We start from the raw sequence: 57,671 nt of genomic DNA on the forward strand, positions 1-57,671 counted from the left end.
AACGTAAGCGACCGGGGCTATGAGCAATGCCAGGAGGTCGTTCGTTGCGAGCCAGCCGATAATGGTGACGCCGACGATCAGCACCACCGCCATGTAGGGGACGCCCCAAAGTGTTGGGGACCGGGTTAACCCGATCACCAACGGCGTCAGAGCTGGTTTTTCGTCCTGAAACTCACTCATTGGTCACTGACCGACCGCTGAGATCATCTCGTCGACGATCGCCGGTGCGCCAAACACCAGACCGATGCCCATCACGACCGCGCCGGCCGTGAACCACGATAGGCGTCCGGCGAATGCCAGAAACCCAAGGCCGATAACGGCAATGATCGCGAGCAGGCGACCGAACGGGCCGGTGATGAAATCGACGATCATCTGTACCGCCGTCTGCAGCGGCCCGAAGGCGCCGCCTGCACTCTGCGCGAGAGCAACATCAGCGCCCGCGACCTGGAAAGCCGCCACGATGCCGAGCGTGGCTGCGAGCTTCAACGCCTGAGACTTCCTCGTTTGCATTTCAATTTGCATGTTTCTCTCCTTCAAAAGTGCATGACACCGCCGACAAACTTGCCGGTCTTCTTCACGGCGATGACACCGGTGTCGCCGCTGTCACTCGCATCCGAGACCGCCTGCGGAGCGGCGGCCGGCCTCGCCTTGCCTTTTGCCGACGGCATTGGCAGCCCGAGTTGGTAGTTCACCACCTTGGCGACGTATCCGACTGTTTCCTGGAACGGCGGGATGCCGCCGTGTTGGTAGATCCGCTGTTCGCCGCTGTTGTAGGCAGCCGCGACCAGGAGCGGGTTCTGAAACTCATCAAGCAGAAAGCGCAGGTACTTCATCCCGCCCTCGATATTCTCAGCGGGATCACAGATGTCCGTAACTCCGAACCGCGCAGCCGTCGCAGGCATGAGCTGCATCGGTCCGCGCGCGCCCTTTGAGGAATTGCGGCTTTGGTCAAAGCCGCTCTCCGCCCAGGCGATGGCCGTCGCGAAGACTTCATCGACGTGATATTTGCGCGCCGTCTGTACAACCAGAGACTTAACCTCTTCCGGGCTGAGCGGAGACGGACCACATTCATACACGTCTTTGGTGTCGTCATCGATCTGCCGAACTGCACCAATGTGCTGTATCAAGCCCGTGGGAACTTGCGGTTCATCAACCCTGTTCGGCACGTCATTGGAGGGAGCGAAATTGCTCAAATCTGCATCAATATGATGCAGACCCCCAAAATCATTGGGGCTTTTGTCAGCTTTGTTCCGAACCGCACTTTCCTGCTTCACAACGCCATCAGCGCCTAGCACGAACTCCTTCTCTGAGCCGCGCCAGCGCTCATCGAAGTTCGTTGCAAGCTCCGCCTTGCGCTCGATCGTCCAAGTGTCTATTTTTGTTATGATATCTGCAACTCTGCCCATCTTGGGCGTAAGAAATCTGAACCCAACTCGTGCACAAAAGGGCGCTTCCCGTCAAAGCGGCCCAGCCCACAACGCTTGAAAATCTAGCCCTTTTTTCCATTGCCGCGCGCCTAACTTGCGGTGTTGTGATCGAAACGAAAACCAACTAAGCTGGTGAAGTTGTCGCATCGATTTGGTTCAGCAATACAACTTTTCGAGGCAGACTTAAACCCCCTATGCAGGGGACGAGTTGAAGCAATATGGGTAAGGGCTAGAAAATGAAACGGACCAAAATCGCCGCACTCGCAAGTTGCGCAATCGTGACGCCTGCTTTGTCCGTCTCGGGCATTAACGAGGATTACATCAAATCGCTCGCAGCGCCGGGCAAGACGGTTCTCGTGCTCGAATATTACGACGGAAGCGGGAAGGTCGCCGATCGGAAGGGCTATGCAACAACGGCCGGATTTAAGGCCGTTTCACCGACCGACTTCCGCGTGGATGACAAGACAACACTGCACCTTTTTGGCCTGGAGCCATGCAAGGGCGAAATGGTCAATCGCAGTGAAGACTTCGCCGGGAGCTGCACCGATTATGCGCAGCAACAGCTTCAAATCCTGTTACAAAACCCGAAGGTCGTGTTTTGCCGTGCCTTCGTGAGCGAGCAAGGTTCGCCCGTCCAGAACGTCACCTGCTACGGCTACTATAATTTCCCCGGTAGCCTCGACTCCGTCGATATGTTCGAGGAGCAGCTTTTGTCGCTCGGCGCGCTCCGCCTCGCAAAAAAACCAGATGGGACTCCCGTTCGTCCGGATCTCTCCAAAGCTGAGGAGATCGGCCAGAAGGGGTCATTCGGAATGTGGGCCGATCCGAGGGTGAAGGGTCAATGAGAAGGGCTCTTTCCCTTCTGTTGGCTCTCTTGCCGACATCCGTATCCCCAGCACCGGCAGGCTATTTCGATCTTCTTCCTGGCGTCACCCTGGAAACTGGCGACACGTGGGTTTCCAACGGTGAAAGATTCCGCCTCTATGGCGTCCAATCCTGTTTGCGCGGCACTGCCTATACGGACAAGCACGGGCAGAAACGCGACTGCGGTGGGGCGTCCCTTGCCGTGCTAGCGGCCTATATCAAAGACACCAAACCCGTTTGCGCCCCGGTGGTGAACAAAGACGGAATCGCTTACGTCGTCTGCTACGCCGCAGTTGGGAAGGAGCGGCTTGATCTGGCAAACGTCCTGATCACGAGCGGATACGCCTTCGCGGCCCTCAACGGTGAGGGCATGCCCTATCACGTCCCCTATGCCGTGGCTGAGAAACTTGCGCGCGATAAGGGTGCCGGCCTCTGGCAGTTCGTAGACGTCCAGCATCCGGCCATCCTCTTGAGCCGCGAGGTGAATGCGCGAACCAAGAAGGCAGATCAATGAAGCGATACCTACTTGCAGCCGCCGCGCTCGCTTTGATCTCCCACGCAGCGACAGCCGCGGATCTCATCAAGACTCCGGCCGCGGCGGCTCGGCCACCGCAGAGATTGAGCGAAGCTCCGATCTATCAGAATGCGGTCTACAATGGCCGAGTCACCGTCATGGACGGCCGCACCCTGTGGTACCCGCAATATGCGCAGCGCGTTCGCCTCGTCGAGATTGATGCGTGCGAGCTTCCACAGTGGGCGATTGATCCCAAGTGGGTGGATCGCGAGCGGCAAAAGGCGCCTCCACCCGTTCCGTGCGGCCCACTTGCGAAGGCTTGGCTCAAGAGGACCATAGGTAGCAGACCGGTCGAATGTACCGTCATAGCGTATGGCAATGACGGTATCCCCCAGGCCCGCTGCACGTCAGCCGGCCGCGATATTGCGGTCGAGATGCTTCGTGTCGGATGGGCGCGTGTCGCGTCGCCCTATTCATACAACAGCCAATACCTGGTCTATCAGCAGCATGCGATAGCGGCCCGCTATGGCATGTGGGCCACTTACGTGCTGGACATGAACGAGTGGCGTCGCAAGGCCGTCGACAAGACGCCAGACCGCCAGCCGATCGCTGATTTCAACCTGCTTGTCGAACGGGAAAGAGAAATATCGCCGCCCTTCATCGAAGCGCGGAAAAAGCCCAAGAGGACAGACCGATAGTTGCCCGACTTCGCACATATTGCGAGCTCATTCGCAACCGATCCGCTGGCGAGCTTAATGCTCGCCATTCCCTTATCGTTTGCGCTCATCGTCGTTTCGGAACGAATCTGGTGGGTGCACGGTCCGTTCGCCCTGGCGCTCCTGATCGTTTCGATCCTCTTTCTCGATCAACGTCATCTGGCGCTGGACAGCTTTCTCGTCGGCCTATTCGCCTTTCCACCGCTTTGCCGGGACATTCCCAACCAGCCGATGCTTTTTCGAATCGGGGTTCTCTGGTTTTCAGCCTTCGCGCTCGTTGCCGCCATCATCTACGCAGCAGGCGGTCGAGTGCACCACGCCACACCGCTCGACAAGCTATTCGTCGACCACGCGTCTCCAGCCGCAACCATCATCAGGGCCAACTGACATGAAACACCTGCTTTCTGCTGCAGCCGGTCTTGCTGCGCTTACCTTCGCCCCCACAGGAGCAAAGGCAGAAGATGCTTCCTGGGGCTGCCAGGTTCTCCTTTGCGCCGCCTCGCAAAATCCGTCCTGGCAGGGCGTTCCCTATTGCGTGCCCCCGATGAAGAGGCTGATAGCCGCAATGTCAAAGCCCGGATTTGATTGGCCCATTTGCCACGAGGCGAGGGCCGGCGAGCCAGGCCGGCAAGAGTTCGAGGACTGCCCTGCAGGGGCGCGCCCCACCTCTAGCAATGATGGGACCGACAACGGCTTGCGCCGCCGCAACGAGGAGGACCAATGCGTCCGGGTCGTGGACAGATGCGAGAACCGCGGGGAGTACAACCGCCTCTATGGTGACGAGGACGCCAATCGGCGTAACGGCGTGACCGTAAGGTCCATCAGCGGCAACAGCGATCATTTCGGGAATCGCGACGATCGCTACAACGGCTGCAAGGTGCAGGTAACGTCCCCCCGTCCGCGGCGCGCAAGTCCCTGGTTCTTCGACATTCCCAACGACAAGGGCGTCAAAGAGCGCTTCTGGTTCAATCTACGCACCTAGCCTTGCCTAAGAGGAAGAATCCATGCACCAGAACGCCATAATCGCGATCGCAGCCACCCTCGGTATAGCGGCTGGCGCCGGCGGCACCTACATTGCAACCTCCGAGCCGAAAGTTGAAGCTCAGGCCATCTCGAAAGCAGAACTGGTTGCGGCTATCTCCGCTGATCCATCGCTTTGCCCTATTCCGACTGTTGAAGCGCCGACAGAAGCCGAAGCATTGGCCGCCTACCGCAAAGCACATGCGGCGTCTCCTCTCGTTTGGGATCGGAATAATCTGCCGGAAATCTCTCTGGCACTCGGCCAATGTGACAAGGCCGGGGCAGGGCCAGGTGTCGCTTGCATGACCTCAGTCAAGATGGGACCCGAAGCGCGGCCTATTGATCGAATCGTCGGCTTCGCAAAGTCAGCATCCGGCGAGTGGATCGCCACCATCAACTAAGAAAGAAGCCGCCCAACAAGGCGGCTTTATTCTTATGCCCTTTACGCTCGAGCCAGCACATTGCCAGGCCAGGGCAGAGGCCTACTCCACAGGCTCGGTCGTGCTCAAGACGGCATCCATTTCTTCCGGCTTGAGCGAGCCTCGCGTGGCGAACAAATACGCGGCCAAGTAGGTCAACTTTTGCCATCCTTGCTGATCGTTGCACGGCCGGTGGTTCACGATACTTAGCCTGGCGGCCTCTTCCTCTTTCGTCACCTCGAGCAGAGCGTTTGCGTAGACCACGTTGGTCACATCGCCAGCCGCGCGGCGTTCATCCCATTCGCGCACCGCTTCAGAAGTCGCCGATAGCGCCGCTATATGCCGCTCTATCATCGCGTCCAACGACACCGCGGCTTCCATCCCTAAATCCTCTGTCATCGCACCCTCAATCCCAGGTTCCGCGCTAACTACCGGACCTCAAAAATCGAAGGGAGGGCAGGAGCCCCGCTCCTGCTCCCGAGCTCGCGCGGAGCAGCGGAAGAGAGGGGGACAAGCACTAAACCGGAGGGGGATCCCCCACCCGCAGGGCCGTGTCGGCGCAGCCGTCCGGTGCTGCAGGCCATCGGCCGAAGCATGGGGAGACCGGTTTGGTGCTTGTGGGGGAGAGAGGGCGGTGAATATATGCGGCCTTCGGCCGTTGTTTCGGTGCGATACGGAAAGGTTAGTTTCTCTTTCTCAACATAGGACGATCCTACCGAGCTAATGGGCTTGCCTCAATGACAGACGGTTCCCCCAATTTTCCCGCGAGCGACAAAATCGGCTCCCCCATCTGCCCTCCGGGCCGCTTGGCGGTCATTGACCCAAGCCCATCAGCTCGGGGGGCAGCCTCTGTTTTCAATCAGAGGAGCTGACGATGACTACTTACGACGAAATTCAGGAATTGCGGGCCGAGTTGGCGGCATCCGTCGACACCGGCGAGCGTCAGCAGATCGCGGTCGAGCTGGAGCGCGCCGTCGCGCAGCACCAGCGGGAAGAGGCCGCATTCGACGCGCTGATCAGCGTTGAGCCGCCTCACTAGGCGGCTCTCGATCTTTCCTGGGTGTCACTTTGACAGCGGCCGACGCCAACTTGATATTCGCCGGGCCGATTTGTCCCCACACGATAGAAACCGCTTCAAGCTCAAACCCGCCAGTAAAATGTAAGGCGGCATGGCGAGCGAATAGTGACCGCAGTTCAATTCCAAAACATTCGGCCTGGCTCCGGCGTCCTTCAGCTTCTGAATGTGGCGTCTCGATAGGTCGGGCAATACCACCTTGTCCCTCGTAGCCAATACGACGTGAAGTTCGAGATCGGACCGTGCCAGATTATGCGCGTAATTCTCCAAGTTGAGCGGACCCCATGCCCTTCGGAGTTCGGTGAGCTCAATTACAGGCTCAAGGCTATCACGTATCGATCGGGTCGCGCGCCCCGTCCAAACCATGTCAGCGAGACTACCCGCCGTCAAAAATAACGAGGCCTTCGATACGGCCGGATCGTGCGCAGCGATCAATCCCGCAACCCAGGAGCCAAGGCTCATGCCGAGAACCGAGACCTCTCGATAGCCTTCGCTCTTCAGCCAACGGATGAGCTTTCGCCCATCCCATACGGCCTGCCTTACAGATTGGATCGTTCGGCCGAGATTCGAACTAAGCATATAATCGGCGTACAGCGAGCCGGGACGGCTGCGTTCGAAGTGATAAGGCATAGCAATCTCGACAACCGTGATGCCGCGCTGCGAGAAAAACTTGGCAATCTGACGATTTCGGGCGCTGGCATTCCAGTGATGAAAAATCACCAATGCCTGCTCGAGCGAGCCGCTCTCAGTGATTTTTGCCCAAGCGACGTTGTTCTCTTCGACGTCAGTAGAAATGTCCGATGGAAATCTGAGCCACTCATCGTGCCTTTCAAAGCCCTGACCGCTGCCGCTCGGCTCATCGTAAAAGCTTGAATCAGACAGGGCCTGGTCCGCAAGGACACAAAACTCGTCGATAGTTTCTATCCTCTTCGCGCCCGGAAAGGCCAGGCGGGCGTCGAGGATGAAACCCGCTACTTTCTTCGCTTCCTCACCGCGCCGCGCCCGCCGCTCGTCCCAACGATCAAGCCAATTATGATACACTCTGGTTGCTTCCTAACTCGCTTGCTCGCCATCGCCCAAACTCTGGATCAAAGAGACCGTATGTCGCGAGCAGCACTCCAACGCCCAGGAGGATAGAAAAGCCCTCGAAGGCATCGATCAGCAAGTAGCTGGCAAAGAGCAACCCTACGACGGCTGACATCTTCCACAAAGGCACGCGAAACTGCATTCCGACACCCAAGCGGATGGAACCGTACAGAAAAACGATGCAGGTCGACATGGCGACAAGGAGGCTGCTGTAATGCGTTGGCATTCTATAGGTGAACCTATTGCCGCCGTCGTGATGCTCATACAGGGCTGAAGACATATCGCGAATTATCCAGGTCACGATATCTTCTCCGTTCGAGCTGAGGTAAGAGCTTTGGACCTTCATGCATATGGCGACCAGAACACCAAGGACGGTGCACCGGAAAATTCCCCGCATCACCCTAGGGCCGATTTCGCTGCCCTCGCGCCGATGTTCCGCCTCCGGCCGTGTCTTTGATTCCTCTTCAATTCTCCAAAGATCATGGACGATCGTATGGAGCAGGATGAGGCCCGCGAAAAAAAGATAAAAGCAGAGGCACATGTAGAGATATGCGAGCGCCGTGAAAACAATCGAAACTGGCACTGATATGACTTCAGGGCGCACAATGGCTAACTTGCCCCAATCTATCGCAAAGTTGCCACCGCCGTTGATCAACGGGATCAAGCACACGCCGATCCACTGAAAAAGACCGGCGAACAAGACGCAGATCAAGAAAACCGCCCAGTACGTGTACGAATAAGCTTGAACGTTGCGCGTCCAGGCATCGTCGCTTTCCAACCGGTCGCCCTGCGCTCCCAGCCTAAAGCGCGCGTCATGTTTCCAGAAGATCAGCAGCTCTATGACGAACGCGAAAAATAGCGGCAAGAGCACCATGAAGAGGAACGTCCAGTTCGGCGCCCATAGAAACCCGACCTGCTTATCGACACCATCCGCCCGGCTATAAGTGGCGCTGTGGATCCCCACGATATACGACAAAAACCCAAGGGCGGAGGCACCCGCGAATATCGACGCGGGCAAATTCAGGGGGGATCCATGGCTGAAAAGCGCCTCCGATCTATTCGCCAAGCTGAAACCCTGTCTGCGCCGGGTGGCATCAATGCCTTGTGGCAGATCGGCCGGAGGCTGCGTCTGATTATCGACCGTCACAGGCGGCGGCATATCTGGAACCCGCAGCGCCGTGCTGCTTCCCGCCTTCTTCGAATCTCGCCTCTTGGCGGTTAGCCGTGATTGCGCCGCGCTGAGCTCCATCTGCCATTCGCTGGTCGCTTCCGGATCGTCGCACCCAAAGATCCGCGCCAGCCAACGAATGTTGGACGGGCTAATCCCCTTCTCGTTCTCTTGAAACCAAAGCTGCACCGTTCGCAAATCGACCCCGATCCGGTTGGAGTCGATCTGTGAAATCGCCTCTGTCAGAAGCTCCGGCGTCCATGGGCCTTGCGGAAACCCGTCACTGCCTAACGGCCGGCCTGCTCCCGCCGCGGCCAATTGCTTGAACAGTTCCTTGAAATCGCTTCCGTCCTTGGGCGGTGCGACAAAAATCTTTCCGTTCTTTTCCAATGGCTTATAGGCCCAAATTTCGTTTCGCTTCGTATCCTATCGTGCCTTCAGCCTCAATCAATGGTTTTAGCGTCCGCAATGCAACTTGTTCGGTGAGGCATTCCACCATGCTACTGTTGTCGTCATCCAGTTCGCGTTCGCTCCGTGGTACCGGGTCCATTTCTCCACGCCCGAGCACGGCCTTGAGTTCGTCAGCGCCGGAGTGTGAGCCGGGAGAAAAAGAAGAGAGTGAGGCGGCACCTGCGGTTTCCCTCGGTGAGTTGATGGATCGGCATATCGCGGCGCAACTGGCGACCGCGGAGGCCGTTCGTGCGTGGGATGAACGCAGGGCAGCCAGCGAGGTTACGAACGTAGCCTATGCAAACCGACTATTAGGCGTTGCGCGGGATGAAGAAGCCGGCCGGCTGGCGATCGTCAATTACAGGCCGCGGGGCGATCGGGAATCGAGGCTGAAGCTGGCGTATATGGCGGCTTACCTGATCGCGACACGTGGCACCCTGAACGCCAATGAGATGAATTCCGTCTTGGAAGCCCCTCGCGATCGGCCAAGCACAGTTTCCTGAGTCTCCATTTATGCCGATTGCACAATAGTGTGCTGAGACCACATTGCCGTCGATTATGTCGGCGGCGGTGTCCCGTATCGAACTATGCTGGCGTTATGTTATAACATATCGCATAAGATACCTTATGGAACTCTAACCGGTTACGAAGCGCCAGCTCGCAGAGCAGCGGGTCATTATCCCTTCCAGATCGCACTTCTATGATGATCGAGATAGGGCTGGTGCTCATCACGAAGAGCCAGACGCCCGACAGAGTCCACGTTTAATTCTGCACGTGCGGCCGCTTCCAGGTGAGAAGAAGGTAGGACCTTTCCACCGGTATCGAATGTCACTAAACCGGAATCGAACGCTGCGTCCCACAGCGCAGACAACAAGAGTCCGTTATGGACATCGAGCCTCTGAGCATCCGATTCACATTGTGACCAAGGCATCATATGTGAAGCTCTCAGAAGATCTGGACTGGTAATTCCGCTCAGAGGGCAGCATCCATTCCAGTATTCCATGAGTGCCTGCCGAAATATGTCCTGCCCTATCCTGAACCGCTGGATACGCTCACCTTCCGTATCGCCAAGGCCGACAACGGCTTTTTGGAACTTTTCGAGCGGCAAGTTCGGCAAACTGACGGAAAGGCGATACGCTGCAGTGACCCCTGCATGCAAATCATCGAGGGTGGCAAACACGAACCCACCGGCATGTCCTTTGGCACACGGAGACGCCGGTGAAGCATCAAGAGTCCTGGCGACTCCTTGATGCATTACTGACAGAAAAAATGGGCCACTCGAGCCGACGGCGGCCAGTCCAATTTCCCCGGGTGCGCTGGCCGATCGGAAAAAGATCCATCCACCGGCTTCTTCAGGGCCAATTCGGTAGCCATGCTCGTTCGCGGCATCGCGCAGCTCAGAGAGAAGGACGAATGGATACGCTGTTAGCCGCCCTTCCGTGCTAATCATAAGTCCACCCCGAGCAAGCGTTGCGCAGGCGGATCGCCATGCAATTTCAGCTGCAGGTACGGACGTTCTCTGAATTCGGTTGGAGGCGCCGTTGTTGTCGTTACGATGTACTGAAACAGCGGCTTTCCGCCGACGCGCTCCAGCTCCTGAACGATATCGAAGAGCCTTCCATAGATTGACAAGCCAAGGTCGGCCTCACGTGGGCTGTCGTGAAGTAGGAACGACGGAACACGTGTCGCGCCTTCGATGCTGACGCACATTGCAGCGAGGTCGAAAGCCAGAACCTTGAGGGAGTCGATCGCGGCTGTCCTGCGGTCTCCGCCCATATCTACTGACAAGTCAAGACCATTGCCGGTAAGCGTGATCCGCCCCTTTGCATCGTGGCCGACCAACCGTCGAATGATGGGGTCGAATTTTTGGCTCATCCGTCCAAATAGGCGGGCCTGTTTGTCACGAAACGCGCCCAGCCGCTCTCTCGCAGCCTCAAGTTTGGTGCCCAGTTCGCGGAGACGCTTGATACCCTCCTCCTGCGTTTCGAACAGTTCGGCGAGGCGCTCGACATCGTCCTGGAGCCTGCGGGCGGTGTACCAAGTGGACTCTCGGGCATCGCGGGCCTTCTCGATATTTGTGACGCGATCGACGGATCGATCGAAGCGCTGCTTGGCCAGAGCAACCTGCGGTAAGATCTGCGTCTGTGCCTGCCGCAAGCTTTCGACTAGCTTGGCTTGGGCGTCGAGATCCGCCTGATGTTGATCCCAACGCTGTCGACACGCGTCGGCATCAGGTATCTTGTGCGAGAGCTTGCATCCGTCTGCCAAGGCTCGCTCTATAGGGACTTCACAAATCGGGCAGATCGGACTCTCCGCCTCTAGCTTTGAGTAGGAAAGTCCGGGTAGCTCCCCCCGAATCATAGCTAATGCGCGTTCCTCCGCAGGTATGAGAGCCTCGATCCGGATGCGTTCGCCGTCGAGACGTGCCCATTCACTTCTCGCAGCCTCCCGTTGCTCTCGCGCCGCGACGAGTTCTGCGTCGCCGTCAGTGGGAACCCGGCTTGCCGACGCCAAGCGCGCACCTGCGGACCTGCGCATGACGTCAATCAGCAATGGCATCTCGGGGAGCGGCTGATCCTCAAGGTCGAGACCCGTAACGAGCCGCGTCTGCGTTCGCTCGATTTCCCACCGGCGATGGCCGATCTCTTGATCCAGGACTCGGCGTTGCTCGCTGAGACTATTCACTTCCCCACGCGTGGCTTGCTCCTCAGGCGTGATCGCCATCAGAAATGAACGTAGCGCCTCAAGCCTTGGCCCCTTCTCCTGCCCGCTTGCGGGCACCGGGGAATCGGAATCAGACGTCGGCGATCGCCAATCCAGAACATCATCAAATCGACACTCTTGATCCCGCGTCAGCCAGGCGAGCGCGATCGGCCAAATGGGTCCATTCGCCTGCGGGTGAACCAACTGGGCAATCGCGGTGGTGATAATGCGCTGATCGACGGCTTTGATGAACGGTTCTATCCCGGTTGAAGCGCCCTCGCCGGCGGCGATCTCTTCGAGGTTTCCGCCCGGCACAGCCATGTGTCTGCGGCGTGCGCCGAGCGGGCGAACGATCGCCCAGCAAGTCCCATCAAGCACGACCTCAGCGCCGACAAGGCCATTCAGAAATGCAGTGCCGACCCGCTCGCGCTGGGGCTCGGTGGCGAAGCGATCCTCGCCGAGGCAGTAGCGGATAAGCCGACAGAACAGCGTTTTGCCACTCCCATGACCCACCGCATTGGTCTGACCTGCTAAAGCGGCGTCATCTGCTCCATCCGGCGACCAGATGATATTCAGGCCGGGACGAAGCTCAATGTCCCGCACCTTCTCCCCGCCGGGCTCCTTCCATATCACAAGGCGCCGAACCCACAGCCGCGGCCCCTCCAACCCTCGAGCGGGCGTTACCGTTAGGAGCTGCGGGCCGAGAAGGTCAGGCTGCTGCGGCATTGGTCACCCACTGCTGTACTTCAGCGGGCAGCGAATTCACCGCTGCGTCGAGATTGATGTTTCGCAAAGCGCTCCACACGAAGACTGCGCGGCCGTCAGGCCATCCTGTGGTGTCGATGGCGTCCAACCCGGGGCCGGACGCCCACGTCAGACGCTGGGGATCCTCAATCAGCCGACCATTGCCGCGGTGGTTTCGGACAGCCGCGCCCCACGCTGTGTTGTTCCTTGCGACGAACGTTGTGACATTGCCCGCAAGAGGATCGGCTTCCGTCCCCACCAGGCGCCGCCATTCGGCCGCTTTGGCGGTCGGCAATAACGGAGCAAGTAGGCGCGGCTCCACTACGAACGCAACCGCAAGACGGACGTCGCTGATCGGCTTCGGCCCATCCATTGCTTTAAGAACCGCAGCCAAGATGGCGCCAGTGTCACCAGGGTGTGATTGTGTAATCCGAACCCACGCGTCATCAGGAGGTGTGCCCTCAAGCGGCATTGGCTGCGTCGGCCGAAGCTCGACCGGGCCGCCGGCCGCGTGTGATTCGGACAGCCGGTCATAAGCTTCAAGCACGAGACGACGCGTGCGGAACTCGCCCAGGGCGGACTCCTCGTTGCGCTTGAGACCGCGGAAGGTTTCGGACGGATAATCTGCCCCATGCGTGTCGGCCGGATCGAGCACGTAACGCAATTCGTCACGCGAAAGCCCGTACTTCAGCGAGAAGAAAGCATCGAGCTCAGCGCGCAGATCAGCGCGGCGGGCAGCATCGAAGGCGAATGGCGAACCCGACCATCCCAGGTCTTCGGCCCACGGCCGCATGGAGTGCGAAGTATAAGTGAGTTCGAGCACACGCGGCGTGATGAAGGCGGAGTCACTCCTGGTGAATTGGTGTGGAGCGAGGACGGGAAGCTGCTTCATGTAGTAGTACATGAACGATGTCCCGCCCGCTTTCTGACGCGCCGCATAATCGAGGGGGAGCGAGATCAGGTTTGCAAGAATTGGGACTGCCGATTTAGTTCCTAATGAATGGTGCATTATCAGAACTTTGTGCCCTACACCCGCCTTCGGAAACACACTCGCAATCACCGTTCGCTCGTCAGTGGATCGGCAAATATCCCGCCAGCCCATTAGCCAGCGCGGCTGCTTGCGATTGAGCAGGGCGGCGGTAAGCGCGAGCGGATCAACTGGGCCCACCTTGATAAAGGCGAGATCATCGTCAGAAAGGGGGGTCTCGCGGTTCATCTCACGCGCGCTGTTGGCCGATTTGTGCAGCCATGTCGCGAATTTGGCGCCGACGATACCGCGATCGAGCGCGCGTTGCCCAAGCACCTCTCGCAGACGCGCGCCCGCGCGGTCAGCGGAGCGCGCGAGGTTGCTCGGCTGCAAATCCTCTGGATCGAGCGTTCCTAAGACCCATTCCGCCAGCACCTTTAAGCAGCCTTCTGCATTCTCCTTGCGGAAGTACTGCTTGAGGCGGGCTGGCACGCGGGCCACGCGCAACTCAGTCTCGGTCTGCGGCACCCAGTACCAAGGATCAGCTTCGTAGTTCGGATTGTCCTTGATGGAATCAGGCGTCGGCGGCAGCGAGCCTTCGCCCGAGCGCTCAGAGAGGCCCGCATAGGAGCCAAAGCGATGATCGAAATGGTGGATCATCTTGGCCTCGTAGAGCGGCACAAAGGCTCGACTATCCCCATTGCGCCAATCCAATCCATCGCGGCTAAATCCCTCGCTAGCTAACTGCGCCGCGGTGCGGAACAACTTACTGTCCGACGACATATCGAACACTCGCTGGAAAGTAATGCCCCACGGATTCTCATCACCATCCGGGTGGTCCAGCCGCTCACGTATCAGAATCGGCGCCGCGCGATAGATCTTGCGCGTTAGGACCGCATCAAACTCCGTTCTGCAAATGGGGGATGTGCCAGTATTTGGGTTCAATTCAAGTATCTGAGCAGGAGTCAGTGTGAAATGACGCCGCTTGTCACCAAACTCCTCATCCGTTCGCGAAAAGAAACTGAAATTGACCGCCTCCGGACCCGTGTTCGCTTGCCCAACGGTCAGCAGGCAAAACTTGAATCGCGCGTGACCAATATCGTCAAAAAACCCAAGCCCGGTTTGGAAATCATGGAGGCTGAAGAGTTTTCGGTTGGCTACGAGGTCGCGGAAAAATGCGCTTGTCGAACTGTCGGTAGCGATTCCTGTCGGCACGATTATGCCAGCCCGTCCGCCCGCCCGAGCCAGTTGGGAAAATAGTTCGGCGAACAACGCATAGGTGTTCACGTCGCCGGCGCCGCTCAACGGAAACCGACTTGTTTTCCTCACGAACACGCTCGCCGCTTCGGACGTGCGTTTCGCGAACTGGAAGTCCGCCGCTAGCCGGGATTGCGCCGTGCCCTGCGCAGCATTCTTGAGTGCCTTGATGAGCTTTTCGCGTTCAGCTTTGTTGCTAGCCGTCGCAATATCGGGATCGCGGGCGGCGAAAAACTCCTTTTCCTGCAGTTTAATTCGTTCCCACGGTGGATTACCGATCACCACATCGAAGCCGTCGCGCGCCATAATCGCCGGGAACTCGAGCGGCCAGTGAAAGACGGCGACTGAGTGGGCGATCCTGTCGACCTCCGCCATGAGCGGTCCATTGAGCGGTTGCCCACGCGCTGCCATCCAGACGTGCTCGGTCTCCGGCATGAGCGGCCGGGCGAGGTTAGAGTCCTCCGAAACCGATCTGATCTTGGGAGTGAAAAACGCGGCGACGTAGGTGTCACAGGCGGTCTTTAGTCTCAGCCAGTTGGGCCCGCCGTGCAGCCGGGCAAAGGCAGCCTCTTTGGCGGCTACATCGGCTAGTGTGTCTTCCGGCATAGCCGTCAGCGCCTCCGCCGCGCCGATGAGGCCGGCTGGCGGCTTTAACTCGGCGAAAAGGCCGGTCGCGCCCTTGCCCTCCCGCTGTTCCTTGTTGCGGCGGGCATAGACCTTTGCCATTTCTACGTCGTCACCCTCAAGCACCTCGTAAGCGGCATCTGGGATGCCGCCCGCAAGACATGCGACGTCGAAGACACCGACGAGACTGTCACCACATCGGATATGACTATCTAAGAACGTGAGCGGCTTGCCGGGCTCAAGCGCCTCGATCCAAAGCGCGACCTTCGCAAGCTCCACCGCCATCGGGTTACGATCCACGCCGTGGATTGAATGGCGTACGACGTCCCGCATCGCCGCCGGGTAGTCCGGCGCCTCACTGTCGCGCAGTTGCGCCACACGCGCAGCCAACCGGCGTGCAGCACCGAGCAGGAAATGGCCTGAGCCGCAGGCTGGATCTATTACCGAAAGCTTGAGGATTGCGTCGGCGCCACCTTCCGCCTCGGCCCGTGTAAGCACAGGATCGAGGGTGGAATCGAGCAGCGTCTGCACGAGGCTGTCCGGCGTATAGTAGCTGCCGGACGTCTTGCGCGTGTTGCCCTTGGCTTCATCAGGGTCGGCAAAACTGAAGCGCCTTCCATGGTCCTCGCGGACCGGAACGAGCTCAAGCAATCCCTCGTAAACGGAGCCAAGTTCCTCCGTTGCCATATCGCGCCAATTCACCCGGACGCGCCGCCCATCTTCGATCAGCCAACTCAGGTGGAAGATGGCCCGCAAAAAAGCTCGGTTGGGCAGCTTCGCATCATCAAGATCGGGCGTGGCGCCGCGTATGAAAAGCCCTCCAAGCGCTGGCAATCCCAGCAGCTTCTCGCTGCGCTCCAGACCGCGGAAAACGATCTTCGCCGCTTCCCAGGCGTCATGATGATGATCATGCGAAGAACGTCGCGCCGACCGCTCTCGCATATGGCTGAAGCCATATGCCGAATCATAGAGGTCGCGCGCCGCCTCCGATGCGTCGGGTCCATGCAGGAGCTCGCGATCCTCCGCGACCGCCAAGAAAATCAGCCGGTAGACGATACGCAGGAGCTGCTCGAACCAGCCTTGCATGGTGGTATGGTTTTCATCGAGCTTCACGCGGAGATCGGGATTCGCGTCCAGGAACCCCTGGCCAAGTGCGAGAAGCGCTTCCTTGACGCTCTTTCCAAGCCGATCACGTGCCGCGGTTCCGGCTCGCAATCCAGCCTCGCGCCAGCGCTCCAGCGCGCAATCGGCCGCGGCGGCACCCTCGCCGCCAAAGCGCGTGGCATGAATCAGCAGCCACGTCGCGGTAAAGTCCGCAAACATCTCGTCGCGGAAGATCGCGCCCAAGTCCGCTTCTATGTAGGCGGGCCGGGTGAAGCTGGCATTGTCCCGCATGAGGCGGACGCGGTCCCCGGCAAAGACGAGGCCCCATAAGAACTCGGAGTTGGCGTTCAGCCAATCCTGAAGCAGCACGCTTGGAGAACGTCGCGGGATCGTTCCGCCATGTTCGTCGCCCAGTTGCGGAAGCGCTTTGGTGAACGCATCCCCTTCCGGCAGGGGCGCCGCCACCACGATCGGCACTCGGCCGCCCTTTGCCTCAAGGGCAATGCGGTACGTATGGCCATCCCGCTGGTGAACGTTCGGGCCGCGCGGAGCTTCGAACCCGAACGCTTCCTCGAGCAGGCTCTTCACAAAGGCGGTGGTCTGAGCCTCGTTGGGCGCCGGCAATTTGGCATAGGCCTGCCAGTGAGCTTGGCCGATCCTGAAGTAACGGGTGATCTCGTCTCGCAGGTTCGTCCCTTTGGGGCAGCCATAGTCCGCAGCTGCTTTCTGATCTGGAGCGGTGGCGGCGATGGCGGCGACCTGATCGGGAGAGATCAACCCTCCCTCGATCGCGACAGCGGTGAGCCCAATACTGGCGGCGCGCTTGAGATGCCGGGCCATCACTCGCCCTCCGGGAGGAGGACGTAGAGGCCGATGACGTCCGCCGGCAAAACGGGAACGACCTCAACCGTTGCCCCGCCGCGTGCGGCTTCCGTCAGCCGTAGATGGTCTGCAGAAAGCGCAGTGCCGCGCTCCGCTGCGAAGGCTGCTATCGCAGGCTGATAGCTCGCCAGTCGTTCATGAGCCCGCTGGAGCTGACGCGCAGCCGCAAGTTCATCGAGATTCCCTGCTGCCTCAGCCTCAAGGAGCTCAAGGGCGGACTGTCCTTCGAGGACCGACACCGGAGCTATTCCCCCAAACGCGATCCCTGTCGCTTCCTCAGCCAACAGCAGGCGGTTTGTGCGGCCGCTGGTTATGAGCTTGAAGCGAAGCCGCAACAGAATCAGCGTTGTCATCTGGGTGACCGCGTGCGTGCGCCAGGCGCCGCACCGGCCAAGGGGCCGGAACGCTGCCCCGTCAGGATCAAGCGCCCCCTCCGCCAAACTCTCGGCCAGGCTTGCGACAAGTGGGTGGACGCGCCCGAGATGCGTCACTCCGGGAGCTGGATCATCCTCGAAGCCAACTCTTCGTGTCCCACGCAGACCACGCGCTTCCAGTCGCTCCTTAATTGCCTCGGGCATCGCATCGAGATGAACGAAATGATGCTGCCCCGCCTTCTCCAATGGCGCTCCCACGCGCTTTAAGGCACGTTCGGTGAAGCGGGCTACTTCAGTCGGGCCGCCGTTCAGCGCGCGCATCTGCTGCCATTCAGGCAGCACCTCATCGGGCTTCAGGGCACCTTGCGCATATCGCGCGCGGCTTGCCTTCGCATTTTCCTCGGCATCGCGCCATTTGCTGTCGAGCCGTTCGCTTGAAAGACCGAAATCGAACGCCAGCTGATCGCGATGTCCTCCGGCACGAAGCATGAGCGCCTGCATGAGGGCCGATGTCACGCCGTCGCTGTCCTCGGGCATGGGCACTGAAATACCGGTCGCTTTGCGAATGGCTTCGGCTTTACGCAGAATGACCTGCAACACCGCCCCGTCGATCGCGCTGTTCTCGCCAAAGATCGTGACGGAGCGGACGATCGGCGACTGCTGACCAAATCGGTCAACGCGACCTTCCCGCTGCTGATGACGCGTCGGATTCCAACTGAGATCGTAATGAACCACGGCGTCGAACAATGCCTGCAGATTGATGCCCTCAGAGAGGCAGTCCGTCGCGACTAGGATTCGGCTCTCCGAGCTATCGAGCTGGTCGACACGGGCACGCCGCTCTTCAGGGGGCAGGCGTCCAGTCACAACTGCAACGTCAGCCTTTGGCCAAGCTCGCCTTATCTCTTCCCCCAGCGCCTCAGCCGTGGCGATGAACCGGCAGAAGATGACCGGCTTCGCTCCTTCCTGAAGCAGTCCTTTTAGAACCTTCAGTAGCCGGGCAACCTTGGGATCCTCGGCGCGTCGGCTATCAAGTGACTCTGCCATGGAGATCAGCTTGGCGAGTTCACCGCGTTCCTCAGCGCTGGGGCTGGCCGTGCCAGGCTCGACATCGCCTTGGTCGAGCAGGCCTTCATCTTCGTCAAAGACGACGGGCTGCATCGCCTCTTCGTCCGCTACGCCGCACAAGCGATTGCGAAGTGCATTGGTCGCGGCCGCCGGCGAGGAGCCGACGCATCGCATCAGCGCGAGCGTTCCCCAGAAAGCAAGCCGCCGGCTGCGTTGGTCGGTACCGGCCCGCTGCGTGACGGACAGGCAGTAATCGAGAACGCGATCATGGAAGGCGGCGAATTCGCCGCTGAGGCTGAAGGGCTCGTCCTTCACATGATGGACGGGGAATGTTCGTTTCTCGTGCCAGCCGGTCTCAGTAATATCGGGGCGGCGCCGCTGAACGTAATGCTGAGCGAGGCGGCGAGCATATCGAGCACGGGCATTCTCATCGCCCTTCGGACCTCCTGCGAAGTCCGGGCTAATGAGGCCCAACAGCCGGTCGAATGCAGCTTCGTCGCCGCTGTGCGGAGTTGCCGTCAGCAGCAGCATGTGGCGCTCTTCATCAGAGGCCAAGCGTTCGAGAAGCTCGAAACGCTGATGTCTTCCACGGTCTCCGCCGATGCAGGCGTGCGCTTCGTCGACGATCACGAGGGACGGGCAGGCCCTTGCGAATTCGTCGCGGCGGCTATCGGCCTTGATGTAGTCGAGGCTGACGACGGTGTGCGGATAGGCCTCGAACAGGCTTTGCGCAGCGGGGAGACCGCGCTCCAGGCTGCGAGCCCTGGCCGATGTTACGGCAACTGCGTCGATGTCGAACTTTTCTGCAAGTTCGCCCACCCATTGCTCAACGAGGTGCGGCGGACACAGCACCGAGAACCGGTCAATGAGGCCGCGGTCGAGCATCTCGCGGACGATCAATCCTGCCTCGATCGTCTTGCCGATCCCCACATCGTCGGCGATCAGCAGCCGCACGACCGGCAGCTTCAAGGCCATCATCAGCGGCACGAGCTGATAGGCGCGCGGCTCCACGCCGAGATGCGCGGCGCTCCGGAACGGGCCTGCGCCGCGGCGAAGCGACAGACGGAGCGCATCCGCCAGCAACCGCGCACCATCCTGGGTGTCCCGCCGCTCAGGTGTTGGTGGAGCAAATCGCGCGGGCCTGACGGGATTGACTTCAAGCGCAAGCGCAATCCGCTGCGCATCGGCCTCCGAACCCGACAAGGGCCGGACGTTGAGGATGTCATCGTTAGGAGACGGCAGAACAACCCACTCTCGTCCCCGCGCCTCGACAAGATCCCCCGGCGAAAATCTGACCGCTTTCACTATGCCGCCCCCAACAACTCAACCAGTTCTCTCGGCGCCGCTTCGCCAGGCACATCAGGAAGCTCGACGACATCCACCCCCAAGTCGGCACATGCCGAAGCAAGTCCGTCCGGCACACGTCCTGATACCGCGAGCACTTGGAAGCTTGGCCAATAGAGGTCGTATACAGCGCCGCCGACCTTGCGCGAGGATGGCGCAGGCAAGCCCCACCGGCGTATCGCGCTAAGCCAGTCGCTTGCGACCTCCACCGGTCCAGCCTCCACGATCTCAGGCTCTGCGAGCTGGCAGAGAAAGGTCGTGACCTCCGCATCGCGCCGATCGATCAGATTGTGGTCTGGCTGGTTGAAGTATGAGAGCAGGCAGCGATAACAGCCGGCGACGCAGGCATCCGACCGCTCCTCGAGGCTTCCCCCGTCCGACGGGAAATCATAGTGCATGAGGTCGAGCGCCTGGCGCGCTATCTCCGCCATCCGGCGAGGATCGGAGACGAGGCGGTTCAGAACCCCAGCTCCACCTTCGGTCGCCTCGTAAAGTAGGATCGCCTTGCGGTTCTCGCGCGTGGGCAAAGGCTCACCCAAGAGCTCCCCTTCCTCGAGCTCGGCAACGATCTGGATGCCCCTGAGAAGGGCGTGCTGAAGGGTCGCCATCTGCCGCTCGTCGAAATGCCCAAGCAGCCGCACCAGGAGCGCATTCTTGTGATCTTCGACGATCGGCACGATCCGCTGCGACTTGGGGATGGTGACATCAATGTCATCGTCATCCCCGCCGTTGAGCGTATCCTTGACCCATCGGCCCGACATCGGATCGATGCAGAAGCCGTTTATCGACTTCTTCCGCCGGCGAAGTCCCTTGTTGATGCGCGATAGCTTTGCGCGCGCGCCGTAATCGAGAAGCAGAATCGGCTCTCCTCGCGAGCGCAAGGTGAGCGTGCGGATATCAGGAACGCCTTTCTCGATTTGCCATTGGAAGACGGTCTGGATCTCAAAGCCGCGCCTCTGGCGGTCTTCATCATTCGCCGTGATCCGAGACGACGGTGCGGTTTCGACATTGTCGATCCGATAAACATTATCGAGTCGATCCACGCCGGCCAGTGACGCGCTGCAGGCATGGCATCGCTCCAGCTTGTCATCGGCGTGAGCCGCCCCGCACTCGGCGCACAAGATGAGGCTGTTGGTTGCAAGCTTGCCATCATCGAGACGGCCATGCGCCGGCAGCTTCGCACGGACGACCCGGTAGGCGCGCCCTTCATGATAAATCAGGCTGTTAGGGCCAAATTCGGAGATCGCGAGGAAGCGCGGCCGTTGCAGGACAGCCGCGCGCTTGGTCGCAGGAATGAATGCGTAAAGCGGAAGGCGCGGGAAATTGTAGCCCGGCAAAAATCCCTCGGTCGCCAAATAGCGATATGTGTAAAAGTCCGAGCCGTTCGAGGCCTGTCCCCGCTCAAGCATGTCGAGCTCTTCTGTCGCGCGGAAATGACGGCGCGCCGCCTCCTTCCGCTCGCCCGGCTTAAATGACGTCTTTTGCTGAATTTGATGCGCCTCTTCCTGCTCACGGCGGGCGCTTCGGTAGAGCTCCCGCCATCGGCCGAAGCTGGCAGCGAAATTTTGCGCTGCTTCCCTGTTGGTCTCATCAACAAAGGCATCGATGTCGGCCAGCCAAGGCGCATCGACCAGCTCGACCGCGCTGGCAGTTTGCTCAAGAAGGCGCCGCATCGTGGGCTTTGCGGTCCCACTCGCTATAAGTTTTGCAAAGGCGGCATCGATCTCATCGGAGACGGCCATCTCCGGCGTCGCCATGTTCAAGTTTTCAGGGATCGACGGCTTCAGCGGCACGACAGCCGCCGCCAACCATTCTGCGTGCAGATGGCTTCGCAGCAGATCGCGATTGGCAAGATCCAGGGCCGGCGGCTTCACCACGCCCGCAACGAGCCCTTGACGATTATTGAAGTAATACTGGTCGTGGGGAGACTGGGCGGCGCAATAGGTGACAACAAGCGCTGCTTGACCGCTGCGGCCGGCACGGCCCGCCCGCTGCACGTAGTTCGCCGGTGTCGGCGGCGCATTCCGGAGATAGACAGCGTTCAGCGCGCTGATATCAACTCCGAGCTCCATTGTTGGCGAGCAGAACAGCGCTGGAAGGAAGCTGGCTGGCTCGCCTTCCTGACGCATTTCGTCTCGGTTCTGGGCGATCCTTTCAATATCCGACTTCCCGAATCGGAACCGGTCTTCGCGCCAAGCGCGAACTTTCTGGTCGACCTGAGCCGTGTGCTCCCGAGCCTCGAAGGCAAAGGGCAAGTTGCCCTCCTGCCTGAGCATCTCGGCAACTTCCTCATAGAGCGTCCGGAAAAAGGGATTCTCTCGTTTTCCGTCGGCCCTCTTGGTTGCCGGAAAGAGGCGCAAGGCGGTCGATGATAGGCGCCACGCAGGAGCCTCGCCGCCTGTAATCACCCGGCGGATGACCTGGTGATTTTCGGCTGCACGCAGTAGCGTCGCGATAACATCGTCATATTCTTTGACGGGGAGTGGCTCGCCCCACAGATCCTTGTTACGGAGGGCCTTGCCCAGCGCCGTCCGCCAGCCGCCCCGCACGATAAGCACATCTTCCGCGGCGCTGATCTCAGCCTTGCTCGGCGGATCGATCATCAAGAACCCGGCCTGCCGCAGTTCCTGTTCTTCGTTCTGATCGATGAGCCAGGGATCGCGGAGGTGATTTCGCGACGTCTCGGCGACCTGCAATGTCCGCTGGCGATCCAGCGCTTCGGTCGCGATGGCAAGGCCGCGACGCATATAGTCGAAAAGCAGATTGAAGAGCCTGCCGCGCAACTGGGGGGTGGCGGCCGCCAGTCGCGGATTGTCGGCGAACTCTTCATCGTCGCCCGCTAGTTCGCCCAATCCAGGAAACCGCACCTCCACAAGGCCAGCCTCTTCGAGATTGGGATTTGTGAAGCGCCAGCCTTTGCGAAGATCCGCCCACACGCGATGTGCCAGGATCGACGTCAGCACTTCCTCGGCCGCCTGGCGATTGTGAAATCCCTTTACACGCGGATCGGCCATCCAGTCGGACAGACGGTCAGGTTCCTCAAGGTCGAAGCCAAGCGCCTTGCGAACCGCCTCCCCGAACCGAACATCTGTGAGGCCCTTCTCACCTGCGTCACGTACGGCGCGTAAGATACCGCCACGGAGCAAACTGACGAAAATGAAGTCGTTGAAATGCCCCGCCTGCAGGGCCGCATCTTGGCGATTATCTGTAAAACCCAGAAGCTTGCGGGTGCTCTCCTCAAGAGTACCGTCCGCCTCCATCCATGCCAAAATGGTCGAGACGATAAGCGTCGTCGCAGAACTTCGCCCTTCGGCCGATAGACCTGCCAGCTTATTGATGTCACGTGCCTGTTGTGGCGGCTGATGACGGCAATGGGGGCAAAAGCGATACTTGCCGGCGAAGAACCAGGCCGGCACTCCGTCATCGGCGAGCGATCCATCAGGCTTCACAAGGAGAAGCTGCCCTTCGTGCTTGCCGCGATGCCCCGCTTTCAGCCGCTCCTGTCCCGCCGGCGTCGTTTCTTGCCAATCATCTGGATAGTCGGCGACAGCGCCGCCGAACAAGAAGTCGGCATTCGTCGCGGGGACCAGGAAGCCCGTCCGTGATCCATCTGGTTCCGGGTCTTCGCTTGCCGGGTCGTCAATCGGTCGTGCGAGAACCCGAATACCGTCGAGCGCATTCTCAATCCGAACGCTGTGATGCTCTTGCCCGCATTCACGGCAGAAGAAGACTGGATATAGGCGCGCGTTCGGATCGGATGGATGAAAGACCTGTCCTTCCAGAACGACACGCCGATCGGTGGCGGGCTCGATCGTTGCGTACGCATGCCCAGCGCCAGAAATGAACCGATGAAGCTTAAACGCCAGGAATGCCCGGTCGCTGACGCCGCCACGAAGATCTTCGCGGCGTCCCATCAACGACAGCATCCCGGAAAGAGCGGCTCTGCATTCTCCTGAAGGAATGTGTGTCTGGGCCGCGAGTTTGGAGCTCGCGTCGCTCAAGGTCATGGGCGGGCGACGGCGCAGTTTTTCGCCCTCGACAAGCCCAATCTCAGTCTCGATCCAGCAGGCAAGCGGATGGCCGTGCAGCTCCTCGTCCGTCAGGCTTTCCGGAATCGGCGCCAGAACCGCATCCGGGAGTGCTGCTCCGAGGCTTGTGCTGTTGATCCGGGGGTTGGTTGCCCTGGCGAGATTCTCATCGATGATCGATGCCGAACTGAGTTCTTCCCCAAAAATCAACTTGCCGACGCGGGCAACGGCGCTTGCTCGTTCGATCTCGTCCTGCGCGCTCGACATCGTAGCTGACGTACCGATGCACAGCAGCTTTCGCTCTTTAACAAGGCGGTCCTTCACGCGACGCACCAGCATCGCGACATCCGCCCCCTGGCGGCCACGATAGGTGTGCAGTTCATCCAGCACCAAGAAATCCAGGCCGGATGCATTGGCGATAACGGCACGATCGAGCTCATCCTGACGCGTCATGAGCAGCTCGAGCATCATGAAGTTCGTCAGCAAAATGTCGGGCTTGGCCTTGGCGATGGCCTGTCGCTCTGCGTCGCTCTCCTGTCCCGTATAGCGACCGAAGGTCGGGCGCAGCTCCTCATTGACCCCCGAGCCGCCGATGAACTTTTCCAGCTCCTCAAGCTGACTGTTGGCCAGCGCGTTCATGGGATAAATGATGATCGCACGCGTCCGCTGCGCCTCGCCTGCGCGCCGCGCGCGAACGACTGCATCGACGATCGGCAAGAAAAAGCACAGCGATTTTCCGGACCCAGTGCCGGTGGTTACGATGAAGCTCTCACCATTGCGGGCTTTCACAACAGCGCGCTCTTGGTGACGGTGAAGCTTGATCGGCGTCCGGTCCGGACCGTTTGCGAATATCTTACTGAGAGCCGGATCCAGCACGTCTTGCGCGACAAGCTGATCAATCGAATGACCGGCCTCAAAATGCGGATTGATGGTAATGAGTGGCTCGGGCCAAAAGCGCTGCTCATTGTAAGCAGCATCTACCTGGGCACGGATTTCCGGCGCGCGGATCTCGGAAAAGGAGCGAGCAAATGATTCATATCGTTCGATCAGCGCTCGATCGAGCTTAAAGATATCCACGCCGCCCCTCACTTATTAGAATGCTTCCTTCAACGTCATTACTACTACTGACATTAAGTCTTTGTACAGATTGATACATCGGTGATTGCATTCGCCCACGACCATAGCATCACGTCAAAGGCGGCTTTCCCGCTGGAGGCGGCGTGGGCGTAACATCGCCGGCACTTTTGGCTTTCGTCGCCGGCCGGACATTCAGGATTGTAGGTATGTTGGTAGCGAATGCCCAACTCGCTCGCTATCTCCTCAGGCTTCACGCCCTTGGCCGCTAGAGCCCGAACCTGATCCGCTTTCGTCATGCCAAGTAATCCAGCTTTGCCGAAACCCTTGGAACCGCCGTCACCGCTTCAGCGAAGGCTTTAGCCCGTTGAAGAAGCAGGGGATCAGGATCAACGATGGTGAACCAGCGTTGCCTTTGAACATATGAGATGGCGCCAGGAGAGCGTGGAACCGACACGTTGGTGCGCAGCGTCGCAACCTTCTCCGCATCTGCCTCGTCATTCAGGCGCGTATGCAGTTGCTGGATAAGAGTATCGTGTGGCAGGTTTCGGCCGGGGAATGTGATAAACACGATTGCCCGCCCTGGCCGACGCAATCGCCGAATCTCCGCGTATGTCGCGTGCTTTTCGGTTTCCGCGCCAACTCCGTTATCGGGATCAAGAAAGACGAGATCTGCTCCGTCGAGGGCGTCGCGCTTACGTCTGCCCCATTCAATCCGATCTAAGCGCGACGGCATGGGGTCGCGGTGAAAGATTGAGCCAGCCGGCCAAATTGCAGCACCTTCGAGCGCGACGACCGTCCGGCTTGGCAGCGAGGAAAGGCCAGCGTGCAACTCGGCGTCCAAGATACGCCATGCCGGTTCATTGCGCCATTCCAGATGCCGACCATCTGGCCGACCGTCATTGCCGGGTGCGTAGTACCACGCAACGCCGAGCGTCCGATCGGCGGCAGCCAAGGCGCGCAGAAACGCAATCTTTAGAACATCGCTGACATCGCCGACGTATTGGTCGCGCATCGGGTCCCCTGCCCCTCAGTTTGCCGATCCCTGCCCGTTGTAGGTCACATGCAGTATTCCCATCAAGAATGCAATTGGTCCGAGAGCCGGCGCATCCAGTGTCGCGGCTCTGCTGTTGAGACCGCGGCTGCCTCGATATATGCTTGCTTTGCGCATGTGAGCATAAGGTGAGCGCCTGGCGCCTCGAAGAGCCACCACAATAAGAACCCAGCGCTGGGTGGCACCCGGTTAGGCTGATGAGAAACAAGCCCCCTTCAGGAGTTCGCCATGCGCAAGAACGCCATGGATTCTCACGTCGTTATTTCAGCGCTTCCTCTCACAGAGCCGGATCGATCAAAATTCATTGAGACGGCCAATCTTGTGTTCGAGCGTGTCGTCGACCGGATCGAGCCGGATAATCTCCAACTTACTCGCTCCCTTTGGGACCCTGACCGATATGTCGATCACCATCTTCTATCGCCAGACATGCTTCCGATCTCGCGAGACTACGCCTTGTCGCTCATCGATGCCTTTTTTCATCATGTCATCGATCTGGCGGTAGAGGCCGACAAGCTGATGGATCGGCCACCAAAGCTAAACTGACGACGATCGGCATGGGCGGCTCCAATGAGCCGCCCATCGAACCTCCTCAGGCTTTACCTCCATGGTCTGCTAACCACTGGCGTTCATGCTCTTCGCTCAGCGGGAATGTACTGAAATACCCGTTGGAACGCTGCGTTCGGGTGAAACCGCAATGAGGACATTCTATATCCTCAGGCTCTTTGGTTCCGGGCATCTGCCCACCCTGTTCCATGACCTCAAAGGGTCGTTCGCACTCTTTACACTGTTCAATTTCCATGTGTTATTCTCCTATTGATGCCGGACCTCGGCGTTACCGTCTATTTAGTAGAATCCGCACCTTCGACGCGGCTGGCGCGCATTATTTTTTGGGGGGCACGGTGCGCAGGAACGAGGTCGATGAGGACCTGAAGGAATTGGCCTTCGACTTCCTCTATTTTTTCGCCCGCTTCGAATATGCGCTTAAGGCGAACCACTATCTGAAGAAGCTCGGCGTGGGGCAGCCGGCCGAAGCTGGCTGGCAGCGGCTTCGAGAAAAGTTCGAGGGAGAATACCAACTCACAGAAGCCGCCAAAGCCCTAATCGACGCGGCGCCCAAAAAGCAAGTGGTCGGAGAAAATGGCACCCTGGACTTCAAGGACGTGGCAATCCCGGAAAACACATCAGAACTTGCTCAGGTGATCACCCACTGCAATACGGTTCGGAACAACCTCTTCCATGGCGGCAAGAGCGGCCCAGATGGTTTCGACGGTCCAAACCGCACCAAGCATTTGCTGTCGCTCGTGCTTGCGGTCCTCGATGAACTTGCGGTCACCTGCGACCTAAATAGCGATTACACCGGATATTATTAGCCAAAGCACATAGGAGTTAGCGTGTCTAATTTCCTTCCACGAGCTCCCTGAATTCTTCTTCAACGTCAAGCTGATCCAGGCTCTGACTCATGGGCTGCATTTGTCACCGGCTGCTATCTCGTATCGCGTCAGATTTGCCGCCAGTGCGGCCAGACATGCTACCCCGACTAAAGCGGCCGACGTTCGAGCCTTTCAAAGCACCTTCCTGAGTTCCAAAGACAGCTAGAATAGCGTCAGTTCTTCGGCGCGCTCGCGCGGCAGCAGCATCATCGCGTCCGAGGGGTACGACCTTGGAAGTTGCTTGGCGTCCTTCCACTCCCCGGTAAGCCATAGCTCGATCTCTGCCGGGTCCGTCAGGATGACCGGCATGGCCTTCGAGTGGATTGGCTTCACAATCTCATTGGCATCGCAGGTCAGGAAGCCGAAAAGCTCGTGATCGCCGGCGCGCGGGTTTTTCATTGAGACCAAGCAGGGGCGCCAGTTTCGACCGTGAGAGATTTCGCCTCTCGCAGGCTTCCCGGATGCTGGTGCAGATATTTTCTTCCAGCGCGGCGCTGAGCGTAATTCGACCGTCCCGAGGTGGTAACCGATACACTTGTTTGTCAACGTCCGGATCATTGACTTGCTGCAATCCGAGATCCGAAATCCATTGTTCCAGTGACAGTCCTGCCATTCATCCTACCGGTGGTTGTTGATGGTGCAGACCACTTTAATGGAAGTGGTTGTGTTCTTGGAACCCTCAAAACATCTTGGGTGGTATCAATTTGGCGCATCGCTGACGCGACCCCGCTCTATGCCTTCGGCACGAAGATCGCAAAAAAGCGTTCTTCGCCCAGTAGGGTAACGATCGGTTGCGCAAGAGCCGCCTCGCGGCCTTCACGTCATGACTGCATCAAATTGCTATGAAAGCCGTTTACAGCTTGCGGTGAAATCAGCATATTGCCAACCGGCAACGACAATCGAGAGTTGGTCGTGGCAAGTCGCTAGCCCTTCTTGTCATGCACCACGGGGCCGTCCTGATCTACGAGCCAGGGCGGCCCTTCTCGTCCCTGAAATGGCGGCCGCCAGGCGGCCGGCTCTGCCTTCCTGAAGGAGGGAAAGAGGGCGCTGCCCTCTCTCCCTCACAAGGGAAAAAACGGTCTCCCCGTCCTTCCTCCGTTCGCCTCTAGCTCGCTCCGTGCAGGATCGACGCATGGATCCGCTTGGCGCGGATCCATGCGTCGCCCCTTCGGCTTTGGCCTCGGGCGGGCGAACCCCCTCCGTTTTGTTCCCTTGCCTCCCTCTCTCCCGCTGCTCCGCGCGAGCTCGGGGAGCAGGAGCGGGGCTCCTGCCCCTCGGGCAAGAGCTAGACCGCTTCGCGGAAAGGAAAGGGCTAGAAAATGGTAAGAGCAAACACCGCTTATGTGCTGGACCCGGAAACCACGATCTTTAAGCCGGTAGAGCTTCAGGTCGATCTGGGCATCCGGCCGCTTTACGCGATTATCGGCTGCCGCCTGCTGGAGGTCGTGCGGTTCGATGAGCGGCACACGCTTTTCGTCGACGAAGAAGGTCTGCAGGACGGGTTGTCCGCCTTCACGATCTTTGAAGGCTTCCCGCAGCCGATCGCGGGCAAGATCGTGCTTGTCGGAGGCGACGGCAGCACACCTTATACGTCCCCCCTCATCAGCCTTGAGGATGCAGCGAAGCATTTCAAATGCTGCCGTCCGGTCCTGGACCCGGTTTTCGCAAAGGCAGACGAGATTTCGCCGGGCGGTATCATCATCGCCGGTGCGCTCGCAGGGTTGCAATGCCGCATCGAGCGCCGCGCCCCTACCCTTGTCGAGGGAGAGGCATGATGAAAATCGCCGCCTTCGACAACAACATCCTCGCCATCGTCGCAGGAACCTTCGCCGCAACCATTGCGGCGGAGGACATCGAGCCGCAGTTTCACGCGCTCACCCACTTTCCCGACCGGCGCGCGAAAACCGAGCTTGCCGACCTGGCCGAGCGGTTGAACCAGTTCGCCGCCTATGTCGTGGAGCTTTGGAACGAGGCCTGCACGCCTATTCCGGAGCCGGAAATCGAAGCCTTCGCCCGCCGCCACGTCGATCTGACGCGGCGCTATTGGGCGGCGGAAGGCCGCTGCATGAATTGGTTTATCACGGGCCCTGCCCGCTTCCCTGTCGCCCGCAATGAAAGGCGCATGAAGATATCCGACGCCCGCCGCGCCGATCTGAAGGCGCACGAGGCGACGGCCAGAAAGGCAGCGAAGCGGAAGGCGTTCCCGCACGGCACGGACGATGAGCCGATCCGTTCCGGCGATCCGGCCGCCTTGCAGCGGATCATGACGCGCATCGAGGAGACCGCTCTTTCCATCGACCGGATGAAGGCCGCGAACGCGATCATCCGGCGCATGGAGAAAGACCTTGCGACGGAAGAGGACATGATTGCCGCCGTCGCGGCGAACACCGGCCTTTCTCCCGAAGCCGCAGCCAGAGGCATCAAACTAGCGCCGTGGCAGTCCTGGCGTGGTTTCAGCACGACCAACAGCCGCGCCGAACTTCGCCGCCTGCAGCAGCGCCTTGCGGCCCTCGCACGGATGAAGGAGCGCGGCAACCAAAGCCTGGAGGTCGAGACAAGTGCCGGAGCCGTCGAGATCAAGGAGAACGCCGACATTGCGCGGATCCAGTTGCTCTTTCCTGGCAAGCCCGACGATCCGACCCGGCGCGTGTTGAAGGCCAACGGCTTCCGCTGGTCGCCGTCGCAAGGCGCATGGCAACGGCACCTGAACGAGGCCGGACGCTACGCCGCGCAGCGCGTGTTGAAGACGATCAGCGGCGCCAGCGCCGCCTGATCACCTCGCCCCATTCAAGGAAAGGACAGTCCGATGACTCAGACGATCTATTGCGTGGTGGAGTTTTGCGGCAAGGGCGACCCCATGTTCGGCGGCACTGCTGCCGATTGAAGCCTCTACAAGACCGAAGACGGCGCGCACGCTTTCATGGGCGCCGCCGAGGCGCAGCGATGCAAGCTGGTTATGGCCTATTTCCCGACCGCCGCCGAGGCGGAGAAGGCCGGCGCCGCAGCAAGCACCCGGAAGGGCCTGATTTCCGCCCTTCCCGTCAAACCCCGGCTTGAAGTGCCGACCGGTCAGATTTCATGGATTGTCGGCAACAAGCATGTTGGCGAGGAGGACCGCGAGCTCGCCGAGGACTTCGCCGACAGGGCAAAAAGGGCGGGCGCGGGCGATCCGGATCTGATTGCGCAAATCGTCGCCTATGCCCTCGCCTGCCACCGCGCAAATCAGGCGCTCGTGGCTCATTTTAGACTTTAGGACACGTGCAATTGTCACTAGATATGCAACCGGCGATAGGCCGCGCCAGCAAAGCGCGGCCCGATCGGCGAACAGCAGGAGCAGAGACTTGAGCCGACACACCGTGCAAATCACCAATGGGACCAAGACGGACGAGGAAGGAACGATCGGTTACGATCCGCCGTTGCGGACCTTTTTCCTTCAAGCGTTTCCCGATCGGGAAACAGACGATTGCGAGCTTTGGTTAGGCGCTTGGCTCGAAGAGTATCCCACTCTTGAATCGATCATCGAGGCGGCACGCGCAAAAGGCTACGAGGTTCGCGGCCTGACGAAGGCCATGATCCTGGCAATGATCAAGGAGGCAGGGCCGCCACACCCGCCGAGCGTGGGTGAACGACTCGGCATCGTGAGGTAAAAGACTTTCATCAGTTTCGAGGGCGGAAGCAGCAGCGCCGAGCCAGCGGCGCGTTCGGGGAGGATGGGCCACCCCGACCGAGCCGACGGCCTCGCCCTCGAACCGGAGGTGCTGCATGTGGTTCGTACCACTTAGCATCACCCTAGACGTGAAAAGGACCCGGACCACCTGGCAAGTGCGGATCCGAGTCCAATTCTGGCTCTAGGAAACGGGGGCGGGCCGCAAGGCTCGTCCCCACTCCGGAAATCAATATAGGCGATTTTCTCCCCAACTTCAAAGCGCCCCGGCCGCCCCAAGCCCGCATCGAGCGGGCCAGGGACGGAACGAGGGTCGCCCTTGACACCCCTCCCCTCGTGCTCCCCTCCCCATCCACGGCGGCCGCCCCGCTCGAGCGGGACGGCTCACTTCGTCTTGTTGTCGTTGTCGGCCGTTGGAAACTGGCGCCCTGCCCTGCCCCGCTGCAACAAGACCGCGACCGAGATCCGGCCTGGCGGCCGGATGGCAACTTGCCGATTGACGACGAATGCGGCGGCCGGAGCCACGAAGGCCGCGCTTGCCGGCATCTCCTTAATGGCTGTTCGCAATCTAATGCTGCGCACGATACGTCATGCCCCGCCTTGGCGTGCAACCCTAAAAGGTTCTCCTCTCCGCTTCGCTCCGTTGCGACCGCTTACGCGGTGCACCCGGCGGGTCCTGCCGTATTCGAGCTTCGCGATTACGCACAACCACTAAGGAGAATCACCTCATGAAAGCGCTCGTAACCTTCTGCCAGAAAACCGGCCGCCGCCTTCGTCTCTATCTCAATCGGCAAGTCGCCAAACTGTCCCATAAGGGCCAGTTGAAGATCTCGGTCGCAGTCTCGCTTCCGCTCCTCGCCAAGGTCGAGGTGAGCTACCAGTGCGATTTTCAACGCTAAAGGCCGACAACGACAACAAGGCAAATTGAGAATGCCGCGCCTGCCTGGCAGGGCGCGGCTTTCCGCCGTGACTCGCGTGCCGCCGCATATCTCCTCCGGAGATATTGCGTCCGGATGCTTGAAATCTCAGATTGCATGGGCGAGCATTGGGCATCAACCAACAAGGGAAGACTTCGTGAGGATGGCTATATTTTCCGAGTTGCCCGCGATGACGAGCAAGACGGTTCAGCAGGCTCAAGAGGACATGGCGCTGATCGCCCGGGGTGAGGAAATCGACCTCCCGTGGCGTAGGCTTCGCTTTCTCCTCGATTACGGCCTGGTCGAGATCAGCACGCCTGTCCTCCTGGGTGGACCGCTTGCAGGAAGTCGAACATCCATTTCGTGGACTGATGAGGGCACGCGCTTCATGGGACAGGCAAGCTAAGGCAAGGAGCATCGACGAAAAATGAGTAATGACCGCCTGAAAAACATCTTTGCAGGCAATTTCGATCAGGAGAGCGCCATAGAAGTCGCTGTAGAGCTCTACGGTGTTAATGCCACAACGGCCGTGGCTCATTGCGCGCTTGAGGCCTACGTCGATCGCCGAGAGGCGGACCACGAATTCTGGTTTCGCATTTTCGCTCAGCTCAGGGGCATTCCGCTGTCCGATAGCAAGCATTGAGGTCCCGCGGATCGCCGCCCACCCAACAGGTAGGCGGCCCGATCCCGTGAATTGAAGCAATTGGAGCTGAATATGAGCGTTAGTACTGTTCTTCTGTGTGAATTCGACAGCCGCCCTAAATCTCGGCCACATTCACTGCGTGCAAGAGGTTTGCCGCAGGCTTCCGGTTGATAAAACTTGTCCGGCGCTTCCTCCCCGATACGCCTTCCAAGCACGAATCCTTTGTCGTCATCTCGCCCATATATACTACTGATGACGCGTGCGTGTGGAGATGCGCGCCCACGCACTGATCCGTATCCGGAGGAGCTGAACGATCCCAAGTGGACGTTCGCGAGCCTTCCGGAGTGGCAGACGTTGGCGATACATTGCCGAAGCTGCGACCGAGTGGCGCCTGTCGATCGAGGGGAGATGGCCCGAAAACACGGCAAGCAGACGGTCATCACCAGCCTGCTGCCCAAGCTGCGCTGCGAGTATGGGGTGAAAGGCGATTGCGAATGGAAGATGGGCAGGCTTCCGAGATAGCAAGCATCGCCTCGGTTTCACGCGATGGCGGATGAAGCCTCGACCCGAGCTGGACTAGGCAAAAATTCCGAAAAGTCGTTTGGGCGGATTAATTTCCTGACCTCCGGTGGGTAGCAGTTTCCTCCGCCAATGTAGTCCCTGAACGTTGCGCGAGCTTGGGCGTTTGTCAGGACATAGAAGGTAGGCGACATCGTTCTCAGATCGAGTTCGATGAAAACGAAGAAGTCAGCTTCGCCTTTCTTCTGCATCTCCACGGGCCACCGCGTGATCTCCGTCGGCCGCCGCAGGAATTGTCTCGTCTTTACCTCGATGGACCGTGGATGGCCGTCAACGACGACGATCACATCATGGCCGGGTGCGCCTTCCGGACTCATGTATGCTGCCAGCCCGAGGGTGTTGAGTTTTGCTACAGTCAGCAGCTCGCCCAGCGTGCCCGCTTGTTGCGATGATAGTTTCTCCAGGATCGCAGCTCCTCAGTGGTGATGTCAGAGATGCCTCATTTACTCCGGCAATTCCTTGATTTTCAACAGCAGATTCACGACTCGGTGCGCTCATGTCCGCCCCTGTGGTGAACCTAATTCACCCTCGCTACCAATCACTCTTACGGCCCGTTCACCGCCTGATTTCCGATAAGCTTCCTTATCGGAATCCAGAAATGACCCAGTCACTTCGCGCGCCGCATTTCGATGAGGCGATCGATCTCACGCTCGGCAGCCGCGGCGGTTTCGGAAAACGCCTCCCGGATGCGAGCCGTGTGTTCCATGAACGCCGCGTAGTTCTCCAACACCGTGTGGGGATTTCCTTTCGAGCGCAGCCGTGCAGCCTGCCGCTGCCAGCCCGGAATAGGATCCTTCTTGAAGCGCAGCGGATAGTTCGCCCCCAGCCATTCGAACAGCTCGCGGAACGACTTGCCTGAAAACCCTTTCGCCTGCGCATAATCCCGGCCTTCGGTGGAGAAGGCGAGCGGCCACGTTTGGCAATCGATCGTCACCTGATCTCGCGTTCGCTGCTGACCCGCGTAGACACCCTCTGCCACTATATCCAGGTCGTTGTCGCTCTCGCTGATGATAGCGTCCATGTGATCGGCCAATGTCCGGATCATCTCGCCTTTGTTGTGCCCGCACTCGGCTTCCATCCTTCGGCAGGCTTTGGGGAAATCATCCATTTCAGCCGGGGTGTATTCGTAACTGGTGAAATACTTCTTCGATCGCTCCGGCAGTTGGATGCCGTCCCAGTAGCCGAAATAACCGATCCGATAATTTGCAAGGACACCGCAAGCGACCGAGAAATAAAACCTCGCGAGGTTCGGCAGGATCGCCTCGTGCTGCAGGCCGACGTGATAGAGCTCGTTGCGGAAGTCGTGCATGAGCGTGATCGTCCGCACCTGCTCTTCCGTCACGAGCCCTTCGAGTTTTGCGAATTTCAGCTTCGCCTCGAAGGAACGCCCCAGAGCCTCTTCCAGCTCCTTCTTGTGCGGATAATCCTCGCGCATATGCGGCCATGCCTTAAACTCAGCGTACTTCTCTTTGGCAAGCTCGTGGATCGTCAGTTCGACGGCATTGTCCGTCAGCATCAGCCCGAAACGGGCATCGTGAACGCCGCCCTTGCGGATATGCTCGAGCGCGAGATCCATCTGATCCAGAACGCTCGCGAGAAACATCAGCATCTTACTGAATCCGCTTCGCGCTGATCGACCACGTTTCATTCGGCTTCATCAGGCCGCCGTCGCAGACCAACACATTTTCGGCATGGAGCCACACTCGAGTGACGACCCGATCCGCCCTTTCGACGGAACGCCAACTCGTACTCGAGCCCATTCCTGCCGGATGTTCGATCGAAGCCGAAAATATTTCCCTCATTAGCAATGAAAAACCTGCGTGAGACCCCTTGACGAAATCTCCACGCAGGCTCTTGTATGTCTGGCAATATGCAATGACAAACATACTAGCAACAACAGGGATTGCAGTCCCTGTGCAACCGAAAGGCTTTATATCATGAGACGTACGTCAGCTCTAATCCGAAAAGCGCACCGCAGCGCGAAAAGTATCGTTGGGGGCGAGGAGCTCTTGAAGGCCCTTACGAGCGGCCCCTACATCACCGCCTTGGAACAGGGCGTGAAAGAAGAAGTCCCTCCGGTCTCGAAGATCAGCCATATGCTGGCAGAACGCTTCCCTGGTGATGCACCCAACCTCAAGGCGATGCCTGTGCGCCAGTTCATCGGCTCCGCCGTTCGCGCCATCCTGTCCGATAAGGGCTACGTTGTTGAGGAGAGCGGGATCCGCATCCCGAATGATCCTGTCTTCAAGAGCGGCTCCACCTACCGCAAGACCGACGAGGAGGAAGAGGATGATGATATCCTGAAGCGCTTCGTCGACATGCTCAACCCCGACGAGCTGCGCCGCCTGCATGATCTGGTAAAGGCCGCTCTCTAGTGCCAGGTCGTGCGCGTTGTCGGCTGAGGAATCCGCTTGCGCCATGCTCGGCCGACGGCAACACTTCACGTAACGGGCCGCGGAAGACGGCCTCTGCACGAAGCCTCCGGCATCTTCCGTTCCTATCTCTGGACTTGACCCCGCGGCTCACCCCGCGGGTTTCTTTTTTGACATCACGGCTGCTCGATCTCGTCGTCCTGGTACTCTGCGAGGGCATCGGCATGGAGCTGCGCCACCAGCGGTAGCTTCCCTCGTGGATTACAGGATCGCGTTCGCCTCGAGGGAGAATTTCCTCAGGACTTCCGCAAGCGTCTCCTGGTCTCCCGGATCGTCCGAGCTGTCAGTCTCGGAGATCAGGTCGACGATCGGGCGCGGCAGCAGCTCGACGAGCTTCTCAGGTGGCAGCGTCGCTTGGCCCATTGTCATCCCGCTTCCCTTCTACTTCCTCAGCTCTGCTGATCTGCGGAGGCGGCGGCGAATGCCGTGCCATCAGGCGGCTGACAAGCATCATCCCTGTCAGCTTTGTCACCCGGAAGAATGCGTCGGTCACCTGATAATAGTTCGCCTCGTCCTTCTTCGGATCCTGGGCCGAGATCGCGAAGTAGGCGATTTTGTTCTCGTCATCCATTCCGGCTATGACGGGCCAGAAGTGCCGGAAGGACAGATGCACGAAGTCCGATAGCTCATCGTAGAGCTGGCCGACCCAAGCGTGTTCCTCGGTGAGTTTCTCCTTCAGGTAGGCATCCGTCATCTTGCTGCCGCCGGCCGCCCTCAGCTTCCGGTAGGTCACATCGCCATTGAAGATCTGGGCGATGGCACTCTCACTATCTTGCATGTAGCTGATGCCGTTAATCCGCATCGCCGTATCAAGCTGGGTACGAACCATGACGGCGGCCGAGGCGAAGTTCCAGTCTTCAACGAGCTTCCGGAACGCCCTCGACTGGGAGAGCGTGCGCTTAATCGCGCCCAGGATGAAGTTGTCGATGATGGTGAGATTGCTTCCTGCAGGCACCATGCGCTGCGCCTTCACCACGATCTCACGTTCGAGCTTTTCAAGGGCAGCCAGCCGCTCGGCCAATGGCATCACTTTCTCCGTCACGATCATCTCCTGTTCGGACGCCAACAAGATTTCTGGAAGTAGAAGAGGACAGATCAGCAATTCGTCTTCAAGCGAAACGTGAGGTGGACTAATAGCAGTCCTGTTTCTTAGCAGGAGATTCTCTTTTGTCGGACGCACATCCATTTCAGGTCGGATCGCAAATATCACTCCTCGAGGACTGGACGTTTTCCGTAGAGAAGAGCCGGATCAGCGACAGAATATGGGATGCCGCTGGTTGTGGGTCCGACCCGGACTACATTGCGGCAAATGCCCGATGGCGCGAGCTAATAGCGGAGAAACATGCCATCCTAGAGCGCGGAGCCGGGCCAAGAGGCCCAGTTCAGCTACCGACCGATGACGGCGGCTGGACCACAAAAATTCTCGCGAAGGAGCCTGGTCCCGGCGATAAGAAGCGAATGAAAGTCATCGATCAGGAACTCAATACTCTTTGGGAACCGATGCACAGAGCAAGGGTAACCTTGCCTTCGGGTACGGTAATGGAGATCGCTCTCGTCACTCCTCTTCCGGATTTCGATGCAGGGTTCGTCAGGTTCGACGTAACCTCCACCACACATCCCGGTCTGCAAACGAAGAAGGAAGGCGGGAGCTTGAGCAACGGAAAGCGGGTGTTCCTGATCAGGGGCAATCAGTTTGGGCACGCAAAATATCATGCCGTAAAACCGTGAACTGGGGTTCCAATTGAAGGCAATACATGCCCGCGAAGACGCTGCTGAGATGTACACGATCCTGCGGACGGCCAACTGCATAAAGCGATATGATAGCATCAGTCATCAGCTTCTCGCTGAACTCGCTGTCGCTATCGCCACGGACGGAGAGGTCGTCGGCGGGAATAATCGCGGAAGCGACATCCTGTCTCCAAGCTATGGAAAAATTGAGGTCAAATCGCGGGTTCTCGGAACCGACGGCCCCTTCCCCCGGGTTTCGCTGAAACCTCACAATCTCGATAAATCCGACTGGATTGTCGCCGTTCGCTGGACGCGCGACTTCGAATTTCATGATGCGATCGCACTGCCGAAGTCGGCAGCTCAAGGCCTCTTTGCTGGCCGCCTCTCCGAGGGAAAAGTCGCACACGTTGCATGGCAGACGTGGATTGCCGCACCCGGAGCCGAAAGCCTTGCAAGTCGAGTTCGCACTGCTCTTTCCACCCTTTCCTGATATCCACCCTCACCCGCTCTCGTCGAAACGATAGGAGCGGGTTTTGTGGCTTGCGTCCAGTCTGGACCATCTCCGGAGTAGAGGGAGGAGACCCAGCGGATGCCAGCCGAACGCCTTGAGATCATCTTCGACACTGCCCGCCGCTATCCCGGCCACGTGTCGTTCGACATCAGCTTCCGGAACATGCGCTATGTCGATCACAGGGACGCTGGCACGCCGGAGGCATCGAAGATCGCCCACGTTCTCCGCGTCACGGCCAAGCGTGCTGGCTTCCGGTATGTGCGCGGTCAGGACGACGAGCGGCGTTTCGATCGGCTTTGCCATCATCGCCGTTGCGTGCGGGAACAGAGCTTGGCCGTTACTTGGTTGAATGGTCGATGATTTAGGTTGCCCGGTCGCCCGCGCAGCGGAGCGCCATCACTCGGAGCGAAGCGGGCGACCGGGCATCCTTTCTAATGTGGACGGCGAAGCGGGTGGACGCGCGGAGGCAAAAATCAGGCTTCTCGAATACTGGCCATTCTTTGTCGGTTGTGGCGCGGGAGCGCTGTTGTTTCTGAGTTCAATGTTCAACCGGAAATCCGTAAGCCTGGTCAGCTTTGTGCTGCTGACTGTAATGGGTGGCGGGCTTGCCGAGCGGTTTTGGAGAAAGGATTGAGCAGAACCGCTTGCCGGGGGCCGTCGGTCCCGGTTTCCGCCCTTCGGGCGCTATGCTAAACCTCCTACGGCTGCCCTTTTAACCGGTCAAGCGGTGCGCGAACTGGCTTCGGCTGCGCCTGCGCCTGGTATGCTCATTTGTTTGTTTTTGATGGGGAAAGAGGGCTCTGCCCGCCTCTCCCCCGACAAGGCGAAAATCGGTCTCCCCGTCCTTCCTCCGCTCGCCTTCGGCTCGCTCCGTGCAGGATCGACGCGGATTCGCATGCGCGGATCACGCGACGCCCCTTCGGCCTCACGCCTCGGGCGGGTGATCCCCCTCCGATTTGTCACCTTGCCCCCCTCTCCCCCGCTGCTCCGCGCGAGCTCGGGAGCAGGAGCGGGGCTCCTGCCCCTTCGGGCATGAGGCCGCTTCGCGGGAATAGGGAAAAGGGAACCACCATGACTGACATCATCACTGTGGCATTAAGCAAGCTCGACGCCGATCCGAAGAATGTGCGCAAGACCTACAGCGCCGAGGGCATCGAGGCGCTGGCTGCGAACATTCGCGCCGACGGCTACCGGCTTCTGCAGAACCTCGTTATTCGTAAGGGCGACAAGAGGGGCCGCTATTTCGTCGTCGCCGGCGGACGCCGATTGGCTGCGCTCAAGCTGTTGGCGGAGGCGGGCGAGATCACCAAGGATTACCCCGTCGAGTGCAAGGAACGCGAAGGGGAGATCGCCACGGAAATCAGCCTCGCAGAGAACGTCATGCGCGAGGATATGCACCCGGTTGACCAGTACGAGGCATTTGACGCGCTAGCCAAGCAGGGAAAGGACATTGCCGATATTGCCGCCCGCTTCGGCACGACCGAAACCATTGTCCGCAAGCGGCTGGCTCTCGCCCGCGTTTCGCCGATCCTTTTGCAGCAGTTCCGCGACGAGGAGATGAGCTTCGCGCAGCTATCGGCCTTCACGGTCAGCGATGATCACGAAAGGCAGGTGACCGTCTGGAACTCGCTTCCTTCTTGGAGCCGCGATCCTCATTCGATCCGGCGAGCGCTGACCGAGGAAATGATTCCGGCTACCGACAAGCGTGTGCAGTTCATCGGCGGGCTGGAGGCTTACGAGGTAGCCGGTGGACAGGTTCAGCGCGAGCTTTTTGACGAGCGAAACGCCGGTTACGCGATGGACGTTGCTTTGGTCGAAAAACTCGTGGCTGAAAAGCTCGAGACGGCCGCCGCAACCGTTCGGGCCGAAGGCTGGAAATGGGTCGAGTGCTCCGGTACGGCTCCTGCCGGTTATCATGCAATGAAGCGCCACTATCCAGAGGCTCTTCCTCTTTCCGAAGAAGATCAGGCGGCGCTTGATGCCGCACAGGCAGAATATGACGAGCTTGCCGAGTTGATTGAAAGCGGCATGGCCGACGACGAGGCGGAGGCGAAGCTGTCTGACGTCGAAAAGCGGATCGACAGTCTTAAGGCCCGATCGGAAGCCTATAGTCCGGAGGCGTTGGAACAGGCAGGAACCTTCGTGTTCCTCGACTATTGCGGTCGGCTTGCCATCGAGCGCGGCTTTGTGAAGCCGGGAGAAGTCGAGTCGGCGGGAGATGAGGAAGAGGACAGCGAAGGCTTGCCGAGCGCCAGCAGCGCGGCAACACCCAAGGCACCGAGCATCAGTCATTCCGCCGCGCTGATTGAGAACCTGACTGCTCACAAGACCGCTGCTTTGCGTATCGAACTGGCGAATAATCCGGACGTGGCTCTTGTTGCGGTCGTTCACGCGATGCTGCTCAGCGTATCCTACCCGTACAATTCAGAGCAGAGCGCCCTACAGTTGTCGCTCACGCATGAACGCTTGGAGCCGTCGATGAAGGACGCCGAAAGCTGCAAAGGGCTTTGCGCCTTCAATGACCTTGCGGAGAACTACGGCCATCACTTGCCGGGAAACCCTGCCGATCTGTTCGAATGGCTGTTGGAGCAGCCGCAAGACATGGTGCTGATGCTTCTCGCATTCGGTGCGGCGCACTCGGTCAATGCGGTGGAGAAGAAGTTTACACACCGCAAGAAGGGCATCGAGCAGGCGAACCAGCTTGGCCGAGCGCTCGAAGTGAACATGCCAGATTGGTTCGAGACGACCGGCGACAGCTATTTCAAGCACGTCAACCGCACGACCATTGAACTTTCGTTGGCCGAGGCGAGAGGCAGCGAAGCGGAATTGTCGGTGAGAGCCGCCGCCAAAAAGTCCGAAGCCGTTGCGATCGCAGATCGCCTTGTTGGCGGAACCGGCTGGATACCCTCCCCGCTCCGTATAGCCCCCGCCGAGGCGGAACAGGAGCTTGGGGCCGAGAGGATCGCGGAAGACGAGCAGTTCCCCCCGGGCGGCTGAGTGACGTCAGTCGCGGGCCGGTCACGTTCCTCCCGCGTGATCGGCCCTCCCGCTTTCACGACCGCCGATGACCGTGGGCCAGGATCGACCTGGCCCCCAATCATGTTGAGGGGAGGCCCGATTTCCCCCCCTCCCCTCAAACTCCCCTTCCCGCCCGGGTTTTCTTGCGTTTCAAGAACTGTTTTGTATCAAATTGCTTCATACTTGGGGCTCAAAGCCGGTGTTTTCAAAAACGGCAAAATTCCGCAAGATATTAAGAAATAATGGCATTCTCGGCATAACGCACGCCCTTACAGGCTTTTGCGTGTAGCACGTTGTTGCACCTTTTTGGTTTATGAGGTTATTTTTCAAATGGCGGAATCAGTCGTGATTCCGGCGCTCACGCATTCTCATCAAATTTCACGGAGATGACAGGCCCGACCAGAAAAGAAAAACCGCTCCCGAACAAGTCCGGAAGCGGGGTCTATGAGTCAATAAATTAGCCGAATCCTTTCTCGCAGACCCTCCCTTCCCTGTCAATTGCAAAAGCACCTTTTCGGTGAACGGCGAAGCTTTGCCTGGTCCCTAAGTGGAGACGAGGAATGGGGAATACCCAAATTCATCAGCGGCCAATCGGCCGCAGGATAACGCCGCAGCGTGCGCAATTCCGGCGTCTGGCAGAGTCGGCGGATATCGGAACCGTGACGCGTGCCCAATTGGCCGTGCTTGCTCAAAGCCTGACATGCACAGGGCTAATCAACGGGACCGAAAGCCACCTGTTGGTCGCTCTGATCAATACGGTTCCCGCTGAATCATTCGACAGGTCCGGCCGTCCGATCGTATTCAAGTCGAACCAGCAACTGGCCTTCGAAATTGGCCGGTCGGTCGGTCGCGTCAGCCGCATGCTATCCAGCCTCTTCGACGCTGGCCTGATCACGATGCAGGACAGCGGCAACTACAAGCGCTATCCCATCCGCAATGGCAACGGCGAGATCACGGACGGTTGCGGAATCGACCTTCGCATCCTGATCGTGCGATATGCCGAGCTTGACGAGCTCGTGAGACAGGTTCGGGCTCAGAAGAAAGCCGCCGACGCGGCGCTACGGCGCTACCGCGGGGCGCTTCGCAATGCTCGCTATGCCCTCTCGGCCGCCGCGCGTCTCGCGGAGGATTCTTTGAGCCGTATCGGCGCCCGGATCGAGCGGGTGAGCAGCATTGTCGGAATCGCCGGCAAGGCATCGAGTCGCGTTCTACGCCGGGCAACGGCTCTTCTGGAGTGGTTGATAGAGCGGATGATGCAGCTCCCGCGCCGATCGAGAGAAGCGCAAGAAACGCAAAATATAACACGCCCGTATGTCGAAAACGGCATGCACAAACAGATTACAACCCCTCATCCCTTTGACGAGAGTAATCAGGAACGGCGTTCGGCTAACGCCGAACAACTCAGTTCGCCTGAGGCTGGCTCCGCCAGCAAATGGGCTTTTGAAGAAAGCCTGAGGCGAGGCCGGAGCGAAATCAACCAGCCACGACGCTTGCCGCAGGCAATGGTGGCATTGCAAGACGTGCTTAGGGCGGTGCCAGCGCTGAAGACCTACGGGTTTGCCCCCAGCAGTTGGGCCGACCTAGCGCGGGCCGTGCCGCTGATGTGCCGGTTTGCCGGGATCTCCGAGGATGCCCGCGCCCGCGCGGTCGAGCAGATGGGCGAGCAGCAAGCCGCCGTCGCCATCGCCGTGACACTCGAGAAATACGACCGGCAGGAAGTCAGCTCGCCGGGAGGATATTTGCGGGCTATGACGGACCGCGCCGCCGCGGGCGAATTGCATCTCGCCCGCTCTGTCTTCGGGCTCGCCGCCCGAAATTCCATGGAGGTCAGACATTGAGACGTAACGCTTTGCCGGCGCTTTTCGCCGCCCTTGTCATCGTTCACGGCTCGGCGGAGGCCGCGGATTATTCCGGCCGTGCCCGCGTGATCGATGGCGACACCATCAACATCCGGAATCAGCGAATCAGGATAGCGGCGATCGATGCTTGCGAGCGCGAGCAGACCGGATTGAAAGACGGGAAGTTATGGCGCTGTGGCGTCGCAGCTCGCAGCTATCTTGGGAAAATGGTCGACGGCCAGCACGTTCGCTGCGACATCATCGATCAGGATCAGTATCGCCGCCTAGTGGGCCAGTGCTTCATTGGAGACGTCGATATCGGCCTTGCAATGGTGAAGGCAGGCCTGGCGGAGGCAATGCTACGGTATCTGCCGGCGACCCACTCGATCAGCGAGGTCGAGTACGGCCAGGCCGAGAACCGCGCCCGCGATAATGGCTTTGGCATGTGGTCGGCCGAGATCGAGAGCCCGCACGTCTATCGTCGGTCCAAACCTTTCGGGAACCAGTGACCCAAGATAGCCAATACGGAGTAGTGGCGCAGACGGCGAGCGAAGCATATTGCTTCAGTGTCGTCGTCGGAATCGCCGCAAAATCCGTTGATCAGGTCACGTCATTGGATAATATTGCTGCAAATTGTGCGGTTGGTACGTCGCTGACAAACGGGGAAACGTTGCCAAAACGGTTCAAGCCACACTCCTCCGGGGCGGTTGCTTTTGACGCTCGTTCGCACGTCGACGCGGTTTACGCAAAGCGGACGCCACAAAAATTTCCCCGCCTTGGGCTTCCTCGCGAAGCAAATTTTTGCGTCCTCTCGCCTCCTCCGCTCGCGCTTCGGCCTACGGTGCGCACCGCTTTCCGCCGTGCCTTTGGAACGATCATCGCAACCACCAAAGAGGAGTGAAAGACATGAACATCACCAACTACATCCAGTTCGACGGCGACAACCTCGACACCGCAAAGGGCGCCGGCCTCATCTCCACTATCGACCGCGACATGGACATCAAGGTCGTGCCGTTCGAGTCCGACAATGAAAAGGCCCCGACGCACCGCGTGTACGCCAAGTCACCGCGCGGCCATGACATCGAGGTCGGCGGCATCTGGAAGAAAGAGAACCAGGACGGTAAGCCGTACTACACCCTCTCGATCCGCAAACTTCGCTACAACGCCAATCTCGGCCGGTTCCCGGGCCAGGACGATGCCTCCCTGCAGGCGATCATCGAATGGGAACCCCGCGATTAATCCGCTCACAGCGCCCGGCTAGTAGCCGGGCGCTCACCTTCGAAAGGTTGGAAAATCCCGCAAATTGCTGGATTTTCAGCATTTTTCTTGCTAAGGTGGCTCGTAACTGGAGATTTGCCGATGAACGTTCATTCCCGCCGTCCGGATCGTTCCCCGGAAGCGATCGAGAAGCGGCGCAAGGCCGCTGAGCAGGCGCGCGCTGCCAATATCCGGCAGGGCTACGTTCACGATCCTGCCCTCGAGGAGGCGACCGCGCGGTATGTCGCCGGCGACATCACCCGCGAGGAATACCGGCAGCTCATGATCGAGCCGCCTGTCAGATAACCTCCCGATCAACCTTCAAGAGCAGAAGGCCGCCTGCTTAGAGCTGGCGGCTTTTTGTTGAGCTTCGCCATGGCTGACGAGCGCCCCAAAGGCTCCTACACCTATCCCAAACACGTCGGATGATCCAGACCGGTCGAACGTTCTGAAAAACAGATGGGGCATTGAAACCCCTTCCGAGCTGCGCGTGAAAGAGTATCGCGCGACCGCGGTGCGGATGCAGGAAATTGCTGAAGGCGACGGCCCGAAAGGCAATTTTGACGAAGCCCACCTGAAGGCGATCCACGGCTACATTTTTCAGGATGTGTACGAATGGGCCGGTCATACGCGAAACGAAAGTCCGATTGTTGAGGGGCAGCGCGTAGAGCCGATCGGTAGCCTCTCTAAGGGCGGCACGTCCTTCCTGCCCGGCTCGCGCCTAGAAATGGGCCTGGACGAGGCGCTGAAGCCGATCCGAGATCCGCAGGCCCTTCGCAATGCAACGGCTGAGGAATTCGCTGAGCGGGCCGGAAGAGTCCTCTCAGAGCTGAACTATGTGCATCCATTCAGAGAGGGAAATGGACGTGCCCAGGAAGCGTTTATTTCCGAGCTTGGCCGCCATTACGGCCACGAGATCGACTTCTCCGTAATTACCGAACCGCGCATGATCGAGGCGTCAATCGAGACCACGAACGACCCGTCCAGTCCCGTGAGAAGCACGTCATTGAGGACGCGATGAACCCGGGCCGTCGGGAGGCCATTCGATCCGCATTCGAAGACTTGCGGGAGGTCGGTGAAGAGCCTCTGCACCATCATGTTCGCACTGCCCGCGCCGGAGAAGAAATCACTGGCCCGATTCTCGGCCACGACAATCGCGTTGCCAGCCTTGTGACCGATCAAGGGATTGTCGTCGCGGATCGCGCGGACCTGCCGGAGAAGTTGCCAGACGAGGAGGAGGTCACCTTCACTGCCCGGTCGGACTTTTCCCGAGTGAGGCGAGAGCAGCCGGCCCAGGACGCGCAATCGCAGCCGGCGCCAGCGCGGCAGCCACAGCAGGACCATAACCCGGAGTTGAAGGCGATCGAGGCGCAAATAGCGGCACACCGCAGTCGGGAGCGTGATGACGACGATCGCGAGCGGTAACCTGCCCACCGGCTCTTTAGCTGCAAGAGCTATCCGTGAGCCGAAGGCGCCGATGTTCTGCGTCCTCTCCTTCCGTTGGGTGATTTGACGGACAAGCTACAATAGCCCCTCCCCCACGCAACCGCTGGCGCGGTCCTCCACTCTGTTGCGGCCCTTCGGGTGCATGGGCTCGCTTCGGCTATCTCCGTTTTCTGCCGTCAACCAACGGAAGGAGACGGCAATGCAGAGCATCAAGGACACCTACCAGCGCATCACCGATGCCATCATCGAGCAGCTTGAAGCCGGAACAAAGCCGTGGATCCGGCCCTGGCGCGGAAACAGCCGCGGCTCCCTCGTTCCGCGCCGCGCCACCGGCGAAGCCTATCGCGGGATCAACGTCCTGATGCTTTGGCTCGCAAGCGAGCTCGCCGGCTACGAGGAAAACACCTGGATGACCTACCGCCAAGCTCAGGATCTCGGCGGCCAGGTTCGAAAGGGCGAGAAAGGGTCCCTCGTCGTCAAGTACGGCACCTTCACCCCCAAGGAGCGCGAGGATGATGACGAACGCGCAATCCCGTATCTCAAGGGCTACACGGTCTTCAACGTCGAGCAGATCGAGAACCTTCCAGACCGGTTCTATCGACCGGTCAAGGAGCTGCCGGCGACGCCAGTCCCGCATCTCGAGACTGTCGAAGCCTTCGTCCGCAACACCGGCGCGGCGATCACCTACGGCGGAACAACCGCGTGCTATCGTCCCGCCCCCGACGATATCCTCATGCCCGATCGGGCACGCTTCGTCGACGAGGTTCACCTTTACTCGACCTTGCTTCACGAACTGTCGCACTGGTCAGGCGCAAAGCATCGCCTGGACCGTGACTTGAGCGGCCGATTCGGCAGTGAAAGCTACGCGATCGAGGAGCTGGTTGCCGAGCTCTCCGCTTCATTCCTCTGCGCCGATCTTGGAGTGGCCCACGATCCTCGCGACAATACCGCCACCTATCTGGAAAGCTGGCTCAAGGCGTTGAAGAACGACAAGCGGGCGATCATCGCCGCGGCCGCCAAAGCCCAGGCCGCAGCCGACTATCTGCACGGGCTGCAAGCGCGGGAGCAGAGCAGGGCCGCTTAGCGGCCTTGTTCCTCGGCCTTTGCACCTCATAGAGCGAGTGCCTGTGCAACGTCGCATCCCGCCAGACTGCCTTGGGAGAGAGCCTATTCCTGGGGAGGGTGATCGCTTCGCGACCGGCCACTACCGGTCGCTTGTGGTCGTTCGACTCATTGGTGAGTCGCAACACCTGCAACCGATTCGTTCGCAGAATCGAATTCAACAGCGGCTTTCGGCATGTTCTATCTACTGGAGTTGTCACCTGACAATTCAGGTAAGTCTCTGATTTCATGCATCGAATCCGGTTTGCCACAACCGTTAATTTCAATTAACTAAAAACTCCTTGACGCCAACGCGCGATTCAAGATCATTTGCGGAAACTTCAATGAATTTCTGGATTTTGCGTGAATGGCGACAAAAGCTGCGATTGTTGAAAACCAACAGAAGCGCGTCCGTGTTTCAATTGACGAAACCATAGCGCACGACTCGGCCTCGCTCAGTGGCCAGCTACAGATCTTATTCGAGAAGCTCTTCTCGCCCAACGCAAAGAAAACGCTTCGGCGTTTCAGTAGCACGGAGGCCGCAAAGCTTCTCGGTGTCACTGACAGCTACGTCCGGCATATTGCCTCGCAGGAAGAGGCCGTCACATCCGAAAAGACGGCCGCAGGCCGAAGGACGTTCTCGCTTGAAGAAGTGAACATGATCCGGCAGCTTCTCGGACGAACGAAGCCAGCCTACTTGCCCGGCCGCCGCGAAGGCGATCACGTTCAGGTGGTCGCGGTGACCAATTTTAAAGGCGGCTCTGGCAAAACAACGACCGCAACACATTTGGCCCAGTATCTTGCGTTGCGCGGCTATCGTGTTTTGGCGGTCGACCTCGATCCTCAAGCCTCCATGTCAGCCATGCTCGGCTTCCAGCCTGAGTTCGATGTGAACGACAATGAGACGCTCTACGGTGCTATCCGCTACGACGCCGAACGGCGTCCAGTAGGGGAGGTGGTCCGGCAAACTTATTTCGCCGGGTTGGATCTGATACCGGGGAACCTGGAGCTTCACGAGTTTGAACATGACACGCCGCGGGCTCTGGCATCTCGGGACTCCGCCGATACCGACATGTTCTTCATGCGTGTCGGCAATGCGCTAATGGATCTACAGGATCGCTATGATGTCGTAGTCATCGACTGCCCGCCGACACTTGGCTTCCTCACGCTTTCGGCACTTTGTGCGGCAACTTCGGTTCTGATCACCGTTCACCCGCAAATGCTCGATGTCGCATCGATGAACCAGTTCCTCTCGATGACCTCCGATCTGCTCGGGGTGGTGAAGGAGGCCGGAGGTAATCTTGATTACGATTGGATGCGGTACCTGGTGACCAGGTACGAACCCAACGACGGACCTCAGGCACAAATCGTTGCGTTTCTCAGAAGCCTTTTTGGCGAACGCGTTCTGACTTCGATGATGGTCAAGTCGACCGCCGTCTCCGACGCTGGCCTATCCAAGCAGACGATCTACGAGGCGGGCCGGGAAACGATGCACCGCCAAACCTACGACAGGGCCGTTGAAGCGATGGACAGCGTGAATTCCGAGGTGGAGACCCTTATTCGAACTTCATGGGGTAGGGCATGAAAGGCAGAGACATCCTCAAGAGCATGGTGAGCTCGGCCGAGCAGACCAAGACGGAAGCTCCGCAGGCGCCGGTGGCACACAAGCCAGCCGGCGCTGTCCGCGCTATGAACCTGTCGCTCGGTCGTTTGAACGAGGAGGCGGCGGCGGCCAAGGAATTGCGCGAAGCAATCGCGGCGGGCGACAAGGTCGTCGAACTCGATCCCGCTCTCGTAGAGGTCTCGTTCATTCGGGATCGTATACCGCTCGAAGCGGATCCGCAATTTGACGACCTGAAGGCGTCGATCGCGGAGAGCGGCCAGCAGGTGCCTATCCTCGTCAGGCCTCACCCTGCCAAGCCGAATTACTATCAGGCGGCCTACGGCCACAGACGTCTGCGTGCAGCAGACGACCTCGGCAGATCCGTCAAGGCAATTGTCCGTAACCTGACTGATGAGGAAGTTATTCTCGCACAGGGCCAGGAGAATGGTCCTCGTGTCGACCTCAGTTTCATTGAACGGGCTCTCTTCGCACGACGTTTGGAAGAACACGGGTTCTCTCGCGATACGATTGCCAAGGCACTGTCTGTCGATAAGCCGGAGATCTCGCGGCTGTTGCAAGTTGCCGAAGGTGTCCCATCTGAAATTATGCTGGCTGTAGGCCCGGCTCCCAAAGTCGGGCGGCCGCGCTGGCTGGCTTTCGCGGAAAGGCTGAAGGACAGTGCGTCGGCGAAACGGCTCGAGAAGGAAATGCAGGCGCCTGATTTTCTGGCGGACGAGACCAACAAGCGATTCGATCGTCTGTGGAAGGCTGTCATGGTAGCCGAGAAGAAATCGAAGGATGTTGAAGCGGTGCGAACCAAAAAGGGCTTGCCGCTCGCATCGATCGAACGCAATGCCCGCGGTTCGAAGATCACGGTAACATCGGCAGAATTTGCAGAATTCCTTTCCACGCACATGCATGAGTTCGTTGCGAGGTTTGAGCAGGAAAAACACGGAAAATCAGCGGACTAATCAAGTTGTCAGCTGACAATCGGAGCAAATAGGAGACATAGAACCGCAAAAGAAAAAGGCCCCCAAACGTCGCCGTCGTGGAAGCCTCTCTCTTATCTAAGCAATCTGAGAATCGCATTTCCACGAATCCCCGTCAAGAGTCTTTGGCGCCGTTTTGGTGCGCGGATTTCTTTTGCCTTCTGAAAGGTGAAGGAAATGCAGATTGGAAGTGTGACGACGCCCTTCGGGCGGCGGCCGGTTTCGCTTGCCCAAGTTAGAGGGCAGATGCGGACGGCCGAAATCAAATCCGGCAAGACCGCCGACAAATGGAAGGTGTTTCGTGACGTCTGCGAGGCGAGGGCGGTGCTCGGCATCCAGGACCGCGCGCTCACCGTCCTCGATGCACTGCTGACGTTCTATCCGGACAACGAGCTTTCGGAGGACCGCGGCCTCGTCGTTTTCCCGTCGAACGATCAGCTCTCCGTGCGTGCGCACGGCATTGCCGGCACGACATTGCGCCGGCATCTCGCCGCGCTCGTCGACGCTGGTCTAATCCATCGCAAGGATAGCGCCAACGGCAAGCGCTACGCCCGCAAGGACGATAGGGGCGCGATCGAGGAGGCGTTCGGCTTCAGCCTGGCGCCGCTGCTCGCGCGCGCCGAGGAACTAGCGCACGCCGCACAACAGGTTGCCGCCGAGCGTAAGCGCTTACGCATCACCAAAGAAGCGCTGTCGATCTGCCGACGCGACGTCCGCAAGCTGATCAGCGCCGCGATGGAGGAGGGGGCTGCCGGCGACTGGGGACGCATCGAGGAGATATTCCTCGGCCTGACCGGGCGCATCCCCCGCACGCCGACGGCTGCCGATCTACAGCAAATCCTCGAGGAAATGGAGATGCTGCGAGAGGAAATCCTCAACCGGTTGGAAATTCAGGAAGATTTCGAAGAAACGGCCAGCAATGCTGTTCAAAATGAACGTCACATACAGAATTCAAATACCGAATCCAGCTATGAACTTGAACCTAGCTCTCGAAAAGAGCAGGGGGCGAAATCGAGCCGAGCTATCCGGCCGGCGGGTGAGCCGATTAAAGCATTTCCACTGGCAATGGTGCTGCAGGCCTGCCCGGAGATCCGTGACTATGGGCCGAATGGCGTCGTGGAAAGCTGGCGCGACCTGATGTCGGCCGCGGTGGTCGTCAGATCGATGCTCGGCGTCAGTCCGAGCGCGTATCAGCAGGCCTGCGAAGTCCTCGGGCCGGAGAACGCCGCGTCGGTCATTGCTTGCATCCTCGCAAGGGAACCGCACATTAACTCGCCCGGCGGCTACTTGCGCGATCTGACGCGAAAGGCCGAACGCGGAGAGTTCTCGCTCGGGCCGATGCTAATGGCGTTGATGCGGGCGAATGCCCCGACCAGGCGGCATGCATCCTGACGCTCCCTCACATTGCGCGATCCCGGCACTGGGCGTGGCCTGCGCTGTATCGTTCAGTTCTGGCGTGGGCCGCTAATGTAAGGATTTACTTTTACGGGATGACGCCGTCCTGTACAATCATTTCTACGCATTCGCACGATCGGGCTCCTCATGAAACTTTTTTTGGTGTCTATCGCGATCGTTTTTGGAATTGCTTCGTCAGCTTCCGCTGACGAAGCTCCTAAATTCACGCCCGAGCAGCAGGATCGCTTAGTCATCAACGAGATGCTTTCGAACCCTGGCGACTCAAAACCCTATGAGTTTGCAGCTTTAGCCTTCGCCGCGAAGAACGCTGCGGCGGCCTATGATCGCGATCCTAATCTTCCGTATTCCCAGTGGAACCCTGTGAGTCCACAAGCCGCGGTGGCGAACTTCCTCGAACTTAAGATGACCAAAGAGCGCTTCATCGAAATCAGCGTCCTAAAGCAACAGGACGCGATCGAAGGCTTCACACTCAAAGGCACATATGGAGAAGCGGCGTTTACCGCCGCGCTCGGCCTTGCGACCATGAACGCCGGTGGAGTGGGTGTCGCGATTTCTCCATTTTTAACTAAAGCTGGCTTTGATGCCTTGGACATTTCCCCTCAAAACCCTCGATTGCCGGATGTCATGGCGACATCTGCAATGGTTTGGGCTTTCGAGGAGGTTCGCGCCGGAACTTCGACGGGGAAAATGCTTGCGGTCTATTTAGCTAAAGACAGGATTCCCGATCCCAAAGCCGACCGCGCCGATCATCGCGGCGTCAAACGCGGCGAGATGATTATGCGCCAAGTTCAGACGGCGAAAGATGTTAAGTCCCTTATTGAAGGAAACACCGATATCAAAAGGGGTTTGGCGGCGATGGAAGCCGCGCTGAAGGAGCGCAACGAGCAGACCGAGGCGCGCGCCGCCGCGGGCGATACGGACTTTGTACCACCGAAGGTGGATGTCACTGCGGGCGAAGTGTTTCACGACGTCGGCGATGGGCTGACAGGCCTAAGCTATATTCTGACTCTCACGAATAACCCAAAAGAAGCCGAAATGGTCGACAAGCTCGCTAAGGCTTCTAAGGCGATGGAGATGCTTTCCACCGCGCAAACGATGGGCCCTGTCGCGTGCGCGAATGTCTATTTATTCGCCGCGGTTATGATTTATTCGGCAATCAAAACCGCCAAGGCACCGGAGAGCCCGTATCCCGCGATCTTCGCCATGCTCGCGCGGATTTCCAAGCAGATCGAAGATATGCGATTCGAACTGGGCACTCGCCTCAATCAGATTGATACGAAATTAAGCGGATTCATCCAGCAAACGCTTGCACGCCTGAATGCGAGCCTCGACAATCAAGCTCAGATAACTCAGCTGTTAGCGGGCTTGCAACAGCAACTCAATATGATTTCGGTGACCATTCAAGGACAGATGCTATCGCTGGTAGACATTGCTTTTGCGGAACAGGACCGGAATTGTTTTTTACCGGCTGGCGGTGGCGATTACTTACGCTTAGAGAAGAACACATTTATTACCTGCGTGAATACATATTTGGATCGAGGTACCATCCATGCTCGATCGGTCTTGGCGAGCACGCCATTGGGCTCCGTTGCCACGTCCGACGTTTATGGCGCCAAGTTCTTTCCCTACAGTGATTATTACGAACAGCTGCGGAAAGCTGTAGATCCCGATGGAATCGAATATACCCGCTCGCTAGCGCATCCAGCCGTTTGGTATCAAAGTGCAACGTTGTTAGCGAAGCTTTTACGACTGCAGCCCGAATTCATTTCAGTCCTCGATGTGAACAAAGAACAGTTTGGCTTAGTCACATTACGAAGCGACGAATTGGTACGCGCAGGTCAGGAGTTAAAAACCTTTCGAGAAACTCTCTTGTTAACGTACGATAACGGCAAACCAACACTGCGCGGCGACCGAATTAGACATTTTTTAAACCGTATCACAGATTTGTACGGCGAAGTAGTTCAAAAAATACAAACAGAAGTGGCGCGACAAGAAACTCCGGTGGATGCGGTAAAAGAATTCAGCCAACCCTTCAACCGTGATTACCCTTACAGCATGTTCGCACAGTCCGTACCGTTCTGCCTCGACAAGACGGCCACGCTAACAAACTGGAAAACTTATCTTCGTAACGCAGGTCCCTACGTGGTGGACATCTCCTATGAGAAGGGCAATTGGGGCGCGGAAGGAGATTACGAAGGAGCGCGGAACTCGGTCACCGAAAAGCTCAGAAAAAGCGCGACCACCACCGACCCCAACCGCTTAGCTTGGGACCGCCAGATCTTGAATGCCATGGCGAAGGAACTTCCCCTTATCGAACAGTCGGGACATCGTGCAGCCTATATCAGCGCGTGTATTCAAACTCTAGAAATCAGCAATCTCGATCAAGTGGGTGGATACCCCGCGAAGATCGATGTTCGACTGGCGCTTCATTTGGATGTGGTCTTTGATACGGCTACGGGCAAAGTGAGTAAGCCCGCTCAAGACATTGAAGCTGCCGTGAGTGTGACCGTGCCCTATGGCGGCGGACTTGAAGTGTATAGTGGCCACAGTACATTTCGCATAGATGACATGGTGGCCTTCGGTTGGAACGAGACTATTTACCCGGCGCTTATAAAAGCCGGGTTCAAGGATGTTTCATCTCAGGACACAAAAAAGAGTTTTGATGAATTGAAAGCCGTTTGGCACGATGAGCTTTTTAGCAAACATCAGGCGACAATGAAGAGTGCGCTCGACGCTCAGTTAGCCGCGACTTACGAGAGATTTGTTTCAGATTTAAAGAATCTCGAAGCTTTACTGAGCATCGGTCTTGATGAAAACCTGGCTTCCGTTCAAAAAGTGAAGAAGGTCATTGATGAGATCTTCAAGGAGTCATCGCCTGAATCGTTGGTGAAAAGAGCCGTAATAGGCGGTGAAGATATCACGAACATGGCCGCAAAGCTGAATCAAGACGTCGAGTCTGTAAGGGCCGCCGTTACGACCCTCACTTCCGACCCAAATTTGCAACCGGCGCCTGATTTACTTCTTTTTGCCGAGAAAGAACTAGATATGCTTTATTGGATGCGAGCGGCTCCATCGGAACCCGCTAAGTAGGTTGCGCCGGTTTCTGCTTCCGTTGTTTTAAGCCGCTGGTCTGAGCGAAACGACAACTCAGGAGCGCACTCTCGAAGGTCTAGCAGCCGCACAGGCGGCAGACTAGAAGACTGGACCCATTCAACCGACCGGACGAGCCGCGGATGGTCCAGCGGCGATAATGGCGTGCATCCTGCATCCTTGAGCGCTCAGCCACATCGTATGCATCCGGTGAGGGCCACGCGTAACAGCCGGCTTATTCGTCGCCAGCGAAAAAGTGTATCTCCATGAGCCGAGGCTCATATTCCCCCTGAAAAAAGTATAATTCAGATTTCGTCTCGAGGACGATTTTGCTGACTATCTCGCTGCCATCGTCTTGACTGAATTCCTCGTAGAAAACCCGCAGTGAGTCTAACAGTGCTTTAGCAGATGGTAACGAGATGCCCGGTTGGAAACCGCCGAGGTCGACTTCAATCCCCTCGACTAGACGTATAGCAGACCTTTTCGGTTGCGGTTCACCATGATGTGCATTCCACAGTTCGAGCCACACCCTCTCAACTTCGACACAATTGCTACGTGTTCGCAAGGAAAACTCAAAGTCGGCATATCCCAACTGGCACGTGAATTCGTCTTCAATACCGAAATCCCAGCGGTCTGGAACTCCTAAGAACTTCCCCAATTTTTCCAACTTGGATCCAGGAACAAGAGGGTAATCGCTCGTTCCGACGAGCATGGAAGTGATTGCTATGACTCTCATTGCATTGCCTTCTTCTCGAAAGTGCGGCGGTGGGGAAAATTCATGAATGATCAGGGGGCGCAGGTTAGGCAGCCTGATCTTTTAGAGACTTCGTTGGCTGCCAATTCCACGGGAGCAGGTCCTCGAGCCTGATGATCGGCGTGTCGGCGATGCGGGCGAGAACGTCGGCAAGCCAGGCTTGCGGATCGATGTCATTGAGCTTGGCGCTCATGATCAGCGTCGCCATAAAGGCGGCGCGATCGGCACCACGATCGGAGCCGGCGAAGAGCCATGACTTCCTGCCGAGGGCGAAGCCGCGCAGCGCCCGTTCGGCGGCATTGTTGGTGAGGCAGATCCGGCCGTCGCTAAGGAAGGCAGTAAACCCGTCCCAGCGCTTCAGCATGTAATCGATCGGCTCGGTGACCGGTGAACTGCGCGACAACTTTGTTCGCTCAGATCGAAGCCAGGCCTCAAGCTCATCAACGAGCGGACGGCTGTCCTTCTGACGCCGTTGCAGCCGGTCGTTGGCTGAAAGTCCGTTGATGTCGCGCTCGATGTCGAACAGCGCGTCGATGCGCTTGACCGCCTCCAGCGCAACCGGCGAGATCGCGGCAGCATTCTTTCCGCGTTTGGCGTTGCTGGCGATGTCGGCAAGCACGAAGAACTTGCGCCGAGAATGGGCCCAACACAGCGCCTGCGTCAGCGGAACGGGATCGCGATCCGCCTTGAACAGTGGGTTGTAGCCGCCACAGGCGTCGGCCTGCAGAATACCGGTGAAGCTCTTCAGATGGCGCTCGGGATGCTCCTGCCGCCGATCGCGCGAGGCATAATAGAGCGCCGCCGGCGGCGATTGCCCGCCGAACGGCCGGTCATCCCGGACATAAGTCCAGATCCGACCGATATCGGTCTTGCCCTTCGCCAGGATTGGCACGGTGGTGTCGTCGCCATGCAGACGCTCGGCGGCCAGCACATGCGCCTCGATCAGTGCATGCAGCGGCTTTAATGCCGCGGCGCAGGCCCCGACCTGGTCGGCAAGCGTCGACAGGCTGAGATCGATGCCCTCGCGGGCATAGCGCTCGCTCTGCCGGTTCAGCGGCTGATGCTGGCCGAACTTCTCGAACAGGATCATTGCCAAGAGGTTCGGTCCGGCAAAGCCGCGCGGCGTCACATGGAAGGGTGCCGGCGGCTGGGTGATCTTCTCGCATTCGCGGCAAGAGAACTTCTCGCGCACGGTCTGGATCACCTTCCACTGACGCGGGATCACCTCCAGCGTCTCGGTGACGTCTTCACCCAGCTTCGCCAGTTTGGCCGAGCCGCAGCACGGGCAGTTCGAAGGCGCGGCAAGGACGACGCGCTCGCGCGGCAGATGCTCGGGAAACGGCTTGCGCGATGGACGCTTGCGCTCGAAGGTTCTGACCGTCGACGAGCGCGCCGCCAACTCCGCCGCCAGTTCGTCTTCGCTGGCGTCGGCTTCCAACTCCTCGAGCTGCAACTCCATCTGGTCGAGAAGCCGGGCCTTGCGTTCCGACCGGCTGCCATGGATGTCGCGCTTCAGCTTCTCGATCTCCAGCCGGAGCCGGGCGATCAGCGCATCCGAATGCGAGTTCACGGCCTGGGCGCGAGCGGCAACTGCCTCGGCTTCACGGCGGGCCGCACGCTCGGCGAGGATCATCGCATGCGCGCTGGCAAGGTCGTCGGGAAGCTGATCCGCCGCATCGGTCATGGCGGGATGGAATCATATTCGCTGCCGCCGTGCCAGCGGTTTTGCTCATCCCGCCGACGTCGGACGCCAGGTCTTTTGCGGCATGCGCCAGTCGATGCCTTCGAGCAGATAGCCGAGCTGCGCCGGCGTGATCACCACCGTGCCGTCGGCCGCTGACGGCCAGATAAAACGGCCGCGCTCGAGCTTCTTCGTGAACAGGCAGGCACCCTGGCCGTCGTGCCAAATCACCTTGATCAGCCCGCCGCTTCGGCCCCGGAAGACGAAGAGATGGCCGCTCATCGGGTCGCGCTTCAAGGTCTCCTGCACCATCAGCGACAGGCCGGGAAAGCCTCTGCGCATGTCGGTATAGCCGGTCGCCAGCCAGACCTTCACACCGCTCGGGACCGGGATCATCGCCGCTCCAGTACGCCAAGAATCCGGCCAAGCGCTTCGGTGTCGATGTCACTCTCGACCCGGAGACGACGCCCACCGCCAAGCTCGATTGTGACGATGCTTGCCTTCTTGCGAGGCCGGGAGACCGCCGGCGGCTCGGACGGGACCGCCGGCGCTGGCAGCGCTTCGACGACCTCCACTGGAACGAGTTGCGGGACGGACAGCGCGGAGATTTGGCAGAGCTCCTTGCGCCAGCGGAAGAGCTGGCTCACATGAATGCCGGCCGAGTGCGCGATCTCCGAAACGCTTGCGCCTGACTCGAGCGTCGCCGCGACCAGCCGCTCCTTCTCCTCCCGAGACCAGCGCCGACGCCGCTCGACCGACGTAATCACCTCAATCTGATGCTTCGTCATAGGACTACTCCTAGTGCTTGCACTAGGACTTGCAACCTTCAGCCTAACTCAGCAAGGCGGCCGTCACCGTGGGGATACGCCACATCACCTCGGCCAGAGGCTACCTGTGGGGTCTCACTGGAAAGGCGAGGCGACAGGCCTACCCGTCTCCGCGGTCTAACAGAGATACAAATGCGGCTGAGACATCGCTGGGGACGAATAACGTGAAGCTGCGGTGATGCAGAGCAACAGAGCGGGAGAACTGCGATGGCTTGCAAACCCCAAGCCATTGAGGTTGTGTACGAGTGGGAAGAGTTCCTCCGAGACGATCTTGGTACTTAGGTTTTGAAGGCTCCTGCGTGGTGTCTTTCGAACTGCATGCCCGCGGGTAGCCGGGTGTAGGGCACGGCCCATTAGGGTTCGGGTTTCAATCCCTGGAAAGTTCCTCAGCTGTGGCCACGATAGGCGCGTTCCCAAAGGAGCATATTTGAAGCGGGAATGCTGATGACGGATGCGACGCCAAGAGGACCAGACGCATGAAGGTTTCCCGTGACCCTTGGCACGCTCAGTAACGCTCGGAGAGCCGGTCGCCAGCTGGCACCAGGCCTCGAGATTAGCCGAGATTGGAGGCGAGTGCCCGAAGCGTGTTCTCGCCCATGCCTTCGCTGGCGAGGTGCTTCAGGGTTTCGACATCGTCATCGGTCAACAAGGCGGCGAGCTGGTCGCGCCGGTCGAACGGGTGGATGGCGTCGAGCGCGTCTAGCTGTTCCGCACGGCGGTGGATCGCTTGGCTGTCTGATTCGGACGCTCTATGATTGTCGATCATTGACCCTAGTCTCCGCGATCTT

Annotated in this window: 53 protein-coding genes and 3 pseudogenes; 33 read left to right on the forward strand and 23 right to left on the reverse strand. The window is 59.0% G+C overall.

Annotated elements, in window-relative coordinates:
• The 3 genes and pseudogenes from J2Y63_RS29960 to J2Y63_RS29970 all read right to left on the reverse strand — a co-directional run.
• On the reverse strand, nt 1-180 hold a 180-nt coding region (locus J2Y63_RS29960; RefSeq protein ID WP_435269015.1), incomplete at its 3' end, for a VirB3 family type IV secretion system protein.
• A gap of 3 nt (nt 181-183) precedes the next feature.
• On the reverse strand, nt 184-522 hold the full coding sequence (locus J2Y63_RS29965; protein WP_435269016.1) for a TrbC/VirB2 family protein: 339 nt from the start codon (nt 520-522) through the stop codon (nt 184-186).
• 11 nt (nt 523-533) lie between these two features.
• A pseudogene (locus J2Y63_RS29970) lies at nt 534-1,443 on the reverse strand (lytic transglycosylase domain-containing protein).
• Between the two features lie 220 nt (nt 1,444-1,663).
• Here J2Y63_RS29970 and J2Y63_RS29975 point away from each other — a divergent pair.
• The 6 genes from J2Y63_RS29975 to J2Y63_RS30000 are packed head-to-tail and all read left to right on the forward strand — an operon-like array spanning nt 1,664 to nt 4,942.
• Nucleotides 1,664-2,272: a hypothetical protein gene (locus tag J2Y63_RS29975; RefSeq protein WP_435269017.1), complete on the forward strand. Its 609-nt coding sequence runs from the start codon at nt 1,664-1,666 to the stop codon at nt 2,270-2,272.
• The gene (locus J2Y63_RS29980) at nt 2,269-2,805 is read left to right on the forward strand and encodes a thermonuclease family protein (RefSeq protein ID WP_435269018.1); all 537 of its coding nucleotides are present in this window, start codon (nt 2,269-2,271) and stop codon (nt 2,803-2,805) included. Before J2Y63_RS29975 ends, J2Y63_RS29980 begins: the two co-directional genes overlap by 4 nt.
• Complete coding sequence (locus tag J2Y63_RS29985; RefSeq protein ID WP_435269019.1) at nt 2,802-3,503, forward strand: thermonuclease family protein; 702 nt, start codon at nt 2,802-2,804, stop codon at nt 3,501-3,503. The genes J2Y63_RS29980 and J2Y63_RS29985 overlap by 4 nt, the downstream gene beginning before the upstream one ends.
• Complete coding sequence (locus J2Y63_RS29990) at nt 3,504-3,908, forward strand: hypothetical protein (protein ID WP_435269020.1); 405 nt, start codon at nt 3,504-3,506, stop codon at nt 3,906-3,908.
• A gap of 1 nt (nt 3,909) precedes the next feature.
• Nucleotides 3,910-4,503: a hypothetical protein gene (locus J2Y63_RS29995; RefSeq protein WP_435269021.1), complete on the forward strand. Its 594-nt coding sequence runs from the start codon at nt 3,910-3,912 to the stop codon at nt 4,501-4,503.
• Nucleotides 4,504-4,525: 22 nt separating this feature from the next.
• On the forward strand, nt 4,526-4,942 hold the full coding sequence (locus J2Y63_RS30000; RefSeq protein ID WP_435269022.1) for a hypothetical protein: 417 nt from the start codon (nt 4,526-4,528) through the stop codon (nt 4,940-4,942).
• Nucleotides 4,943-5,023: 81 nt separating this feature from the next.
• Here the strand turns inward: J2Y63_RS30000 and J2Y63_RS30005 are convergent, their stop codons facing one another.
• On the reverse strand, nt 5,024-5,359 hold the full coding sequence (locus J2Y63_RS30005) for a hypothetical protein (protein WP_435269023.1): 336 nt from the start codon (nt 5,357-5,359) through the stop codon (nt 5,024-5,026).
• A gap of 475 nt (nt 5,360-5,834) precedes the next feature.
• Between J2Y63_RS30005 and J2Y63_RS30010 the strand changes: the two genes are divergently transcribed.
• Nucleotides 5,835-5,999 carry a hypothetical protein gene (locus J2Y63_RS30010; protein ID WP_435269024.1) on the forward strand — a complete coding sequence of 55 codons (165 nt, stop codon included), beginning with the start codon at nt 5,835-5,837 and terminating at the stop codon, nt 5,997-5,999.
• Between the two features lie 24 nt (nt 6,000-6,023).
• On the opposite strand, the gene J2Y63_RS30015 is transcribed toward J2Y63_RS30010, so the two are convergent.
• A complete protein-coding gene (locus tag J2Y63_RS30015; RefSeq protein ID WP_435269025.1) occupies nt 6,024-7,076 on the reverse strand; it encodes an RcgR family putative quorum lactone hydrolase in 1,053 nt (350 codons plus the stop codon).
• The gene (locus tag J2Y63_RS30020; RefSeq protein ID WP_435269026.1) at nt 7,066-8,679 is read right to left on the reverse strand and encodes an RcgA family putative transporter; all 1,614 of its coding nucleotides are present in this window, start codon (nt 8,677-8,679) and stop codon (nt 7,066-7,068) included. Before J2Y63_RS30020 ends, J2Y63_RS30015 begins: the two co-directional genes overlap by 11 nt.
• Before the next feature lie 263 nt (nt 8,680-8,942).
• Between J2Y63_RS30020 and J2Y63_RS30025 the strand changes: the two genes are divergently transcribed.
• Nucleotides 8,943-9,242, forward strand: coding sequence for a hypothetical protein (locus J2Y63_RS30025; RefSeq protein ID WP_435269027.1), 300 nt, complete (start codon nt 8,943-8,945; stop codon nt 9,240-9,242).
• Nucleotides 9,243-9,415: 173 nt separating this feature from the next.
• Here the strand turns inward: J2Y63_RS30025 and J2Y63_RS30030 are convergent, their stop codons facing one another.
• From J2Y63_RS30030 to J2Y63_RS30055, 6 genes are all read right to left on the reverse strand, one after another.
• A complete protein-coding gene (locus J2Y63_RS30030; RefSeq protein WP_435269028.1) occupies nt 9,416-10,189 on the reverse strand; it encodes an HNH endonuclease in 774 nt (257 codons plus the stop codon).
• A complete protein-coding gene (locus tag J2Y63_RS30035; RefSeq protein WP_435269029.1) occupies nt 10,186-12,045 on the reverse strand; it encodes a chromosome segregation protein SMC in 1,860 nt (619 codons plus the stop codon). Before J2Y63_RS30035 ends, J2Y63_RS30030 begins: the two co-directional genes overlap by 4 nt.
• A 106-nt stretch (nt 12,046-12,151) precedes the next feature.
• Nucleotides 12,152-16,978 (reverse strand): Eco57I restriction-modification methylase domain-containing protein, encoded by a 4,827-nt coding sequence (locus J2Y63_RS30040; RefSeq protein ID WP_435269030.1) that lies wholly within the window; start codon nt 16,976-16,978, stop codon nt 12,152-12,154.
• Nucleotides 16,978-19,764 carry a DEAD/DEAH box helicase gene (locus J2Y63_RS30045; RefSeq protein WP_435269031.1) on the reverse strand — a complete coding sequence of 929 codons (2,787 nt, stop codon included), beginning with the start codon at nt 19,762-19,764 and terminating at the stop codon, nt 16,978-16,980. Before J2Y63_RS30045 ends, J2Y63_RS30040 begins: the two co-directional genes overlap by 1 nt.
• The gene (locus J2Y63_RS30050) at nt 19,764-24,908 is read right to left on the reverse strand and encodes a DEAD/DEAH box helicase (protein WP_435269032.1); all 5,145 of its coding nucleotides are present in this window, start codon (nt 24,906-24,908) and stop codon (nt 19,764-19,766) included. The genes J2Y63_RS30045 and J2Y63_RS30050 overlap by 1 nt, the downstream gene beginning before the upstream one ends.
• A gap of 292 nt (nt 24,909-25,200) precedes the next feature.
• On the reverse strand, nt 25,201-25,920 hold the full coding sequence (locus J2Y63_RS30055) for a hypothetical protein (RefSeq protein WP_435269033.1): 720 nt from the start codon (nt 25,918-25,920) through the stop codon (nt 25,201-25,203).
• A 267-nt stretch (nt 25,921-26,187) separates the two neighbouring features.
• Between J2Y63_RS30055 and J2Y63_RS30060 the strand changes: the two genes are divergently transcribed.
• The gene (locus J2Y63_RS30060; protein ID WP_435269034.1) at nt 26,188-26,502 is read left to right on the forward strand and encodes a hypothetical protein; all 315 of its coding nucleotides are present in this window, start codon (nt 26,188-26,190) and stop codon (nt 26,500-26,502) included.
• A 46-nt stretch (nt 26,503-26,548) separates the two neighbouring features.
• Here the strand turns inward: J2Y63_RS30060 and J2Y63_RS30065 are convergent, their stop codons facing one another.
• Nucleotides 26,549-26,758 (reverse strand): hypothetical protein, encoded by a 210-nt coding sequence (locus tag J2Y63_RS30065; protein ID WP_435269035.1) that lies wholly within the window; start codon nt 26,756-26,758, stop codon nt 26,549-26,551.
• 100 nt (nt 26,759-26,858) lie between these two features.
• Between J2Y63_RS30065 and J2Y63_RS30070 the strand changes: the two genes are divergently transcribed.
• Entirely contained in the window at nt 26,859-27,329 is a 471-nt protein-coding gene (locus J2Y63_RS30070; protein ID WP_435269036.1) for a hypothetical protein, read from the forward strand.
• 222 nt (nt 27,330-27,551) lie between these two features.
• On the opposite strand, the gene J2Y63_RS30075 is transcribed toward J2Y63_RS30070, so the two are convergent.
• Nucleotides 27,552-27,788: a hypothetical protein gene (locus J2Y63_RS30075; RefSeq protein WP_435269037.1), complete on the reverse strand. Its 237-nt coding sequence runs from the start codon at nt 27,786-27,788 to the stop codon at nt 27,552-27,554.
• Nucleotides 27,789-28,708: 920 nt separating this feature from the next.
• On the opposite strand from J2Y63_RS30075, the gene J2Y63_RS30080 reads away from it, so the two are divergent.
• The 7 genes from J2Y63_RS30080 to J2Y63_RS30110 all read left to right on the forward strand — a co-directional run bounded on the left by J2Y63_RS30080 (nt 28,709) and on the right by J2Y63_RS30110 (nt 32,613).
• Nucleotides 28,709-29,164, forward strand: coding sequence for a DUF3846 domain-containing protein (locus tag J2Y63_RS30080; RefSeq protein WP_435269038.1), 456 nt, complete (start codon nt 28,709-28,711; stop codon nt 29,162-29,164).
• The gene (locus tag J2Y63_RS30085; protein ID WP_435269039.1) at nt 29,164-30,162 is read left to right on the forward strand and encodes a hypothetical protein; all 999 of its coding nucleotides are present in this window, start codon (nt 29,164-29,166) and stop codon (nt 30,160-30,162) included. The genes J2Y63_RS30080 and J2Y63_RS30085 overlap by 1 nt, the downstream gene beginning before the upstream one ends.
• Nucleotides 30,163-30,309: 147 nt before the next feature.
• Nucleotides 30,310-30,642: a hypothetical protein gene (locus J2Y63_RS30090; protein ID WP_435269040.1), complete on the forward strand. Its 333-nt coding sequence runs from the start codon at nt 30,310-30,312 to the stop codon at nt 30,640-30,642.
• An 88-nt stretch (nt 30,643-30,730) separates the two neighbouring features.
• Entirely contained in the window at nt 30,731-31,036 is a 306-nt protein-coding gene (locus tag J2Y63_RS30095) for a hypothetical protein (RefSeq protein ID WP_435269041.1), read from the forward strand.
• Nucleotides 31,037-31,781: 745 nt separating this feature from the next.
• Nucleotides 31,782-31,952, forward strand: coding sequence for a hypothetical protein (locus J2Y63_RS30100; RefSeq protein ID WP_435269042.1), 171 nt, complete (start codon nt 31,782-31,784; stop codon nt 31,950-31,952).
• 208 nt (nt 31,953-32,160) lie between these two features.
• Nucleotides 32,161-32,376 (forward strand): hypothetical protein, encoded by a 216-nt coding sequence (locus tag J2Y63_RS30105; protein ID WP_435269043.1) that lies wholly within the window; start codon nt 32,161-32,163, stop codon nt 32,374-32,376.
• 21 nt (nt 32,377-32,397) lie between these two features.
• A complete protein-coding gene (locus J2Y63_RS30110; protein WP_435269044.1) occupies nt 32,398-32,613 on the forward strand; it encodes a hypothetical protein in 216 nt (71 codons plus the stop codon).
• A gap of 539 nt (nt 32,614-33,152) precedes the next feature.
• Here the strand turns inward: J2Y63_RS30110 and J2Y63_RS30115 are convergent.
• Entirely contained in the window at nt 33,153-33,509 is a 357-nt protein-coding gene (locus tag J2Y63_RS30115; RefSeq protein ID WP_435269045.1) for a hypothetical protein, read from the reverse strand.
• A gap of 290 nt (nt 33,510-33,799) precedes the next feature.
• A complete protein-coding gene (locus tag J2Y63_RS30120) occupies nt 33,800-34,801 on the reverse strand; it encodes a hypothetical protein (protein ID WP_435269046.1) in 1,002 nt (333 codons plus the stop codon).
• A 400-nt stretch (nt 34,802-35,201) separates the two neighbouring features.
• Between J2Y63_RS30120 and J2Y63_RS30125 the strand changes: the two genes are divergently transcribed.
• The gene (locus J2Y63_RS30125) at nt 35,202-35,567 is read left to right on the forward strand and encodes a hypothetical protein (RefSeq protein WP_435269047.1); all 366 of its coding nucleotides are present in this window, start codon (nt 35,202-35,204) and stop codon (nt 35,565-35,567) included.
• Nucleotides 35,568-35,825: 258 nt separating this feature from the next.
• On the opposite strand, the gene J2Y63_RS30130 is transcribed toward J2Y63_RS30125, so the two are convergent.
• Entirely contained in the window at nt 35,826-35,993 is a 168-nt protein-coding gene (locus J2Y63_RS30130) for a hypothetical protein (protein ID WP_435269048.1), read from the reverse strand.
• The gene (locus J2Y63_RS30135) at nt 35,962-36,666 is read right to left on the reverse strand and encodes a hypothetical protein (protein WP_435269049.1); all 705 of its coding nucleotides are present in this window, start codon (nt 36,664-36,666) and stop codon (nt 35,962-35,964) included. Before J2Y63_RS30135 ends, J2Y63_RS30130 begins: the two co-directional genes overlap by 32 nt.
• A gap of 125 nt (nt 36,667-36,791) precedes the next feature.
• Between J2Y63_RS30135 and J2Y63_RS30140 the strand changes: the two genes are divergently transcribed.
• The 15 genes and pseudogenes from J2Y63_RS30140 to J2Y63_RS30210 all read left to right on the forward strand — a co-directional run bounded on the left by J2Y63_RS30140 (nt 36,792) and on the right by J2Y63_RS30210 (nt 53,621).
• A complete protein-coding gene (locus J2Y63_RS30140) occupies nt 36,792-37,352 on the forward strand; it encodes a hypothetical protein (protein WP_435269050.1) in 561 nt (186 codons plus the stop codon).
• Nucleotides 37,353-37,401: 49 nt separating this feature from the next.
• On the forward strand, nt 37,402-37,842 hold the full coding sequence (locus tag J2Y63_RS30145) for a hypothetical protein (RefSeq protein ID WP_435269051.1): 441 nt from the start codon (nt 37,402-37,404) through the stop codon (nt 37,840-37,842).
• 99 nt (nt 37,843-37,941) lie between these two features.
• Complete coding sequence (locus J2Y63_RS30150) at nt 37,942-38,223, forward strand: hypothetical protein (RefSeq protein WP_435269052.1); 282 nt, start codon at nt 37,942-37,944, stop codon at nt 38,221-38,223.
• A complete protein-coding gene (locus J2Y63_RS30155; protein WP_435269053.1) occupies nt 38,213-38,497 on the forward strand; it encodes a hypothetical protein in 285 nt (94 codons plus the stop codon). The genes J2Y63_RS30150 and J2Y63_RS30155 overlap by 11 nt, the downstream gene beginning before the upstream one ends.
• A gap of 437 nt (nt 38,498-38,934) precedes the next feature.
• Nucleotides 38,935-40,860 (forward strand): ParB/RepB/Spo0J family partition protein, encoded by a 1,926-nt coding sequence (locus J2Y63_RS30160; RefSeq protein ID WP_435269054.1) that lies wholly within the window; start codon nt 38,935-38,937, stop codon nt 40,858-40,860.
• Between the two features lie 581 nt (nt 40,861-41,441).
• Nucleotides 41,442-42,719, forward strand: coding sequence for a plasmid replication protein RepC (gene repC, locus J2Y63_RS30165; RefSeq protein WP_435269055.1), 1,278 nt, complete (start codon nt 41,442-41,444; stop codon nt 42,717-42,719).
• An 11-nt stretch (nt 42,720-42,730) separates the two neighbouring features.
• Nucleotides 42,731-43,228, forward strand: coding sequence for a thermonuclease family protein (locus J2Y63_RS30170; protein WP_435269085.1), 498 nt, complete (start codon nt 42,731-42,733; stop codon nt 43,226-43,228).
• 397 nt (nt 43,229-43,625) lie between these two features.
• On the forward strand, nt 43,626-43,958 hold the full coding sequence (locus J2Y63_RS30175; protein WP_027991192.1) for a DUF736 family protein: 333 nt from the start codon (nt 43,626-43,628) through the stop codon (nt 43,956-43,958).
• Between the two features lie 120 nt (nt 43,959-44,078).
• Nucleotides 44,079-44,282, forward strand: coding sequence for an antitoxin VbhA family protein (locus J2Y63_RS30180; RefSeq protein WP_012881325.1), 204 nt, complete (start codon nt 44,079-44,081; stop codon nt 44,280-44,282).
• A gap of 69 nt (nt 44,283-44,351) precedes the next feature.
• Nucleotides 44,352-45,401, forward strand: a pseudogene (locus tag J2Y63_RS30185) (Fic family protein).
• A gap of 220 nt (nt 45,402-45,621) precedes the next feature.
• Nucleotides 45,622-46,506, forward strand: coding sequence for an ArdC family protein (locus tag J2Y63_RS30190; protein WP_435269056.1), 885 nt, complete (start codon nt 45,622-45,624; stop codon nt 46,504-46,506).
• 384 nt (nt 46,507-46,890) lie between these two features.
• Nucleotides 46,891-48,108, forward strand: a complete 1,218-nt coding sequence (repA, locus tag J2Y63_RS30195) for a plasmid partitioning protein RepA (protein WP_153517582.1) — start codon at nt 46,891-46,893, stop codon at nt 48,106-48,108.
• A complete protein-coding gene (gene repB / locus J2Y63_RS30200; RefSeq protein ID WP_435269057.1) occupies nt 48,105-49,097 on the forward strand; it encodes a plasmid partitioning protein RepB in 993 nt (330 codons plus the stop codon). Before repA ends, repB begins: the two co-directional genes overlap by 4 nt.
• A gap of 195 nt (nt 49,098-49,292) precedes the next feature.
• The gene (gene repC / locus J2Y63_RS30205; RefSeq protein ID WP_435269058.1) at nt 49,293-50,507 is read left to right on the forward strand and encodes a plasmid replication protein RepC; all 1,215 of its coding nucleotides are present in this window, start codon (nt 49,293-49,295) and stop codon (nt 50,505-50,507) included.
• 150 nt (nt 50,508-50,657) lie between these two features.
• Entirely contained in the window at nt 50,658-53,621 is a 2,964-nt protein-coding gene (locus J2Y63_RS30210) for a hypothetical protein (RefSeq protein ID WP_435269059.1), read from the forward strand.
• A 235-nt stretch (nt 53,622-53,856) separates the two neighbouring features.
• On the opposite strand, the gene J2Y63_RS30215 is transcribed toward J2Y63_RS30210, so the two are convergent.
• The 5 genes and pseudogenes from J2Y63_RS30215 to J2Y63_RS30235 all read right to left on the reverse strand — a co-directional run.
• Nucleotides 53,857-54,357, reverse strand: a complete 501-nt coding sequence (locus J2Y63_RS30215; protein ID WP_435269060.1) for a hypothetical protein — start codon at nt 54,355-54,357, stop codon at nt 53,857-53,859.
• A gap of 64 nt (nt 54,358-54,421) precedes the next feature.
• The gene (tnpC, locus tag J2Y63_RS30220; protein WP_435269061.1) at nt 54,422-56,059 is read right to left on the reverse strand and encodes an IS66 family transposase; all 1,638 of its coding nucleotides are present in this window, start codon (nt 56,057-56,059) and stop codon (nt 54,422-54,424) included.
• Between the two features lie 45 nt (nt 56,060-56,104).
• A complete protein-coding gene (tnpB, locus tag J2Y63_RS30225; protein WP_027997154.1) occupies nt 56,105-56,452 on the reverse strand; it encodes an IS66 family insertion sequence element accessory protein TnpB in 348 nt (115 codons plus the stop codon).
• Complete coding sequence (gene tnpA / locus J2Y63_RS30230) at nt 56,449-56,844, reverse strand: IS66-like element accessory protein TnpA (RefSeq protein ID WP_435269062.1); 396 nt, start codon at nt 56,842-56,844, stop codon at nt 56,449-56,451. The genes tnpB and tnpA overlap by 4 nt, the downstream gene beginning before the upstream one ends.
• A gap of 555 nt (nt 56,845-57,399) precedes the next feature.
• Nucleotides 57,400-57,649: pseudogene (locus tag J2Y63_RS30235) on the reverse strand (integrase); the annotation flags it as partial.
• Between the last annotated feature and the right edge of the window lie 22 nt (nt 57,650-57,671).

The organism is Shinella sp. BE166, from assembly GCF_051201095.1.
GTDB classification, from domain to species: domain Bacteria; phylum Pseudomonadota; class Alphaproteobacteria; order Rhizobiales; family Rhizobiaceae; genus Shinella; species Shinella lacus.

Coding starts and splice junctions, on each gene's coding strand:
- J2Y63_RS29965 (WP_435269016.1), bottom strand. CDS start 522: ATGCAAATTGAAATGCAAACGAGGAAGTCTCAGGCGTTGAAGCTCGCA.
- J2Y63_RS29975 (WP_435269017.1), top strand. CDS start 1,664: ATGAAACGGACCAAAATCGCCGCACTCGCAAGTTGCGCAATCGTGACG.
- J2Y63_RS29980 (WP_435269018.1), top strand. CDS start 2,269: ATGAGAAGGGCTCTTTCCCTTCTGTTGGCTCTCTTGCCGACATCCGTA.
- J2Y63_RS29985 (WP_435269019.1), top strand. CDS start 2,802: ATGAAGCGATACCTACTTGCAGCCGCCGCGCTCGCTTTGATCTCCCAC.
- J2Y63_RS29995 (WP_435269021.1), top strand. CDS start 3,910: ATGAAACACCTGCTTTCTGCTGCAGCCGGTCTTGCTGCGCTTACCTTC.
- J2Y63_RS30000 (WP_435269022.1), top strand. CDS start 4,526: ATGCACCAGAACGCCATAATCGCGATCGCAGCCACCCTCGGTATAGCG.
- J2Y63_RS30005 (WP_435269023.1), bottom strand. CDS start 5,359: ATGACAGAGGATTTAGGGATGGAAGCCGCGGTGTCGTTGGACGCGATG.
- J2Y63_RS30010 (WP_435269024.1), top strand. CDS start 5,835: ATGACTACTTACGACGAAATTCAGGAATTGCGGGCCGAGTTGGCGGCA.
- J2Y63_RS30025 (WP_435269027.1), top strand. CDS start 8,943: ATGGATCGGCATATCGCGGCGCAACTGGCGACCGCGGAGGCCGTTCGT.
- J2Y63_RS30030 (WP_435269028.1), bottom strand. CDS start 10,189: ATGATTAGCACGGAAGGGCGGCTAACAGCGTATCCATTCGTCCTTCTC.
- J2Y63_RS30040 (WP_435269030.1), bottom strand. CDS start 16,978: ATGGCCCGGCATCTCAAGCGCGCCGCCAGTATTGGGCTCACCGCTGTC.
- J2Y63_RS30055 (WP_435269033.1), bottom strand. CDS start 25,920: ATGCGCGACCAATACGTCGGCGATGTCAGCGATGTTCTAAAGATTGCG.
- J2Y63_RS30060 (WP_435269034.1), top strand. CDS start 26,188: ATGCGCAAGAACGCCATGGATTCTCACGTCGTTATTTCAGCGCTTCCT.
- J2Y63_RS30065 (WP_435269035.1), bottom strand. CDS start 26,758: ATGGAAATTGAACAGTGTAAAGAGTGCGAACGACCCTTTGAGGTCATG.
- J2Y63_RS30075 (WP_435269037.1), bottom strand. CDS start 27,788: ATGAAAAACCCGCGCGCCGGCGATCACGAGCTTTTCGGCTTCCTGACC.
- J2Y63_RS30080 (WP_435269038.1), top strand. CDS start 28,709: ATGGTAAGAGCAAACACCGCTTATGTGCTGGACCCGGAAACCACGATC.
- J2Y63_RS30085 (WP_435269039.1), top strand. CDS start 29,164: ATGAAAATCGCCGCCTTCGACAACAACATCCTCGCCATCGTCGCAGGA.
- J2Y63_RS30090 (WP_435269040.1), top strand. CDS start 30,310: ATGGGCGCCGCCGAGGCGCAGCGATGCAAGCTGGTTATGGCCTATTTC.
- J2Y63_RS30100 (WP_435269042.1), top strand. CDS start 31,782: ATGAAAGCGCTCGTAACCTTCTGCCAGAAAACCGGCCGCCGCCTTCGT.
- J2Y63_RS30105 (WP_435269043.1), top strand. CDS start 32,161: ATGACGAGCAAGACGGTTCAGCAGGCTCAAGAGGACATGGCGCTGATC.
- J2Y63_RS30110 (WP_435269044.1), top strand. CDS start 32,398: ATGAGTAATGACCGCCTGAAAAACATCTTTGCAGGCAATTTCGATCAG.
- J2Y63_RS30115 (WP_435269045.1), bottom strand. CDS start 33,509: ATGAGTCCGGAAGGCGCACCCGGCCATGATGTGATCGTCGTCGTTGAC.
- J2Y63_RS30120 (WP_435269046.1), bottom strand. CDS start 34,801: ATGCTGATGTTTCTCGCGAGCGTTCTGGATCAGATGGATCTCGCGCTC.
- J2Y63_RS30130 (WP_435269048.1), bottom strand. CDS start 35,993: ATGACAATGGGCCAAGCGACGCTGCCACCTGAGAAGCTCGTCGAGCTG.
- J2Y63_RS30145 (WP_435269051.1), top strand. CDS start 37,402: ATGTACACGATCCTGCGGACGGCCAACTGCATAAAGCGATATGATAGC.
- J2Y63_RS30150 (WP_435269052.1), top strand. CDS start 37,942: ATGCCAGCCGAACGCCTTGAGATCATCTTCGACACTGCCCGCCGCTAT.
- J2Y63_RS30155 (WP_435269053.1), top strand. CDS start 38,213: ATGGTCGATGATTTAGGTTGCCCGGTCGCCCGCGCAGCGGAGCGCCAT.
- J2Y63_RS30160 (WP_435269054.1), top strand. CDS start 38,935: ATGACTGACATCATCACTGTGGCATTAAGCAAGCTCGACGCCGATCCG.
- repC (WP_435269055.1), top strand. CDS start 41,442: ATGGGGAATACCCAAATTCATCAGCGGCCAATCGGCCGCAGGATAACG.
- J2Y63_RS30175 (WP_027991192.1), top strand. CDS start 43,626: ATGAACATCACCAACTACATCCAGTTCGACGGCGACAACCTCGACACC.
- J2Y63_RS30180 (WP_012881325.1), top strand. CDS start 44,079: ATGAACGTTCATTCCCGCCGTCCGGATCGTTCCCCGGAAGCGATCGAG.
- J2Y63_RS30190 (WP_435269056.1), top strand. CDS start 45,622: ATGCAGAGCATCAAGGACACCTACCAGCGCATCACCGATGCCATCATC.
- repA (WP_153517582.1), top strand. CDS start 46,891: ATGGCGACAAAAGCTGCGATTGTTGAAAACCAACAGAAGCGCGTCCGT.
- repB (WP_435269057.1), top strand. CDS start 48,105: ATGAAAGGCAGAGACATCCTCAAGAGCATGGTGAGCTCGGCCGAGCAG.
- repC (WP_435269058.1), top strand. CDS start 49,293: ATGCAGATTGGAAGTGTGACGACGCCCTTCGGGCGGCGGCCGGTTTCG.
- J2Y63_RS30210 (WP_435269059.1), top strand. CDS start 50,658: ATGAAACTTTTTTTGGTGTCTATCGCGATCGTTTTTGGAATTGCTTCG.
- J2Y63_RS30215 (WP_435269060.1), bottom strand. CDS start 54,357: ATGAGAGTCATAGCAATCACTTCCATGCTCGTCGGAACGAGCGATTAC.
- tnpC (WP_435269061.1), bottom strand. CDS start 56,059: ATGACCGATGCGGCGGATCAGCTTCCCGACGACCTTGCCAGCGCGCAT.
- tnpB (WP_027997154.1), bottom strand. CDS start 56,452: ATGATCCCGGTCCCGAGCGGTGTGAAGGTCTGGCTGGCGACCGGCTAT.
- tnpA (WP_435269062.1), bottom strand. CDS start 56,844: ATGACGAAGCATCAGATTGAGGTGATTACGTCGGTCGAGCGGCGTCGG.